This is a genomic window from Streptomyces sp. NPDC015144, assembly GCF_043079735.1.
Taxonomy (GTDB): Bacteria; Actinomycetota; Actinomycetes; order Streptomycetales; family Streptomycetaceae; genus Streptomyces.
This window is the reverse complement of the sequence record NZ_JBIBUU010000019.1, coordinates 110,623-155,199: the sequence shown is the minus strand read 5'-3', so window position 1 is coordinate 155,199 and position 44,577 is coordinate 110,623. Positions and strand designations below refer to the sequence as shown.

45 protein-coding genes (1 of these 45 only partly in view) are annotated in these 44,577 nt (G+C 71.9%); 22 read left to right on the top strand and 23 right to left on the bottom strand.

The features are described from left to right. The first annotated feature begins 116 nt into the window (after positions 1 to 116). The 8 genes from ACF08W_RS28010 (at position 117) to ACF08W_RS27975 (ending at position 6,918) form a co-directional block, all read left to right on the top strand. Entirely contained in the window at positions 117 to 761 is a 645-nt protein-coding gene (locus ACF08W_RS28010; RefSeq protein WP_352281221.1) for an HAD family hydrolase, read from the top strand. 42 nt (positions 762 to 803) lie between these two features. Further along, positions 804 to 2,006, top strand: coding sequence for an MFS transporter (locus ACF08W_RS28005; protein ID WP_392280912.1), 1,203 nt, complete (start codon positions 804 to 806; stop codon positions 2,004 to 2,006). Next, a complete protein-coding gene (locus ACF08W_RS28000; protein ID WP_352281224.1) occupies positions 1,975 to 3,147 on the top strand; it encodes an acetoin utilization protein AcuC in 1,173 nt (390 codons plus the stop codon). Before ACF08W_RS28005 ends, ACF08W_RS28000 begins: the two co-directional genes overlap by 32 nt. A gap of 145 nt (positions 3,148 to 3,292) precedes the next feature. Continuing rightward, complete coding sequence (locus ACF08W_RS27995; protein WP_392280911.1) at positions 3,293 to 4,108, top strand: phosphatase; 816 nt, start codon at positions 3,293 to 3,295, stop codon at positions 4,106 to 4,108. 128 nt (positions 4,109 to 4,236) lie between these two features. Then, positions 4,237 to 4,449 carry a helix-turn-helix domain-containing protein gene (locus ACF08W_RS27990; protein WP_158070919.1) on the top strand — a complete coding sequence of 71 codons (213 nt, stop codon included), beginning with the start codon at positions 4,237 to 4,239 and terminating at the stop codon, positions 4,447 to 4,449. Positions 4,450 to 4,559: 110 nt separating this feature from the next. Further along, the gene (locus tag ACF08W_RS27985) at positions 4,560 to 4,658 is read left to right on the top strand and encodes a 30S ribosomal protein bS22 (RefSeq protein ID WP_003948845.1); all 99 of its coding nucleotides are present in this window, start codon (positions 4,560 to 4,562) and stop codon (positions 4,656 to 4,658) included. Between the two features lie 115 nt (positions 4,659 to 4,773). Beyond that, the gene (locus ACF08W_RS27980; protein WP_392280910.1) at positions 4,774 to 5,868 is read left to right on the top strand and encodes an NAD-dependent epimerase/dehydratase family protein; all 1,095 of its coding nucleotides are present in this window, start codon (positions 4,774 to 4,776) and stop codon (positions 5,866 to 5,868) included. A gap of 15 nt (positions 5,869 to 5,883) precedes the next feature. Next, entirely contained in the window at positions 5,884 to 6,918 is a 1,035-nt protein-coding gene (locus ACF08W_RS27975) for a lysophospholipid acyltransferase family protein (protein ID WP_392280909.1), read from the top strand. An 82-nt stretch (positions 6,919 to 7,000) separates the two neighbouring features. Here the strand turns inward: ACF08W_RS27975 and ACF08W_RS27970 are convergent, their stop codons facing one another. From ACF08W_RS27970 to ACF08W_RS27960, 3 genes are all read right to left on the bottom strand, one after another. Then, positions 7,001 to 8,194, bottom strand: coding sequence for a DUF5667 domain-containing protein (locus ACF08W_RS27970; protein ID WP_392280908.1), 1,194 nt, complete (start codon positions 8,192 to 8,194; stop codon positions 7,001 to 7,003). 251 nt (positions 8,195 to 8,445) lie between these two features. Next, positions 8,446 to 9,222, bottom strand: a complete 777-nt coding sequence (locus ACF08W_RS27965) for an ECF subfamily RNA polymerase sigma factor, BldN family (protein ID WP_392280907.1) — start codon at positions 9,220 to 9,222, stop codon at positions 8,446 to 8,448. Between the two features lie 425 nt (positions 9,223 to 9,647). After that, positions 9,648 to 10,622, bottom strand: coding sequence for an HAD family hydrolase (locus tag ACF08W_RS27960; protein WP_392280906.1), 975 nt, complete (start codon positions 10,620 to 10,622; stop codon positions 9,648 to 9,650). Positions 10,623 to 10,767: 145 nt separating this feature from the next. Here ACF08W_RS27960 and ACF08W_RS27955 point away from each other — a divergent pair, with 145 nt between their 5' ends. From ACF08W_RS27955 to hemB, 6 genes are all read left to right on the top strand, one after another. Next, positions 10,768 to 11,043, top strand: a complete 276-nt coding sequence (locus ACF08W_RS27955; protein WP_352278473.1) for a glutaredoxin family protein — start codon at positions 10,768 to 10,770, stop codon at positions 11,041 to 11,043. 271 nt (positions 11,044 to 11,314) lie between these two features. After that, positions 11,315 to 12,082, top strand: a complete 768-nt coding sequence (locus ACF08W_RS27950; RefSeq protein ID WP_392280905.1) for a redox-sensing transcriptional repressor Rex — start codon at positions 11,315 to 11,317, stop codon at positions 12,080 to 12,082. Continuing rightward, positions 12,079 to 13,605, top strand: coding sequence for a glutamyl-tRNA reductase (locus ACF08W_RS27945; protein ID WP_392280904.1), 1,527 nt, complete (start codon positions 12,079 to 12,081; stop codon positions 13,603 to 13,605). The genes ACF08W_RS27950 and ACF08W_RS27945 overlap by 4 nt, the downstream gene beginning before the upstream one ends. Further along, complete coding sequence (hemC, locus tag ACF08W_RS27940) at positions 13,602 to 14,588, top strand: hydroxymethylbilane synthase (protein WP_352278476.1); 987 nt, start codon at positions 13,602 to 13,604, stop codon at positions 14,586 to 14,588. Before ACF08W_RS27945 ends, hemC begins: the two co-directional genes overlap by 4 nt. Then, on the top strand, positions 14,585 to 16,255 hold the full coding sequence (locus tag ACF08W_RS27935; RefSeq protein WP_352278478.1) for a bifunctional uroporphyrinogen-III C-methyltransferase/uroporphyrinogen-III synthase: 1,671 nt from the start codon (positions 14,585 to 14,587) through the stop codon (positions 16,253 to 16,255). The genes hemC and ACF08W_RS27935 overlap by 4 nt, the downstream gene beginning before the upstream one ends. Before the next feature lie 125 nt (positions 16,256 to 16,380). After that, a complete protein-coding gene (hemB, locus tag ACF08W_RS27930; RefSeq protein WP_352278480.1) occupies positions 16,381 to 17,379 on the top strand; it encodes a porphobilinogen synthase in 999 nt (332 codons plus the stop codon). Between the two features lie 126 nt (positions 17,380 to 17,505). Here the strand turns inward: hemB and ACF08W_RS27925 are convergent, their stop codons facing one another. Next, complete coding sequence (locus ACF08W_RS27925; RefSeq protein WP_392280918.1) at positions 17,506 to 18,249, bottom strand: helix-turn-helix domain-containing protein; 744 nt, start codon at positions 18,247 to 18,249, stop codon at positions 17,506 to 17,508. A gap of 248 nt (positions 18,250 to 18,497) precedes the next feature. On the opposite strand from ACF08W_RS27925, the gene ACF08W_RS27920 reads away from it, so the two are divergent. Beyond that, a complete protein-coding gene (locus tag ACF08W_RS27920; RefSeq protein ID WP_392280903.1) occupies positions 18,498 to 19,163 on the top strand; it encodes a DUF4097 family beta strand repeat-containing protein in 666 nt (221 codons plus the stop codon). An 81-nt stretch (positions 19,164 to 19,244) separates the two neighbouring features. Further along, positions 19,245 to 20,072: an alpha/beta fold hydrolase gene (locus tag ACF08W_RS27915; protein WP_392280902.1), complete on the top strand. Its 828-nt coding sequence runs from the start codon at positions 19,245 to 19,247 to the stop codon at positions 20,070 to 20,072. 60 nt (positions 20,073 to 20,132) lie between these two features. On the opposite strand, the gene ACF08W_RS27910 is transcribed toward ACF08W_RS27915, so the two are convergent. The 4 genes from ACF08W_RS27910 to ACF08W_RS27895 form a co-directional block, all read right to left on the bottom strand. Next, positions 20,133 to 20,564, bottom strand: a complete 432-nt coding sequence (locus ACF08W_RS27910) for a hypothetical protein (RefSeq protein ID WP_385214953.1) — start codon at positions 20,562 to 20,564, stop codon at positions 20,133 to 20,135. A gap of 52 nt (positions 20,565 to 20,616) precedes the next feature. Beyond that, the gene (locus ACF08W_RS27905; RefSeq protein WP_392280901.1) at positions 20,617 to 20,985 is read right to left on the bottom strand and encodes a hypothetical protein; all 369 of its coding nucleotides are present in this window, start codon (positions 20,983 to 20,985) and stop codon (positions 20,617 to 20,619) included. A 77-nt stretch (positions 20,986 to 21,062) separates the two neighbouring features. Beyond that, positions 21,063 to 21,854: a DUF4253 domain-containing protein gene (locus ACF08W_RS27900; protein WP_392280900.1), complete on the bottom strand. Its 792-nt coding sequence runs from the start codon at positions 21,852 to 21,854 to the stop codon at positions 21,063 to 21,065. 93 nt (positions 21,855 to 21,947) lie between these two features. After that, a complete protein-coding gene (locus ACF08W_RS27895; RefSeq protein WP_392280899.1) occupies positions 21,948 to 23,213 on the bottom strand; it encodes a choice-of-anchor A family protein in 1,266 nt (421 codons plus the stop codon). 177 nt (positions 23,214 to 23,390) lie between these two features. On the opposite strand from ACF08W_RS27895, the gene ACF08W_RS27890 reads away from it, so the two are divergent. Continuing rightward, entirely contained in the window at positions 23,391 to 24,008 is a 618-nt protein-coding gene (locus ACF08W_RS27890; protein WP_392280917.1) for a GNAT family N-acetyltransferase, read from the top strand. 84 nt (positions 24,009 to 24,092) lie between these two features. Here ACF08W_RS27890 and ACF08W_RS27885 read toward each other — a convergent pair whose 3' ends face one another. The 5 genes from ACF08W_RS27885 to ACF08W_RS27865 all read right to left on the bottom strand — a co-directional run bounded on the left by ACF08W_RS27885 (position 24,093) and on the right by ACF08W_RS27865 (position 27,628). Then, positions 24,093 to 24,767: a 1,4-alpha-glucan branching protein gene (locus ACF08W_RS27885; RefSeq protein WP_392280898.1), complete on the bottom strand. Its 675-nt coding sequence runs from the start codon at positions 24,765 to 24,767 to the stop codon at positions 24,093 to 24,095. Positions 24,768 to 24,796: 29 nt separating this feature from the next. Further along, a complete protein-coding gene (locus ACF08W_RS27880) occupies positions 24,797 to 25,111 on the bottom strand; it encodes a DUF397 domain-containing protein (RefSeq protein ID WP_392280897.1) in 315 nt (104 codons plus the stop codon). Continuing rightward, the gene (locus ACF08W_RS27875; protein WP_392280896.1) at positions 25,108 to 25,893 is read right to left on the bottom strand and encodes a Scr1 family TA system antitoxin-like transcriptional regulator; all 786 of its coding nucleotides are present in this window, start codon (positions 25,891 to 25,893) and stop codon (positions 25,108 to 25,110) included. Before ACF08W_RS27875 ends, ACF08W_RS27880 begins: the two co-directional genes overlap by 4 nt. Positions 25,894 to 26,012: 119 nt before the next feature. Next, entirely contained in the window at positions 26,013 to 26,813 is an 801-nt protein-coding gene (locus ACF08W_RS27870) for a HEAT repeat domain-containing protein (RefSeq protein WP_392280895.1), read from the bottom strand. A 77-nt stretch (positions 26,814 to 26,890) separates the two neighbouring features. After that, complete coding sequence (locus ACF08W_RS27865; RefSeq protein ID WP_352278504.1) at positions 26,891 to 27,628, bottom strand: DUF4232 domain-containing protein; 738 nt, start codon at positions 27,626 to 27,628, stop codon at positions 26,891 to 26,893. A gap of 314 nt (positions 27,629 to 27,942) precedes the next feature. On the opposite strand from ACF08W_RS27865, the gene ACF08W_RS27860 reads away from it, so the two are divergent. Beyond that, on the top strand, positions 27,943 to 29,331 hold the full coding sequence (locus tag ACF08W_RS27860; protein ID WP_392280894.1) for a helix-turn-helix domain-containing protein: 1,389 nt from the start codon (positions 27,943 to 27,945) through the stop codon (positions 29,329 to 29,331). 80 nt (positions 29,332 to 29,411) lie between these two features. Here the strand turns inward: ACF08W_RS27860 and argS are convergent, their stop codons facing one another. Further along, entirely contained in the window at positions 29,412 to 31,193 is a 1,782-nt protein-coding gene (gene argS, locus ACF08W_RS27855; protein WP_385215027.1) for an arginine--tRNA ligase, read from the bottom strand. Between the two features lie 134 nt (positions 31,194 to 31,327). Between argS and lysS the strand changes: the two genes are divergently transcribed. After that, entirely contained in the window at positions 31,328 to 33,103 is a 1,776-nt protein-coding gene (lysS, locus tag ACF08W_RS27850) for a lysine--tRNA ligase (protein ID WP_385214932.1), read from the top strand. A 106-nt stretch (positions 33,104 to 33,209) separates the two neighbouring features. On the opposite strand, the gene ACF08W_RS27845 is transcribed toward lysS, so the two are convergent. From ACF08W_RS27845 to ACF08W_RS27835, 3 genes are all read right to left on the bottom strand, one after another. After that, a complete protein-coding gene (locus ACF08W_RS27845) occupies positions 33,210 to 34,583 on the bottom strand; it encodes a DUF2637 domain-containing protein (protein ID WP_392280893.1) in 1,374 nt (457 codons plus the stop codon). A 161-nt stretch (positions 34,584 to 34,744) separates the two neighbouring features. Next, the gene (locus tag ACF08W_RS27840) at positions 34,745 to 35,650 is read right to left on the bottom strand and encodes a DUF3558 domain-containing protein (RefSeq protein ID WP_392280892.1); all 906 of its coding nucleotides are present in this window, start codon (positions 35,648 to 35,650) and stop codon (positions 34,745 to 34,747) included. A gap of 133 nt (positions 35,651 to 35,783) precedes the next feature. Beyond that, entirely contained in the window at positions 35,784 to 36,698 is a 915-nt protein-coding gene (locus ACF08W_RS27835) for a DUF3558 domain-containing protein (protein WP_392280891.1), read from the bottom strand. A gap of 170 nt (positions 36,699 to 36,868) precedes the next feature. On the opposite strand from ACF08W_RS27835, the gene ACF08W_RS27830 reads away from it, so the two are divergent. Beyond that, complete coding sequence (locus tag ACF08W_RS27830; RefSeq protein WP_385214921.1) at positions 36,869 to 38,062, top strand: RtcB family protein; 1,194 nt, start codon at positions 36,869 to 36,871, stop codon at positions 38,060 to 38,062. 205 nt (positions 38,063 to 38,267) lie between these two features. Here ACF08W_RS27830 and ACF08W_RS27825 read toward each other — a convergent pair whose 3' ends face one another. From ACF08W_RS27825 to ACF08W_RS27815, 3 genes are all read right to left on the bottom strand, one after another. Further along, complete coding sequence (locus tag ACF08W_RS27825) at positions 38,268 to 39,026, bottom strand: SDR family NAD(P)-dependent oxidoreductase (protein WP_385214917.1); 759 nt, start codon at positions 39,024 to 39,026, stop codon at positions 38,268 to 38,270. 86 nt (positions 39,027 to 39,112) lie between these two features. Further along, positions 39,113 to 39,448 carry a YnfA family protein gene (locus ACF08W_RS27820; protein WP_352278517.1) on the bottom strand — a complete coding sequence of 112 codons (336 nt, stop codon included), beginning with the start codon at positions 39,446 to 39,448 and terminating at the stop codon, positions 39,113 to 39,115. A gap of 210 nt (positions 39,449 to 39,658) precedes the next feature. Further along, on the bottom strand, positions 39,659 to 41,137 hold the full coding sequence (locus ACF08W_RS27815; protein WP_392280890.1) for an FAD-dependent monooxygenase: 1,479 nt from the start codon (positions 41,135 to 41,137) through the stop codon (positions 39,659 to 39,661). Positions 41,138 to 41,308: 171 nt separating this feature from the next. Here ACF08W_RS27815 and ACF08W_RS27810 point away from each other — a divergent pair, with 171 nt between their 5' ends. Next, entirely contained in the window at positions 41,309 to 41,881 is a 573-nt protein-coding gene (locus ACF08W_RS27810) for a TetR family transcriptional regulator (protein WP_352278521.1), read from the top strand. Positions 41,882 to 41,967: 86 nt separating this feature from the next. Continuing rightward, complete coding sequence (locus tag ACF08W_RS27805) at positions 41,968 to 42,480, top strand: MarR family winged helix-turn-helix transcriptional regulator (protein ID WP_392280889.1); 513 nt, start codon at positions 41,968 to 41,970, stop codon at positions 42,478 to 42,480. A gap of 88 nt (positions 42,481 to 42,568) precedes the next feature. Here ACF08W_RS27805 and ACF08W_RS27800 read toward each other — a convergent pair whose 3' ends face one another. From ACF08W_RS27800 to ACF08W_RS27790, 3 genes are all read right to left on the bottom strand, one after another. Then, entirely contained in the window at positions 42,569 to 43,309 is a 741-nt protein-coding gene (locus tag ACF08W_RS27800; protein WP_392280888.1) for a Mut7-C RNAse domain-containing protein, read from the bottom strand. A gap of 73 nt (positions 43,310 to 43,382) precedes the next feature. Next, entirely contained in the window at positions 43,383 to 44,237 is an 855-nt protein-coding gene (locus tag ACF08W_RS27795; RefSeq protein WP_385215024.1) for an SDR family oxidoreductase, read from the bottom strand. Between the two features lie 116 nt (positions 44,238 to 44,353). After that, positions 44,354 to 44,577, bottom strand: partial view of a DUF6597 domain-containing transcriptional factor gene (locus tag ACF08W_RS27790; protein WP_392280887.1) — the final stretch only. The gene runs 598 nt beyond the window's last position; 224 of the gene's 822 nt are visible here — the last part of the coding sequence; its start codon lies off the right edge, out of view; the stop codon is at positions 44,354 to 44,356.

Sequence of the window (44,577 nt, the reverse complement as noted above, 5' to 3'; positions counted from 1 at the left end):
CTGCAGGGGGGACCCTGTGGGAGAGTAGGACGCCGCCGAACTTCTTTTACGGGAAAGCCCCGTGTCCTTTGTGGACACGGGGCTTTTCTGCGTTTCCGAGCGTCTAGGCTCGATCCATGCGCTACGAACTGGTCATCTTCGACAACGACGGTGTGCTCGTGGACAGCGAGCCGATCTCCAACACCATCCTGGCCGAGTACCTGACGGAGCTCGGCCACCCCACGTCGTACCAGGAGTGCCTCCGGGACTACATGGGGGCCGCGATGCACCGGGTGCACGAGCTCGTCGAGGAACGGACCGGGGAGAAACTGCCCCCGGACTTCGACGCCGTGTTCCACGAGCGGCTCTTCGCCGCGTACGCGCAGGAGCTGGAACCCGTCGCAGGCGTCGAGGACGTACTGGGGAAGCTGGTCGCCGACGGCGTTCCCTACTGCGTCGCCTCCTCCGGGAGCCACGAGCGGATCCGGGCCGGACACCGCAGGACCGGGCTCGACCAGTGGTTCGAGGAAGAGTGGATCTTCAGCGTGGACGACGTCGAACGGGGAAAGCCGGCCCCCGACCTGTTCCTGCTGGCCGCCGAGCGGATGGGCGTCGCCCCCGAACGGTGCGTCGTCATCGAGGACAGCCCGCTCGGCGTGGAGGCGGCCAGGGCCGCGGGGATGGACGTCTACGGGTTCACATCGATGATGCCCGCGGACCGTCTCACCGGGGTGACCGGGTACATCTCCGACATGGGACAGCTCCGCGAATTGCTCGCGTGATCCATCTACCCACCGGTAGAAACTGGCCCTACGCTCGCGGCCATGACAAACGCTGGTTTGCGGCACGGCAGGGCCTCCCTCACGCTGAGTTTCTTCGTCCAGGGAGTCACCTTCGCTCTGCTGGTGACGCGGATTCCCGCCATTCAGGACCGGTACGGGATATCCGACGGGCTGCTGCCCGCGTTCCTGGCGGCGGTGCCCATCCTGGCCGGGGTGGGCAGCGTGGTGACCGAGAAGGTGGTCCTGCGGGTACGGCCCAGGATCGTGCTGCGCTGGGCGCAGCCCGTCGTGATGCTCGCGCTGCTCGGCGCCGGCGCCGGGAACGCGATGTGGGAGGCGGCGCTGGCACTCGGGCTGTTCGGGCTCGCCGTCGGGGCGCTCGACGCCTCCATGAACATGATGGGCGTCAGCCTCCAGCGGGCCTACGGGCGCTCCATCATGCTCGGCTTCCACGCCGCGTACAGCCTGGGCGGAATCGCCGGGGCGTCCATGGCGTGGGCCGGGGCGCACTGGGACCTCTCGCTGCTGGTCTCCTACCTCCCGGCGGTCGTCGTCCTGCTGCCCGCCGCGTTCGCCGGAAGCCGGTGGTACTCCGACGGCGCCTCCGCACAGGGCGGGGCGGAGGACCCGGGCAGGAATGCCGGGTCGGTCTCCTTCAAGCTGCTGATGCCGCTCTGCCTGGTGATGAGCTTCGCGTACATCGGCGACTCCACCGTCTCCAACTGGAGCGCGAAGTACCTCCAGGACGTCCTGGGGAGCTCGGAGCAGATGTCGACCCTGCCTTACAACGTCTACATGGTGACGACGCTGCTCGGACGGGCCGTCGGGGACCTCGGGGTGCGGCGGTTCGGAGCCGTGGCCGTGGTGCGGAGCGGCAGCGTGCTGGCGGCCGCCGGATTCGTGGTGGTGGCGACGGCCGGCGGGGCGTGGACCGGGATGCTCGGGTTCACCCTGCTCGGGCTCGGGCTCTGCGTGATCGTCCCGCAGACCTTCGCGGCCGGTGGGCGGCTGTTCCCGGGGGCGAGCGACACCGCGATCGCCCGGCTGAACGTCTTCAACTACGTGGGGTTCCTGGTGGGATCGCCGCTGGTCGGTGCGATCGGGGACGCCTGGAGCTACCGGGGCGCGATGCTCGTACCGATGGTGCTGGTGCTCGCGACGCTGGTGTACGCCAAGTCGTTCGGTGCGGAGCCCGCCCGATACGGTGGCGGGCATGAGCGGGCGCGCACAGCTGATGTGGGATGACGCGGTAACGGGATACGACTTCGGGGAGAGCCACCCGATGGACCCCGTCCGGCTGGCCCTGACCATGGGGCTGGTGCGGGCGTTCGGGCTCGACCGCGCGGTGGACGTGGTGGCGGGCAGGCCCGCCGGGGAGTCGACGCTGCGGCTGGTGCACCGCGAGGACTACGTGGCCGCGGTGCGGGCCGCCTCGGCCGATCCGAAACGGGCCGACCAGCGCTACGGGCTCGGGACGGTGGACGACCCGGCCTTCGCCGGGATGCACGAGGTCTCGACGCTGATCGCCGGCCAGTCGGTGGCGGCGGCCGAGGCCGTGTGGCGCGGGGACACCGCGCACGCGGTGAACTTCACGGGCGGGCTGCACCACGCCATGCCGGGCGGCGCGGCCGGATTCTGCATCTACAACGACCCCGCGCTGGCCATCGCCCGGATGCTGGAGCTGGGCGCCGAGCGGATCGCGTACGTCGATGTGGACGTCCACCACGGCGACGGGGTGCAGGCGGCGTTCTGGGAGGACCCGAGGGTCCTGACGATCTCGCTGCACGAGCACCCGAGGACGCTCTTCCCGCACACCGGCTGGCCCGAGGAGACCGGCTCCGGGGCCGGCGAGGGCGGCGCGGTGAACGTGGGGCTGCCGGCCGGGACCGGGGACGCGGGATGGCTGCGGGCCTTCCACGCGGTGGTGCCCGAGCTGTTGGCGGATTTCCGGCCACAGGTGCTGGTGACCCAGCACGGGGCCGACACGCATTTCGAGGACCCGCTCGCCCATCTCGCGGTCTCGCTGGACGCGCAGCGCGCGGTGATGGCGGCCTGCCACGACCTGGCCCACGCGCATGCGGAGGGCGGTCGGTGGGTGGCGCTCGGCGGGGGCGGTTACGCGGTGGTCGACGTGGTGCCCCGGTCCTGGACGCATCTGGTGGGCATCGCCGCGCACGCCCCGGTGGAGCCGGAGTCGATGATCCCGGAGTCGTGGCGGGCCGAGGTCTACGCCCGTACCCGGCAGTTGGGACCGGCCCGGATGACGGACGGGCGGACGCCGTCCTGGAAACCGTGGGAGGAGGGGTACGACCCGGCCGACCGGCTCGACCAGGCGGTACTGGCGGCGCGGCGGGCGGCGTTCCCCCTGCGGGGGCTGCTGACCTGACTCCCCGCCAGGAGCGCTGCGAGTCCTCCTCGCGTATGGCGGTGTGTGCGTGGGCTCGTGGGCGGTGGCGCGTATTGGTTGCGCCAACGGTGGGGAGTCCTCGGCTTCCGGCCCCCCGTCCGGGCGGGTGGGGGAGCATCGTGGGGTGTTGAGCACCGGAGCGCTGCGCGCGCATCTGCTGGCGGCCCGGCTGGCCGGGCCCGTGGCCACCTCGCGGGAGACGAGTCTGCGGAGTTATCGGCTCTTCGCGGCCGGGGATCCGCGGGTGACGCTCGGTCTGGTGCCCGGCGAGGGCTGGGCGGAGACCGATCTGCTGCGGCTGATGGCCGAGAAGTGCGGGGTCTCGGAGGATCCGGCCCATGTCGTGGGACCGGACGTGATCGATCCGGAGCGGACGCTGGCCGGGCTGGACGCCTTCGCGGACCGGCTGTCGTGTGCGGCGGAGCGGCGGGCGCCGGTGCTGTTCGGTACGGGCCATCCGCATCGGCTGCTCGGCTTCTACGTCGCGCTGGCAGACGCGATGTCGGCGGCGGGATGCCCCGTACTCACCCCGGCACAGGGGCGACGTATCGACATAACGACCCGGTTCGGCGTACGCACGTGCAGCCTCGACTACGTACGGGGAGTCGCGATGGTGCGTGAGCCCGGCGCGCGCGAGGGCGGCGGTGACACCGGCGCACACACCCATTCCCCGCTGCCGGTCCGGGTCGCCCTGGCGGCGGCCGCGGAGGAGCGGGGGTTGCTTCCGGAACTGGTCGTGGGGGACCACGGCTGGGTCTGCGGGGCAGGTCAGCTGGGCATCGAGGCGATCGGGCTGGCGGACACGGACGATCCCGCGCTGTTCGTCGGGGAGGCCGAGGGGCGGGTGTCGGTGGCCGTTCCGGTGGACGACGGGGTGGAGTCGGCCTTCTATCGACCGCTCACTCGATATGTACTCAATCGAGTGTTTCTGTCACGGTAGGCGGTCGATCGTCTCCCCTCTTCCCCACTCGCATCACCCGCCCCTAACCTGGGCAGTGAGCGCACAACGACGAAGAGTCACCGGAGGGGAAGCCGGTGAGCGTCTCGTGCGGAAGGTACAGGTGAGTCATGGCTGCTGACAGCGAGAGGCCTCTCAACGAGGTCAAGTTCCTGACTGTGGCGGAAGTCGCCTCGGTCATGAGAGTGTCGAAGATGACCGTGTACCGCTTGGTGCACAGCGGTCATCTGCCGGCGATCCGGGTGGGCAGGTCTTTCCGGGTACCGGAGCAAGCGGTTCACGAGTATCTCCGCGAGTCCTTCGTGGGGGTGGAGTCCGCCTGAGTTTCACCTCGGATTACGCCCCTCACGCGCTGGCGGGTAGGCTAGGCCGACGTAGGTCGTGTGGGCCCAGACGCCCCGCACCAGTGAAGAAGAAGTGAGCGAGGGTAGTCGTGGGCTCTGTTATCAAGAAGCGGCGTAAGCGGATGGCCAAGAAGAAGCACCGCAAGCTGCTCAAGCGCACGCGCGTTCAGCGTCGCAACAAGAAGTAGGCGAACGCGGTTCGTGTTTCCCGCAGCCCTTCCACCGGTCCGGTGGAAGGGCTGCGGTGCTTTTCACCGGCTACGGTGACGGCCAGGGGAAACCTTTCGACGGAAGGCGCTGATCTTGGGGAAGGTCGTGCTGGTCACGGGAGCGGCCCGGCAGCTGGGGGGCCGTTTCGTGCGGCGGGTCCAGCGGGAGCCGGGCGTGGACCGGGTGATCGCCGTCGACGCGGTCGTGCCGGGGCACGCGCTGGACGAGGCGGTGTTCGTCCGGGCGGACATCCGGCAGCCCGCCATCGCGCGGGTGCTCGCCGAGTACGCGGTGGACACGGTGGTGCATCTGGACGTCTCGGCCAAGGCGGTCGGCACGGGGGGCCGGACGTCGGTCAAGGAGACCAACGTCATCGGCACCATGCAGTTGCTCGGTGCCTGCCAGAAGTCGCCGACCGTGCGGCGGCTGGTGGTGAAGTCCAGTACGAACGTGTACGGCTCGGCGCCGCGCGATCCGGCGGTCTTCACGGAGACCACCCCGCCCAAGTCGCTCCCCAGCGGCGGCTTCGCCAAGGACGTGGTGGAGGTCGAGGGGTACGTGCGCGGGTTCGCGCGCCGGCGGCCGGACGTGGCCGTGTGCGTGCTCCGGTTCGCGAACATCCTGGGGCCCCGGGCCGATTCGCCGCTCGCGGACTATCTGTCGCTGCCGGTGCTGCCGACGGTGTTCGGGTACGACCCGAGGCTCCAGTTCGTGCACGAGGACGATGTCGTCGACGTCCTGGGTGTGGCGTCCGGGGAGCCGGGGCGCGGGACGCTGAACAGCGGCACGTTCAACATCGCCGGGGACGGGGTGCTGCTGCTCTCGCAGTGCGCGCGGCGGCTGGGGCGGCCGACGGCGCCGCTGCTGCTGCCCGCCGTCACCTGGGTCGGCCAGGCGCTGCGCAGGGTCGGGATGACGGATTTCTCGCCGGAGCAGATCCGGCTGCTCACCCACGGCCGGGTGGTCTCGACGGTCCAGATGCGCGAGACGCTGGGCTTCCACCCCCGGTTCAGTACGGCGGAGACGTTCGCGGAGTTCGTCCGCGGCCAGGGGCCGGGGCTGCTGCCGCCCGAGCTGGTGGGGGGCGCGGTCGACCGGCTGGCCGCGCTGCCGTTCGCGCGGGCGGGCGGCGATGTTTCGGGGATCATCGGGGCCGGCGGCACCGCGCCGTCCTCCGGCGGCAGGTAGAGGAGCGCACCGACGATGGCGGATGCCAAGGTCATTCCGTTCGACGACGACCGTTCGCGGGCGGGTGGCGCGGCGCGTCCGGCCCGGCGCCGGGCCCCGGGGGCCGGGCCGGGGCCCGCGGCGGGTACGGCGGCCGTGAGCGCCCTCCCGGGCCGACAGGGGGCCCCGGAGCCCCGGCGGGGGCGGCCGGAGCCGGAGGACGGGGAGCGCGGCGGCTGGGACCGGCGGATCGCCGGCGGGCTGGCGTTCCTGCGCCGCCGGGTCACCGGTGAGTACGACGTCGACGAGTTCGGGTACGACGAGGAGCTGACCGACCAGGTCCTGATGTCGATGCTCCGGCCGGTGTACGAGAAGTACTTCCGGGTCGAGGTGAAGGGCGTCGAGAACATCCCCGCGGAGGGCGGGGCGCTGATCGTGTCCAACCATTCGGGGACGTTGCCGCTGGACGGGCTGATGCTCCAGGTCGCGGTGCACGACAACCATCCGGCGGGGCGTCATCTGCGGCTGCTCGCCGCCGACCTGGTCTTCATGCTGCCGGTCGTCAACGAGCTGGCCCGCAAGGCCGGGCACACCCTGGCCTGCGCCGAGGACGCGGAGCGGCTGCTGCGGCGGGGTGAGTTGGTGGGGGTGATGCCGGAGGGGTTCAAGGGCATCGGGAAGCCGTTCGGGGAGCGGTACAAGCTCCAGCGGTTCGGGCGGGGCGGTTTCGTGTCCACGGCGCTGCGGGCCGGGGTGCCGATCGTGCCGTGCTCGATCGTGGGGGCGGAGGAGATCTACCCGATGGTCGGCAACGCGAAGACGCTGGCGCGGCTGCTGGGCTTCCCGTACTTCCCGATCACGCCGACGTTCCCCTGGCTGGGACCGCTCGGGGCGGTGCCGCTGCCGACGAAGTGGACGATCCAGTTCGGCGAGCCGATCTCCACGAGCGGCTATCCGGTGGAGGCGGCGGAGGATCCGATGCTGATGTTCAACCTGACGGATCAGGTGCGGGAGCAGATCCAGCACACGCTGTACCGGCTGCTGGTGCGGCGCAGGTCGGTGTTCTTCTGACGGATTCCGGGCTCTCCGGCAGGCGTACGTGGCCGGGGGCGGGCCCGAGTGGGCCCGCCCCCGACCACGTGGCCCGCGCGGGTCAGTCGCCCGCGTCCTGGCCGTGCAGGCCCAGGCCGGGGAGGAGGCCGGGAAGGATCGGGGGAAGGGTGATGTCCGGGGCGGGCGGGGCGCCCGGCCGGTCGTCGGCGGACGGGGTGGAGCCCGGGGACGGGTCGGAGCCGAGGAGCCCGCCGGTGGAGCCGCCGATCAGGCCGCCCTCGGCCGGGGAGCTGTCCGGCCCCGAGGGGCGGGGTGAGCTCTCGGCCTCGGAGTGGTCCCGGGAGGCTTCGGGGGAGGTGCGTGCCGAGGGGGTGGTGTGCGTGGGGCCGGTGCCCCGCTCCGCGGTGCCGGACCGCCGGGCGCCGTCGCTGTCCGGGGTGCGGGGGAAGAGCGACTGGAGCGGGCCGACCTCTTCGTCTATGGCGTCGAAGACCGAGCTGACCTGGTCGCCGACATCCGTGAGCTGCAGGGGCAGCCGGTCACGGAGGCTGCTCCAGGTCTCGCGGTGCGAGCGGGAGAAGGAGTCCAGCGTCTGGATGGGGCCGATGGCCCCGTTGCGCTGGTAGGCGGAGCGGAGGAGGCGGTGGCCCTCGCTGGCGTCGTGGCTCATGCCGTTGAGCGTGCGCCGGACCTCGCCGAGCTGTTCGTGGTCCAGGGCGCCGGAGCGGGCGCGCTCCAGGAGGCGGCGGGCTTCGCTGAGCCGGGTCGACGCCTGGTCGAGGTAGACCTCGCCGCGGTCGGTGTCGCCGCTGGCCATGCCCAGGTGGATGTCCTCCATGCCGCGTTTGAGCCCGTACAGCGAGTCACCCGGCAGGGCGTCGGAACTGGCAGCGGCCACGCCGCCGAAGGCTCCCGCCGCCACACCGACGGTGAGGCCGCCGGCCGCGAGACCCTTCGTCCACCGTGAACGCGGACGCAACTTCCGGAGCGGGGAGGCCCGGTGGGCCCCCTTGGCGCGCTGCTCGGGCACCGTAGGGCCCACGGACGCGCCGCCCTCGCTGAACATGGCCTCCATGGCGGCGACGAGCTGGGCTCGCTGCGCCACTTTGACCTCGGGGTCCAACTCCGGCCGCGGTACCTCACCGAGGCCGTTCGCCAGGGCCAACAGCGGTCCGTGGTCGGCCGGTCCGGCCGGGTCCTCGGGCTGTCCGGCCGCCGCACCGCGGAGCGACTGCTCCTCCAGGGCCTGGGCGAAGGCGTTCGCCCGCCGGTGTGCCGAAACGTTTGCGATCACTGGCGGCACCTCCTCTCAATCATGACGGTCGACTCCCCTGGGGGTACGGAGGGTTGCACACCTTGAGCGCTTTCACACGATTGAGTGAGTGTCGGCGGACATGGGGTGACTACAGGGGGCCTGCAACCGGCACAACGAGGGGCGCGGCACTTGGGTTACGCACTAAGGATGATCGGACCAGTCCGTGACATGGGCGTCGCGGAGCGTTGCTCCGCACGGGAGTTGGGGACGGGGCGGAGCGGGGCGAGGGGTCAGCGGGCGTCGTCGGGGAGGAGGCGGGCCAGGGTGCGGACGGCGCGGTACTGGAGGGTCTTGATCGCGCCTTCGTTCTTGCCCATGACCCGGGCGGTCTCGGCGACCGAGAGGCCCTGGAGGAAGCGGAGGGTGACGCACTCCTGCTGCTGGGGGTTGAGCCGCCGCACGGCCTGCAGCAGCGCGGCGTTGGAGAGGGATTCCAGGACGGAGTCCTCGGGGCTGCGCTCCACCTCGTTGGCGTCGAGCATCTCGCCGGTGGTCACCTCCAGCCGGAAGCGGCTGGACTTGAAGTGGTCGGCGACCAGGTTGCGGGCGATGGTGACGAGCCAGGCGCCGAAGTCGCGGCCCTGCCAGGTGAAGGTGGAGATGCGGCGCAGGGCGCGCAGGAAGGTCTCGCTGGTGAGGTCCTCCGCGGTCGCCTTGCCGCCCACGCGGTAGTAGATGTACCGGTAGACGGTGTCGCTGTACTGGTCGTAGAGGCGGCCGAAGGCGTCGGCCTCGCCGGCCTGGGCGCGCTCGACGAGTTCCATCATGCGGGCGCTGTCGCTGTCGGCGGTCGGCCGTCGGACGGTGGAGGTGGCGCCCGAGCCGCGGTTGCCGCGTCTTCCGACCGCCGCACTCCGTTCGGCCAGGGCATAGTAGGGGCCGACAGGTGCAGGGGCGGCGAATGCGGGTACGGCGTACGCGGTGGGGACGAAGCCGCGCAAGAGGTCGGTGACCGTTGCGCGCAGCGTAGCCAGGCCCGAGGCGTCAACCCCGACGTGTGGGTACACGGGACTCCCAGAGGCAGAGCTTCCATCACGTTCAGTGCGAAACCTTCACTCGTCGTAGTGAGTGGGGGGTTCCGGAATGCGTCTGAGGAGAATAACGCTTCGTACAGGCGGCACTACGCCCAGTTGCTCAAATCATCGATTACGTCGCTTCTGTGACGACTAGACGACCCATCGAGCAGCAGTTCGTGATCGCTTATTGATCGAATTACTTCGAGATCTGTCTGTCGGGGCGACGAGTTGTGCCCGTGCGAGGGCAGGTCGGCAGGTCGTGCGGGCCTGCGGGTGAGGAGTTCGACCGGTTGTGCGCCACTGGTCGGTCGTACGTCACCGATCGCTTGTGCGGGCGATCGGTTGTGCGAGGCGGCGCGGCCGCACCGGGCCGGGCGGAGGGGCGTACGGATGTACGGGGCGGCAGCGCCCGCGGGTCAGCGGCGGCGGCGGTGGAGGGCGACGGCGGCGGCGGTGCCGCCCGCGAGCGCGCCGACCCCGGCGGCGGCCGGGATGCCGACGCGGGCGGCCTTGCGGCCGGTGCGGTAGTCCCGCAGCCGCCATTCGCGGGCGCGGGCGTGCTTGCGGAGCTTGGCGTCGGGGTTGATCGCGTACGGGTGCCCGACCAGGGAGAGCATCGGGATGTCGTTGTGCGAGTCGCTGTACGCGGCGCAGCGGTCGAGGTCGAGGCCCTCGGCTGCGGCCAGGGCGCGGACCGCCTCGGCCTTCGCGGGGCCGTGCAGCGGTTCGCCGACCAGGCGGCCGGTGTAGACGCCGCCGACGGACTCGGCGACGGTGCCGAGCGCGCCGGTCAGGCCGAGCCGGCGGGCGATGATGGTGGCGGTCTCGACCGGGGCGGCGGTGACCAGCCAGACGCGCTGGCCCGCGTCGAGGTGGGCCTGGGCGAGGGCGCGGGTGCCGGGCCAGATGCGGTCGGCCATGTACTCGTCGTAGATCTCCTCGCCGATGGACATCAGCTCGGAGACCCGGTGGCCCTTGACGATGGACAGGGCGCTGTCGCGGGCGTCCTGCATGTGGCCGGGGTCCTCGACGCCGGCCAGCCGGAACCACGCCTGCTGCCAGGCGAACCGGACGAGTTCGCGGCGCTGGAAGAACTTCCGCTTGTACAGGCCGCGGCCGAAGTGGAAGAGGGCGGCGCCCTGCATGACGGTGTTGTCCAGGTCGAAGAAGGCGGCGGCCAGGTCGTCGCCGACGACGGGGAACGGGGCCTCCTCGGCCTCCGCCTGTTTCGCGGACTTCGAGGTCTCGGAGGTTTCCGGGGTCTCCGCGGCTTCCGTGAGGTCCTCGGTGAGGGAGGTCTTGCGCGCTGCCTCGGCTGCCGCCTCGCCGGCCAGCACACTCCGTGCTGTCGCGGGGCGCCTACGGGGGGTGAGCCATCCAAAAGCGGCCATGTGGTGAGCATAGCCAGTCGGCCGGGCCCTTCCCGAGCTGCCGGTATGCCATGGCGTGAACTCTTGACCGGAGGTTTGTCGAACGGGTGAAGCGGCCGCCGGGCCCGCGGGGGGAGCCGGTGCGGGCGCGGCGCAGAATGAGGGCATGAGCCCCTTGTTGCGACGTACGAAGAAGAAGCCCGAGGAGCGGGTGGTGACCCTGGTGGGGAAGCCCGGGTGCCATCTCTGCGACGACGCGAGGCAGGTGGTGCGGGAGGTGTGCGAGGAGACCGGGGCGTCCTGGGAGGAGAAGGACATCACCCTGGACGAGCGGCTGTACCGGGAGTACTGGGAGCAGATCCCGGTCGTGCTCGTCGACGGCGAGCAGCACACGTTCTGGCGGGTGGACGCGGCGCGGTTGCGCGGGGCGCTGCTTTCCTGAGCGAAGCCGGTTACCATCGTGGGCGTTTTGAGTGGTCTCGGGGGAGTGGTTGTGAGGAGTGTGTGCCGCTTTGCCCCCTTCGGGCCTGCAACGGGCTGATGCGGTCCTTGGTTCCGGGATCGCGCGACGAATGTGCGTGACCCCGGTCACTTTGACCGGACAAAACGGACACTATCTTTGTGCACGCGTTCACAAAGACATAGCCTGCATTCGACGGGGCGGTCATGGGAAATACGGCCGCCTGCAGCCCCGCTCATCCCGCAGGAGCACCGTGGCAACTGGCCGAAATCACCGACCGGCGACCCGTAGCCGAGGAATTCCCGAGGCCACCGTCGCCCGTCTTCCGCTGTATCTGCGCGCGTTGACCGCGCTCTCCGAGCGCTCGGTACCCACGGTCTCCTCCGAGGAACTCGCCGCGGCGGCCGGGGTCAATTCCGCGAAGCTGCGGAAGGACTTCAGCTACCTCGGTTCGTACGGGACGCGCGGTGTCGGGTACGACGTCGAGTATCTCGTGTACCAGATCTCCCGCGAACTTGGGCTCACCCAGGACTGGCCGGTCGTGATCGTCGGCATCGGCAACCTCGGCGCCGCGCTCGCCAACTACGGCGGTTTCGCCTCCCGTGGTTTCCGGGTCGCCGCGCTGATCGACGCCGATCCCGCGATGGCCGGGACGCCGGTCGCCGGTATCCCCGTGCAGCACGCCGACGACCTGGAGCGGATCGTCGGGGACAACGGTGTGTCGATCGGTGTCATCTCGACCCCGGCCGGGGCCGCGCAGCAGGTCTGCGACCGGCTCGTCGCCGCGGGCGTCACCTCCATCCTGAACTTCGCGCCGACCGTGCTCTCCGTGCCCGACGGTGTCGACGTCCGCAAGGTCGACCTCTCCATCGAGCTCCAGATCCTCGCCTTCCACGAGCAGCGCAAGGCCGTCGAGGACACCACCGGCGGCGCCGGGGACCCGGCCGCGCCCCCGGTGCGGGCCGCCGCCACCGACCGCAAGGGACCTGACGGGGACATGCCCGCCGTGATGCCGGCATGAGCCTTCTCGTCGTAGGACTGAGCCACCGCAGCGCTCCGGTGTCCGTGCTGGAGCGTGCCTCGCTGTCCGCCGATACCCGGGACAAGCTGCTCCAGGACACGCTGGCCGCCGAGCCCGCGGCCGAGGCCGCCGTCCTCGCCACCTGCAACCGCATCGAGCTCTACGCCGACGTGGACAAGTTCCACGCGGGCGTCGCCGAGCTGTCCACGCTCCTCGCCCGGCACAGCGGTGTCGGCCTGGACGAGCTGACCCCGTACCTCTACGTGCACTACGAGGACCGGGCCGTCCACCACCTCTTCTCGGTGGCGTGCGGGCTGGACTCGATGGTCGTCGGCGAGGGCCAGATCCTCGGCCAGATCAAGGACACGCTGGCGGTGGGGCAGGAGCTGCACACCGCGGGCCGGCTGCTGAACGACCTCTTCCAGCAGGCGCTGCGGGTCGGCAAGCGGGCGCACAGCGAGACCGGGATCGACCGGGCCGGGCAGTCGCTCGTCACCTTCGGGCTCGAACAGCTCGCCGCCGGCGGGGACGTCGCCGACTGGGCCGGGGGCAAGCGCGCCCTGGTGATCGGCGCGGGCTCGATGTCCTCGCTCGCCGCCGCCACCCTGGCCCGTACCGGGGTCGCCGAGATCGTCGTCGCCAACCGGACCCGGGCCCGCGCGGACCGGCTCGTCGAGATCCTGGCCCAGCCCGGGGGCACCGGAGTGGTCGCCCGGGCCGTGGAGATGGCCGATGTCTGCGACGAACTGACACGTGCCGACATCGTCGTCTCGTGCACCGGCGCAACCGGTCTCGTGCTGACCGCCGAGGCCGTCGCCGACGCGCTCGGCCTGGAGGCCGCGCCCGCCGTGGAGGCCGCCGACGCCGAGGTCCCCGCCGTGTCCGCCGTGTCCGTGGTGCCCGCACCCGCCGACGTCGACCGGCACGCCGCCTGGGTCGAGAACGCCGCGGGGAACGGTGCCGGAACGGTCCGCCAGGCCGTCCGCCGGGCCACCGTGCCCGCCCAGGGCGCCGGCCCCGTGCGCCTGGCGCTGCTGGACCTCGCCATGCCGCGCGACATCGACGGCGAGGCGGCCCGGCTCGACGGGGTGCGTCTCGTCGACATCGAGTCGCTGGCCGAGGCGTCCGCCGACGCCCCGATGGCCGCCGACGTGGACCAGGTGCGCACCATCGTCTCCGACGAGGTCGCCGCCTTCGGCGCCGCCCAGCGCGCCGCCCACATCACCCCGACCGTCGTCGCGCTGCGCACGATGGCCGCCGGAGTGGTCGCGGGCGAGATCGCGCGGCTCGACGGGCGCCTCCCCGACCTGGACGAGAAGCAGCGCGCGGAGATCACCCAGACCGTGCGCCGCGTCGTCGACAAGCTCCTGCACGCGCCCACCGTGCGGGTCAAGCAGCTCGCCAGCGAGCCCGGCGGCGCCGGGTACGCGGACGCGCTGAGAGAACTCTTCGACCTTGACCCGCAGACGGTCGCCGCCGTCTCCCGGGCAGACCTGAACGACCCGAATCGAGGGCGGTCATGACCGACAACTCATCCCTGGGCACGGCAGCCGACAAGCCGCTGAGGCTGGGTACCCGCCGCAGCCAGCTCGCCATGGCGCAGTCCGGCCATGTGGCGGAGGCGGTGCGCGAGGTGACCGGTCGGGCCGTCGAGCTCGTCGAGATCACCACGTACGGCGACATCTCGCGCGAGCACCTGGCGCAGATCGGCGGCACCGGTGTGTTCGTCGCCGCGCTGCGCGAGGCGCTGCTCCGCGGCGAGGTGGACTTCGCCGTCCACTCGCTGAAGGACCTGCCGACCGCCCAGCCCGAGGGCCTGCTGCTGGCCGCCGTGCCGGTGCGCGAGGACCCGCGCGACGTGCTGGTGGCGCGGGACGGGCTGACCTTCGGGGAGCTGCCGCCCGGCGCCCGCGTCGGCACCGGCTCGCCGCGCCGCATGGCGCAGCTCAACGCGTACGCCCGCAGCCACGGGCTCGACATCGAGACGGTGCCGATCCGGGGCAACGTCGATACGCGTATCGGACTCGTCCGGAGCGGTGAACTGGACGCGGTGGTACTCGCCGCGGCCGGACTCAGCCGCCTCGGCCGGAGCGGTGAGGTGACCGACTTCCTGTCGGTCGACACCGTTCTGCCCGCTCCCGGCCAGGGAGCACTGGCGATCGAGTGCGCTGCGAGCAGCGCCGACCTCGCCGCCGCGCTCGCCGAGCTCGACGACCCGTACACCCGGGCCGCCGTGACGGCGGAGCGTGCCCTGCTCGCCGCCCTGGAGGCCGGTTGCTCCGCACCTGTGGGTGCGCTGGCCGACCTCCTGGTCGACGGACAGGCTGTCAACGAACTGCGCCTGCGCGGAGTCGTCGGTTCCACCGACGGTTCCTCGCTGGTGCAGCTGTCCACCACCGGTCCCGTTCCCACGTCGCAGGACGACGCGGCGGCGCTCGGTCGCGAGCTCGCGGCCGAGATGCTTGCCAAGGGTGCGGCCGGTCTTATGGGGGAGCGAGCACTTTGAGCCCCACCGGCCCCGCCGCATCCGACTTTCCGGCCCTGTCCGCACAAGGGCACGTCACCTTCCTCGGCGCCGGTCCCGGCGATCCGGGACTGCTGACGCTGCGCGCCGTCGAGGCGCTCGCGAGCGCGGACGTCCTTGTCGCCGAGCCGGACGTTCTCGGCGTCGTTCGCTGCCATGCGCGGGCAGGCGTAAGCACGCCCGAGCTGACGGTTGTTGACGCGCAGTCAGCAGCCGCCGGCGTCCCCGTCCTGAGGGATGCGGTCAATCTTGTCATGGAGGCGGTGAAGGGCGGCAGGCGGGTCGTCCGTGCCGTTTCCGGCGACCCCGGGCTGGACGGGAGCGCGGGCTCCGAGATGCTCGCCTGCGCCGCCGCGGGCATCCCGTTCGAGGTGGTTCCGGGGGTGGCGAACGCGGTGGGCGTGCCGGCGTACGCCGGTGTGCCGCTCCGGGACGAGCAGGGCGCGGACGTCCGGTTCGTCGACGCCCGTACGGCGTCCGACCGGTGCTGGGCGGAGGTCGGGGCGAGCGATGCCACGGCCGTCGTGTCGACGACGCTCGACTCGGTGGCCGCGGCCGCCGGTGAGCTGGTCTCGGCGGGCCGCAAGCCCGACACCCCGCTGACCGTGACGGTCGCGGGGACGACGACCCGCCAGCGGACCTGGACGGCCACGCTGGGGACGATCGCGCAGGTGCTGAAGCAGGCGAAGGTGCTGCCGTCTCCGGAGGGCCACCGACCCGTCATAGCCGTGGTCGGTGAGCGCACCTCCGCCGCCCGTCGCGACCAGCTCTCGTGGTTCGAGTCCAAGCCGATGTTCGGCTGGAAGGTGCTGGTGCCGCGGACGAAGGAACAGGCGGCGTCGCTCTCCGACCAGCTCCGTTCGTACGGTGCCGTGCCGCACGAGGTCCCCACGATCGCCGTGGAGCCGCCCCGTACGCCCCAGCAGATGGAGCGCGCGGTCAAGGGTCTGGTGACCGGCCGCTACGAGTGGATCGCCTTCACCAGCGTCAACGCCGTGAAGGCCGTCCGGGAGAAGTTCGAGGAGTACGGGCTCGACGCCCGTGCCTTCGCCGGGATCAAGGTCGCGGCGGTGGGCGAGCAGACCGCCGCCGCGCTGGTCGACTTCGGCGTGAAGCCGGACCTGGTGCCGTCCGGTGAGCAGTCCGCCGCCGGTCTGCTGGAGGACTGGCCGCCCTACGACCCGGTCTTCGACCCGATCGACCGGGTGTTCCTGCCGCGCGCCGACATCGCGACGGAGACGCTGGTGGCCGGGCTGATCGAGCTGGGCTGGGAGGTCGACGACGTGACCGCGTACCGCACGGTCCGCGCCTCGCCGCCGCCGGCCGAGACCCGTGAGGCGATCAAGGGCGGTGGCTTCGACGCGGTGCTCTTCACCTCCTCGTCGACGGTGCGGAACCTGGTCGGGATCGCGGGCAAGCCGCACAACGTGACGGTGATCGCGTGTATCGGGCCGGCGACGGCGAAGACCGCGGAGGAGCACGGGCTGCGGGTCGACGTCCTGTCGCCGGAGCCCTCGGTGCACAAGCTGGCCGAGGCGCTGGCCGAGTTCGGCGCGCGGCGCCGGGAGGCCGCGAAGGAGGCCGGTGACCCGGTGACGCGGCCGAGCGAGCGGCGCCCGGGGGCGCGTCGCAGGCGCACGACGACCTGACGGGTCGCGATACGCGGTGGGGGAAGGCCCGGTTGCCTCGGCGACCGGGCCTCCGCCCTTTTCGCGCGGTTTTTCCGGCACGGGTGTCGGTAAACCGGTGATGTGTGCGGGTCTAGTCTCGAACCATGACGGTGTACGGAAACTTCCCTGGCTCCCGCCCCCGGCGGCTGCGGACGACCCCGGCGATGCGCCGGATGGTCGCCGAGACGCGGCTGGACGCGGCGGATCTGATCCTGCCCGCGTTCGTGCGCGAGGGCATCGACGCCCCGGTCGCGATCTCGACCATGCCCGGTGTGGTGCAGCACACCCTGGACACCCTGCGGAAGGCCGCGGTGGACGCGGTGTCGGCGGGGGTCTCCGGGATCATGCTGTTCGGGGTTCCGGCGGACGAGAAGAAGGACGGCCGGGGCACGGCGGGCACCGACCCGGACGGCATCCTCCAGGCGGGGCTGCGGGCGGTGCGCGAGGAGGTCGGTGACGACCTCGTCGTGATGTCGGACCTGTGCCTGGACGAGTACACCGACCACGGGCACTGCGGGGTGCTGACCGAGGACGGCCGGGTCGACAACGACGCGACGCTGGAGCGGTACGCGGAGATGGCCCAGGTCCAGGCCGACGCGGGCGCCCATGTGGTGGGGCCGAGCGGGATGATGGACGGCCAGGTCGGCGTCATCCGGGACGCGCTGGACCAGACGGGCCACGAGGACGTGTCGATCCTCGCGTACACCGTGAAGTACGCCTCGGCGTTCTACGGGCCGTTCCGCGAGGCGGTGGGCTCCTCGCTCAGGGGCGACCGCAGGACGTACCAGCAGGATCCGGCGAACGCCCGGGAGTCGATGCGGGAGCTGGCGCTGGACCTGGCGGAGGGCGCGGACATGGTCATGGTCAAGCCGGCCGGTCCGTACCTCGACATCCTGGCGAAGGTCGCCGACGCGGTGGACGTGCCGGTGGCCGCGTACCAGATCAGCGGTGAGTACGCGATGGTCGAGGCGGCCGCGGAGAAGGGCTGGATCGACCGGGACGCGGCGATCATGGAGAGCCTGACGGGGATCCGGCGCGCGGGCGCGCAGATGATCCTCACGTACTGGGCGACGGAGGTCGCGCAGCGGCTGGCCCGGGGCTGATCCGGAGCCGGTCCGGGAGTGGTGACGGCCGGGGGCCGTCGCGGTACGGGAGTGCCGCGGCGGCCCCCGTGCGCGTGTGGTCCCCGTGCGCGTGCGTGGGCCTTGGTTTGGTCCGGTCCGGGGGGGTCAGTCGGCCGGGTCCTGTCGGGCCGGGGGCGGTGCGGGGGCGGTGCGGAGGACCTCTCGGGCCTGTTCGGCGGCGCGGGTGATGCTCTCGCTGATGAAGTCGAGGAAGCGGGCGATGTTCTCCAGGCGGGCGGCGGCGGGGGTGTCGGCGCCGAGGACGGCGGCGCCCCGGCGCGCGGTCTCGACGAGCTGGTCGTTGGCGCGGGCGCTGGCGATCGTCGCCTGGTAGAAGAGGTCGTCGTCGACGACGTAGCGGTCGCGGCGGCGGTCGTCGCGTTCCCGCCGGACGAGGCTCTGGCCCTCCAGGAAGGCGATCGCCTTGGAGACGGAGGCGGGGCTGACCCGGAGGCGCTGGACCAGCTCGGAGGCGGTGAGGCTGCCCGAGTCGGTGGTGTACAGGCAGGTCAGGACGCGGGCCGCCATCCTGTTCAGGCCGGAGCCCATGAGGACGGTGGCGAACACCTCCTCGTAGGCGGCCACGGCTCCGGTGTCGCGGCCGTCCGGGTGGGGGGCGGACTCCGGCCCCCGGGCGGTGCCGGGCCTGCGTCGGTGGGCGCGGTGTTCGGTGGCGCGGTGGGCCAGGTCGGCGCGGTAGGCGGTGGGGCCGCCGTTGCGCATCACCTCGCGCGTGACCGTCGAGGTCGGGCGGCCGAGGCGACGGGCGATCTCGGCGTAGGGGAGGCTGTCGGCCAGTCCCAGCGCGATCTGCTGGCGTTCCTGCTGGGTGAGTCTGCCTCCCGGCATCGCGGTCTCCTCGGTGGTCTCGGTGGTCACGGGGCGGTCCCTCTCCTGACCGTCCGACCTTAGCGTTCACCTCCTTTCCATTGCAACGAGCCGGGTCGCCTCGTTGCGTTGTCGTTCAGGATCGTTGCAACAATTGAACCGCTCTGAGCTGCATAAATGCCGATCCATCGCAATGAAAGCGTTGTCGTGATCTGGAAAGCAACGTAGCGTTTCTGTTGTCGGAAACAAAACGAGCGCAGGAGAGCACCATGCAGAAGTTCGACACTCCCGCCCCGGTCTCCGCCGTCCTGGACATCCCCGCCGGGAGCGTCCGGTTCATCGCCGCAGACCGTGCCGACACCACCGTCGAGATCCGGCCCGCCGACGCCTCCAAGGGCCGCGACGCCAAGGCCGTCGAGCGGATCGCGGTCTCGTACGCCGACGGTGTCCTGCGGATCGCGGCCGACGCCCCCGGCGGTCGGCTCTCCGGGCCCTCGGGGGCCGTGGAGATCACCGTCCGGCTGCCCGCCGGCTCCCGCGTGGAGGGGCGGGCCGACAGCGCCGAGCCCCGGGGTGTCGGCCGTCTCGGCGACGTCGTCTTCGAGGGCGCGTACCGCCGGGTCAGGATCGACGAGGCCGCGAGCCTGCGCCTCACCGCGATCGACGGGGACGTCGAGGTCGGCCGGCTGGGCGGCCCCGCGGAGATCAGCACCGAGCGGGGCCGTATCGAGGTCGCCGAGGCCGTACGCGGCACGGTCGTACTCCGCACCCGGTCCGGTGACATCTCGGTCCGCGCCGCCGCGGGGGTCTCGGCCACCCTCGACGCCGGTACGGACCACGGCCGCGTCGACAACGCCCTGCGGAACGACGGCACCGCCGGACTCGACATCCGCGCCACCACCTCGCACGGCGACATCACCGCCCGCAGCCTCTGACCGACCAGCACCGACGACCGGACCCATGTGACCAGGGGGGAACCCATGAGGGAAGACGGCCCGCACACCAACCGCACGCCCATGAACAGCACACCCACGAACGGCGCGCCCGGCAACAGCGCACGGTGGACCGGCATGGTGCCGGTCGACGACACGGCCCTGGCCGTCACCGACACCGGCGGCCCCGGAACCCCCGTGATCTACCTCAACGGCCAGTTCGCCACCCAGGGCTACTGGCGCCGCGTCCTCGCCGAACTGGGAACCGAATGGCGCCACATCACCTACGACGAACGGGCGCGCGGCAGGAAGTCGAAGCGCTCGGCGGACTACTCCTTCGAGGCGGCCGTCCGGGACGTCGACGCCGTACTGGAGGCCCGGGGCGTGGACCGGGCGCTGGTGGTGGGCTGGTCCTACGGGGCGTTCGTCGGGGCGCACTGGGCGGCGCGCAATCCGGAGCGCGCGCTGGGCGCGGTCCTGGTCGACGGCGCGTTCCCGTACGACTGGCTCGACGAGGCGATGGAGCTGCGCATGCGGAAGATGTTCCGGCGGATGGGCTGGTTCCTGCCGCTGCTGCGCCCGACTGGCCTGGCCCCGCGCATGTCCGCCGAGCAGCAGGCCGAGAGCAACATCGAGCTGGGCCGGATCTCCCGTGCGAGCGAACTGGGCCCCGTGCTCGCCGGCATCACCGTTCCGGTGCGCTACGTGGTCGCCTCCGGCACGTCGCTCGGAAGCCGGGACGACGAGCAGGAGCGGATACGCACCAGTCTCGACGGGGTGACCGCCCGCAACCCGCGCATCCGGGTCGGCGCGAAGGTCCCCAGCAACCACGGCGCGATCCTCCGGAAGGACTTCCGGGCGATCGCCGGGTCCGTGCGCGAGATCGCCGCCCTGGACGGCGGGGGAAGCTGAACCGGCGACGGCGACGGCGACGGCGACGGCGACGGCGACAGCGACGATGACGGGGCCGGGCTACGCCGCGCCGTCCGGGCCCGCCTCGGCGAGGGCGCTGCGGGCGGCGGCGCGTACGAGGGGGTCGTCGCCCGCCTCCGCGGCGGCGGTCAGCGCCCGGCGGACCGCCGGGGCGTCGGCGTAGGGGCCGAGGGCCATGGCGGCGTACTGGCGGACCAGGTCCTCCTCCGGGTCGTCGAGCGCGGCGAGCAGGGCCCGGCCGGCTTCGCGGCGGACCTCGGGGTCGGCCGGGGGCCACAGGCGCAGCAGGGTGGCGGCCTCCGTGCGGGCGAGGTCGTACTCCTCGGGGTCGGCGACGACGCCGATCAGGAACGGTTCGGCGCCCGGGTCGCCGTCCAGCTCGGCGATGATCGCGCGTCTGCGGTCGTCGTCGGCGGGCAGGGCGCGGAACTCGGCCACGAGGGCGGCGAGTTCGCCGGGGGTCCGGGTCATGGTGCGCCTTTCGGTCAGGGTGTGGTGGATCGCGGTGACGGGTGGTGCCCGGTCAGGGCCAGTCGATCAAGGCCGTGAACACGACCCAGGCGACGAACACCGTGACGGGCGCGAGCACGGCGAGGACCGTCCCCGCCGCCGGTCTGCGGAAGGCGCCCACCCAGCTCGCCACCAGTAGGACACCGGCGAGCCCCAGCAGGACGCAGAGCGCCGTCCAGGCGGGCCCGAAGCTGGCGTCGAACCGGTGGGCGACCGTTTCCGTGCAGGAGTCGCAGGCCATGGGGGAGAGCCCGCCGTAGACCAGGACGAGCAGGCCGAGCGGGAGCGTCGCGAGCGTCGAGATCAGCGAGCCGATCCAGACGCGCGAGGGGCGGTCGGGTGCGGCGGCGCCGGCCATGGCTTCGGTCACGTCTTCGGTCATGTGTACGAGTCAACTCCGTGGCCCGGGGCGCCGCATGAGTGCGCGTACTCAGTCCGCCGGTGAGTCTGGCGGGTCGGTCAGTCCCACCAGAAGGACCAGATCTCCTGCCCGAGCACGGACTTCTCCGCGTAGGCGTCGAGGTCGTACGGCGGGTTCTGGTCGATGTTGTCGGGGCAGAAGGCGTAGTGCTCGGCGGCGACCGCCCGCGCCTCGGCGAGGGTGGTGGGCGGGCGGGAGACCGTGACGGTCAGGGTGTCGAAGCCGAGCACGACGACGCGGATGCCGTAGCGGTCCTCCCAGGAGCGGAGCACGGCGCTGATCCGGCCGGTGTCCTCCTCGTAGTTGAGCGGGCCGGACCAGCCGATGGCCGCCGGGATGTCCGCGCTGCGGCGGGCCGGGACGAGCGCGGCCCGCGATCCGGGGTACCAGCCGTCCGGGCCGACGCACTCCTCCGCGATGGCCGCCGCCAGGTCGTCGGGGGTGTCGAGCCCCTCGGCGGCCGGTACGGGGGCCAGGCCCGGCCAGTCGCCCTCGGCGGCGTCGATCTCCTCGGGGGCGTTGTCCTGCCAGTACCCGGCGAGGATCTCCTCCGCGTCGTGGTCGCCGGGGTAGGAGGTGTCCTCCGGCATCAGGTCCCACTCGGCGGGCCACTGGCCGCGCCGCCCGCCGTCGATCAGGACCGGGAGCAGTCCCACGGGCCGTCCGGCCGCCCGCAGTTCCCGCCAGTCGCCGTGGGCGGCGGGCTCGTCGGCGCACCAGAGCAGGGGCTCGTGCCAGGTGCCGTCGCAGGTGGTGTCGATCGTCGAGCCGGGCGGGAGCCGGAGCCCCGAATCGGCCGGGGACACCAGCGGGTTGGGAAGGTTCGCCATGGTGGTGAGCGTACGGGGCCCCACTGACAGCCGGCCGCCCGGAGCGGCGCGCCGGGGTCTCACCCCGGACGCCCCGCCCCGGACGGCCCGGGATCAGGCGCGCTTCGAACGGCGGCGGGCGGCGACGGTCAGGCCCGCACCTGCGGCGAGGACGACGACGGTGCCGATGACCAGCGGGATCGTGCCGCTGCTGCCGGTGGAGGCGAGGTCACCGTCCGCCTTGCCGCCCGGGGCGCTGTCCGAGGGGCCCGGGGTGCCCGGGACCGCGGGGCTGGACGTGCCCGGGGTCGGGGTGCCGCTCGCGGGCGGGGTGGCCGGGGCGGACGGCGTCGAGGTGGTGGGCGGGGTGGTGGAGGGGGTGGTGCTCGGGGTGGCGGGCGGCGGGGTCTCGCCGGTCTCCGGGAGGCAGCCGCTGAACGGGAAGTGGTGGGTCTCGGCGCCGCCGGTGCCGTGCAGCGAGGCGACCCAGACGGAGCCGTTGACCGGGGCGCCGCTGCCCAGCTCCAGGTGGGCGTTGGGGGCGAGGACGCTGCCCGGCCAGGCGGCGCCGCTGTGCTTGGTGACGGTGCGGGCGTCCGGGAAGTTCCACAGGAGGCGGGCGCGGACCTTGCCGCCGGAGGCGCTCTGGAGCTTGTCGTCGAGGACGAAGTCCTGGCCGCCGGAGAGGAAGAACCCGGTGGTGCCGGCCTGCGCCATGTCGTAGTCGCGGCCGCTGACGTTGACGACGCTGGTGGCGCCCGCCGGAACCTTCAGGAAGACCTCCTTGGCCTTCTCCAGCTGGGCGGTGGTCACCTTGAAGATGTTGCGGGAGGAGTTGGTGCCCTCCAGGGTGAGGCGGTTGCCGCTGGCCTCCACGCGGGTGCCGTCGGTGGCGGCCTCGGAGCCCAGCGCGGTGGAGTAGGCGCGGAGCTTGCCGAACTCGGCGTCGAAGTCGATGAGTCCGGCGTTCTTGCTGACGCTGCCCGCGTGCATTTCGAGGGCGCGGTCGCGGATGTCGCCGCCGACGACGGCGTTGCCCTTCATCACGGCGGTGACGGAGTTGCCGTTGAGCAGGTCGCCCCGGACGACCAGCGATGCGCGGCCCGGCAGGGCGTCGACCTCGGCGGCGGAGAGCTCGTTGGCGACGCTGAAGCCGCCCCGGAAGTCGGCGTTGCCGCCCACGGCCACCGCGCCCTCGGCGTCGGGGGTGTGGACGTCGTCGCCGAGGACGAACTCGCCGTACTTCCCGGCGACGGAGAAGGCGTCGTTGGTGCACGAGGCCGAATCGGCCGGGGCGGCCTGGACGGCCGGGGCGACCGTCAGACCGAGGACAAGGGCTCCGCCGAGCGTGGCGGCTGCGGCGGCTGCGGATATGCGCATGGGGGTTCGTTCTCCCGCGAAGGTGGTCGTATGGCCATCTGTGACGACTTTGGCCATGCTTTTCATACCTCGAAAGATTGGTCAAGACCAATGCGGGTAACGGTACGGATCAGCGGGGCCGAGGACGAACTCGCCGAGCGGCGGGGGGAGGTGATCCTGTCGCGGGCGGCGTGCAGAATGCCCCGTATGCCGATACAGAACGATGTGCGACCGGCCGTGGCCGAGGACGCCGAGCGGATCGCCGCCACTCTGACGCGTGCCTTCGACGACGACCCGATGATGACCTGGTTCTTCCCCGACGAGCGGTCCCGGGCGGCGGGCCTGGCCCGGTACTTCACCACGATCTTCACCCGGCAGTACGGCCCGTACGGGATGTGTGAGCGCACCGACGACGCGGCGGCGTTCTGGGTGCCACCGGAGGCGCAGGACAAGGTCGTTCCGGACGCGACGACGCTGGGCGAGCTGGCCGATGTCCTCGGCGACCGGGCCGAACTGTTCCGCGAGGCCGTTGCCCTGGCGGCCGAACACGGGCCGAAGGAACCGCACTGGTACCTGGCGGTGGTCGGCGCCGATCCGGCGGCCCGGGGGAAGGGGCACGGCGCGGCCCTGCTGCGGTCCGGGCTGGAGCGGGCGGACGCGGCGGGCCTGCCCGTCTACCTGGAGTCGTCCAAGGAGGCCAACGTCCCCTTCTACGAGCACTTCGGCTTCACCGTGCTCGCGGAGGCCGGGCTTCCGCACGGCGGCCCGCCGGTCTGGGCGATGCGCCGGGCGCCCCGCCCCGCGACCGCCGTCTGACACGGCGTACGGGACGGGACGCCACGGACCGGGCCCGGCCGACCGGGCCCGGGTTCGGGTTCGGCCGGTCGGAACCGGCGTCGGTTACGGCTGTGCGTGGGCGGTGACGAAGACGGCGCGCGCCGGGGTGCCGTCCGGTCGGAGCGCGTCGGCGGTGATCTCGCCGAGCGCCTCCGTGTCGCTCTCCTCGCCGGGGCCGAGCACACGCTGGACGCGCAGGATCAGCGGACCGCCGCCGGAGGCGGTGGTGAGGGTGATGTCCGTGCCGTGCGGGGCGTCGGTGACGGACGTGACGGAGGTGACGGTGGGCCCGGCCGCGTCGCGCTGTCCGGTGAACCGGGCGGTGACGGACGGGTCGGGGGTGTCGCTGACGCGCTGCATCTGCGGTTCGGCCTCGCCGAGCAGGAGCGCGTACAACTGGGCTGCCACAACCGGGTCGTGCGCCCCGTCGTAGACCCAGCGGTCGCCGAGGACACCGTGCTCGGTGGTGCCGATGAGGGCGTGATCGGCGCCGGGAAGCGGTGCGCCCCGGTAGGTCAGCGGCACGTGGTACGAGACCGGCTCGGGCCCCGAGGTGTCGGTGACCACCATGAACTCGATCCCCACCTCGCCCGCCGGGTCGTCGAGCCGGAATCCGCCGGTCCTGTCCAGCTCGGGCCGCTGTCCCTCGGCACCGGCGTACCAGGGCTGCGCGGGCAGCCAGGGGGTGAGGAGTTCGAGCTTGGTGGGCTTCAGGGTGGTGCGGTGGATCACTGACATCGTGGCGCCGTCTCTCCCTCGGGGTGGTCTCAGCCAGTGTGCCGCTCGGCGGCGGCGTATCCGGCGAAGGACGTCCAGGCGGTGGGGCCGACGGTGAAGGTGGGGCCGTCGGGGTTCTTGGAGTCGCGGATGTGGACGGCGGCGGTGCACGCGGCGACCTCGACGCAGGCTTCGAGCTGATCGCCGCTGTGGCTCGACTTCTGCCAGTGATAGCCGACCTCGACGCAGGCGCCACCCTCGTCGCTGCTGTAGCTCGACTTCCGCCATTCGTAGGCGACTTCGAGGCACGCACCGCCCTCGCTGCCGCTGTAGCTGGACTTGAACCACTCAAGTGCGGTGCTCATTGCTCTCCCAGCAAGCGTTTCAACAGGCGCCTGGTGTCTTCGGGGGTGAGCGCCTGGGTTCGCAGCATCGCATATTTCTGGGAGAGGATGCTGATCTCGTCGGGGTCGGAGACCAGCAGGCTGCCGCGTTGTGTTTCGGAGTAGGCGAGGCGTTGGAAGTCCGGTGTCTCCAGCAGAATGAAGGGGCCTGCGAGGCCTGCGTGAGTGCGGTGACTCAAGGGCAGGACCTGGAGACATACACCGGGGAGATCGGCGCACTCCAGCAGGTGCCGCAGTTGTTCCGCATGCGCCTCGTCGTCGGTGAGTTGGAGGCTCAGGACCGGCTCCCAGACGACGAAACTAAGGGTTGGCGGCGACGGCCGATGCAGGATCTCCTGGCGTTTGAGCCGGGTCTCCGTTTGGAACGCCACCTCGGCCTCGCTGAAGGTTGGAATCCGGTTACGGAAGAGCGTCTCCGCGTAGCGCGGCGTCTGGAGGAGCCCCGGCATGACCTGGTTGTCGTACCAGGACAGGGTCAGCGCATCCAGCTCCAGTTCCAGGTACTCGTCCGCCCACTGCGGAATGAGGTCGATCTCCGGCAGCTCCTCGATGGCCACCGCCAACGCACCGCCCGTCCCCAGCACTTCGTCGACCTTGACGGCCAGCGAACGCAACAGGACGCGCCGCCCCTGCTCGATGGAGGAGATCGTCTCCGGATGGTGGCCGGTCATCTCGGCCAACTGGACCTGCGTGACGTCGATCCGGTCGCGGTAGAAGGCCATCAGCCGTCCCACCATCTTCATGGCCGACGCGTTCTTGCGCTTCCGCTTACTGGGGTGCATACCGAGCGAACTTCCACCCGCGCGCCCGCGTCACGCGCGCACGACCCGTACAAAAAATCTGTACGGGTCCGGGCGCAGGCTCAGGAGCGCTCGGACAGGTTCCAGGCGGCGGCCTCCCGGACCGACTCGTCCCGGTCCCCGGCGAGGCGTTGGAGCAGGTCGGCGGTGCCGGGGGTGGTCCATCTCGCGACGGCCCAGACGAGGGCCCGGCGCACCTCCCGGTCCGGGTGGTCCGCGAGGTGGGCCAGTCGGTCGACCGGGCCGCGCCGCCGCAGCCCGAACCAGTCGAGGGTCCGGGTGAGCTGTTCCGGGTCGCCCGGGGTGCCCGCCGCGGCGATCTGCCGGAGGAGGACCGGGGCGGCGGGCGGCGGGCCGTCCAGGGGGTGCGGGCGGCGCTCCCGCAGGCGCCGCGACCCGTACTCGCCCCGTACCCGGCAACCGGCGCAGGTGCAGGGGGTCGTGCCGTGCGCGTCCGGGAAGTACCGCCAGCCGGTGACCTGGCGGACCGGGCGGACGCTGTGCACCTCGCCCTTGGCGGCCGACCGGGGGACGAACACCTCCCAGCCGCGCGGATCGTCCAGCGCGCCGATCCGGCGTACCGCCTCGGCGGCCGTGACGTGCCTGGGCTCCTGGTGGTAGCGGCCCACCGTCACCGGCTCGTCGTCCGGGAGCCGCAGATGCACGGCGACCAGCCCCCTCGGCCCACTGCGCCGCGACAGCTCGCGCAACCACTGGTGCGTGAGGGTGTACGAGGGGAGTACGGGAAAGCAGTAGAGGCCCCGCGACCGGTCCGCGTCGCGTCCGTGGCTGACGGCCCTCACCCCGGAGCGGCGGATGCGCGCCGCGTTCGCGGAGGCTGTCAGGTGCACGAACATCGCCATGCGGCCGATGTTAGCTCCCGTGTTCGACGGGTGCGGGGCCTTTGCTGCGTTGCCGTTTCCCCTGCTTCTCCGGCGGGTCAGAAGGTGAGGGCGTCCGCCATGTCGGCCTGCCAGTAGGTGACGAAGCCGTTGTCGGCCCAGGTGGTGCCCGCGGGGAGGGTCAGCTCGGCGGGGGAGCCGACGGAGCCCTGGTTGGCCCGGCCCGTGAAGTACACCGAGAGGTGGTTGGACTTGTGCTGCTCCTGGCCGTCGGGCTCCCCGGCCAGACCGATGGCGGCGTACCCGGACTGGCCCGGCGCGAGGGTCACCACGGCCTGCGGCTTGCTGCTCTCCAGCACCGGGAACGCCGACTGGGCGTTGTCGAAGCGGAGGCCCGGCGCGTAGTACGCGAAGCAGGGCGCGGTGCCGGTGTTGGTGGCGGTGAGCAGCAGGTGGTTGATGGGCCGGCTCACCTGGGTGACGGTGACCTTGGTGTTGGCGCCGGTGCAGGTGACGGGGGACTTGCTGGTGGAGCCTCCGCCGTTGCCGCCGCCCTTGGAGGAGGCGTTCCCGGCCGACGAGTTGGAGGTGCCGTTGGAGTTGCCCTCGGAGCTTCCCTTGGCGGCGCCCTCGGAGCTTCCTTCGGAGGCGCCCTTGGCGCCCTCGGTGTCCTGGTCGGTCTTCGGGGCACCGGTGTTGCTCTCGGACGCGGCCGGGGCGGACTCGCCCGCCTTCTTGCCGTTGTCCGTGACGTCGTCCGCGTTGCAGGCGGTGAGCGAGAGGGCGGCCAGGAGGGCGGTCGCGGCGAGGGTGGTGGTGCGGAGGTGCTTGCGCATGGTGGTGGTACTCCCCGTGTGTACAGGTGCGGTTTCTGGGTCAGTTGTGGCAGATCAGGACCATGACGATCGCGGTGGACACGATCACCACGCCGATGGCCACGGCATCGACGATCTCGATGCGGAAGTTCATTCGCACTGCGTCGTCCCTGGTGGTCGCTGCGGTGTGTCATCAGGTTGCGGGGCGGCGGATTCCGGCCGCAACGCCGAACGGGCCATTGGGGATGCTGGAACGGCTGCGCGTACTGTGACCTGGGCAGATTCCACGTCCCTGGAACGGCGTTCCGGGACGGACCAGGAGGGGGAACGCCGAGGTGGCGACGCCGGAAGCCGGGGAATTCGCGGCTCTGCTGAAGGAACTGAAGGATCGTTCGGGGCGCAGCTACGGGGTTCTCGCCGGAAGACTGCACGTCTCCACGTCGACCCTGCACAGGTACTGCAACGGGGACGCGGTGCCGAACGAGTACGCGCCGGTGGAGCGGCTGGGGCGGTTGTGCGGGGCGAGCCCCGAGGAGCTGGTGGAACTGCACCGGCGGTGGATCGTGGCGGACGCGGCGCGTCGGCGCCCGGCCGCGGCGGGCGAACCCGCACCCGCGCCCGCGCCTGTGCCCGTGCCCGTTTCCGTGCCGGAGCCGGAGCCGGAGTCGGAGTCGGCCCCCGAGCCGGAGCCCGAGGCCAAGGCTGCACCCGTCCCCGTATCCGCATCCGATGACGCGCACGCGCCCGAGGACGTGACCGGGGGCCCGGCGCCCGTCCGGCCGCGCAGGGTGTTCCCGGCCTCCCGGCGGACCCGGGTGCTGCTCGCCGCCGCCGCTGTCGTCGCGCTGACCGTGCCCACGTCGATCGTGGTGAGCAGGCTGACCGCCGACCGCTCCGACGAGTGGAGCAACGCCCCTGCCGTGGCGGCCAAGGACGGGGACGAGCCCGAGGAGACCACCGCGGGCACCACCGCCTCGCCGGACCGGGCGAAGAAGTCCGCGAGCTCCTCCCCGTCCGGCTCGGCCGACGCCTCGTCACCGGCGCCGGGCGGTTCCGCGAGCGCGACGGCCGGACGTGGCGGGTCCAAGCCGGCGGTCGTTGGGACCCCGCTGAGCGCCACGATCAGCTCGTACAACTGGGAGGAGCCCTGCGGCCAGTACTACGTCCTCGACCAGAAACCGGAGGATGTGCCTCCGCCGCCCGCGCCGCAGAGCACCCGGGGCTGGGCGAGGGCGCTGGGCGGGGTGGGCGGCGGCAGCATGCAGCTCGAAGTCACCGTGCAGGGGAAGTCGGAACAGGCCGTCGTGATCAAGCGCATCCATGTGCGGACGGTCTCCCGGAAGGCGCCGCTGCCCTGGTCCGCGTACTCGATGGGGGAGGGCTGCGGAAGCGGCATCACCCCGCAGTCCTTCGACGTCGACCTCGACGACAACCTGCCGGTGCTGCGGCCGGTCGCCGGGGAGAAGGAGGGCGAGCGGGTGCCGCCGAAGAACTTCCCGTTCCGGGTGTCCTCCACCGATGTGGAGGTCTTCGACCTCAAGGTCCACGTCGAGGGCCACGACGTCGGCTGGTTCCTGGAGCTGGAGTGGAGCAGCGGCGGCCGCACGGGGCTGCTCCGCATCGACGACGCCGGCAAGCCGTTCCGGACCAGCAGCATCCAGGCCCGGCCGACGTACATGTACCGGTACGACACGGCCCAGTGGGTGACCAAGGAGAAGGAGTAGGACCTTAGGACCGGGGTCCTTCCCTGGTCACGGCCACCGGGCCGGGACGTACGCGGGTGTGCCGGGTGCGGCGGGTGCGATCAGAGGCGCTCGGGCGTCCGGATGCCGAGCAGCTCCATGCCCTGGTGGAGGGTGCGGGCGGTGAGGTCCGAGAGGAAGAGGCGGTTCTCGGCGACATCGCCGGGGACCTCGGCCTTCAGGACCGGGCACTGGTCGTAGAACGTCGTGAACAGCGAGGAGAGCTGGTACAGGTACGAGGCCAGCTTGTGCGGCTCGTACGCGGCGGCGACCTCGGTCACGACCTCGGCGAACTGGTCCAGGTGCAGGGCCAGGGCGCGCTCGGCCGGGGCCAGCTCCAGCTCCGGGTGGGGCCGGGAGGCCAGCTCGCCCGCCTTGCGCTTGATCGAGCGGGACCGGGCGTGCGCGTACTGGATGTACACGCTGGTGTCGCCGGTGAGCGAGACCATCTGGTCCAGGTCGAACTTGTAGTCGCGGGCGGCGGACGTCGACAGGTCCGCGTACTTGACCGCGCCGATGCCGACCTGGGTGGCGCGCTCGGTGATCTCGTCCTCGGTGAGGTCCTTGGCCTTCTCGCGGACGACGGTGGAGGCGCGGTCGATCGCCTCGTCCAGCAGGTCCGCCAGCCGGACCGTCTCGCCCTCACGGGTCTTGAACGGCTTGCCGTCCTTGCCGAGCACGGTGCCGAAGGCGAGGTGCACGGCCTTGACGTCGTCGTTCAGCCAGCCGGCCCGGCGGGCGGTCTCGAAGACCATCTTGAAGTGCAGGGCCTGCCGGGCGTCGACCACGTACAGCAGGGTGGACGCCTTGAGGTGCTGGACCCGGTCGCGGATCGCGGAGAGGTCGGTGGCCGCGTAGCCGAAGCCGCCGTTGGACTTCTGCACGATCAGCGGCACCGGCTCGCCGTCCGTGCCCTTCACGTCGTCGAAGAAGACGCAGAGCGCGCCCTCGGAGCGGACGGCGACCCCCGACTCCTCCAGCAGGCGGGCGGTCTCCTCCAGCATGTCGTTGTAGCCGGACTCGCCGACGATGTCGGGGTCGCTGATCTCCATGTCGAGCTTGTGGAAGACCGAGTAGAAGTAGATCTTCGACTCGTCGACGAACCGCTGCCACATGGCGAGGGTCTCGGCGTCGCCCGCCTGGAGCGCGACGACGCGGTCCCGGGAGCGGGCCTTGAACTCCTCGTCGGAGTCGAAGAGCGCCCGGGACGCCTTGTAGAGCCGGTTCAGCGAGGACATGGCGGCCTCGCCGTCCTCCGTGCCGTCGGTGGTCCGGTGGGACAGCTCGTCGGGGTGCTCGACCAGGTACTGGATGAGCATGCCGAACTGGGTGCCCCAGTCGCCGATGTGGTGCCTGCGGACCACGGACTCGCCGCTGAACTCCAGGATCCGGGCCATCGCGTCGCCGATCACGGCGGACCGGAGGTGGCCGACGTGCATCTCCTTGGCCACGTTGGGCTGGGCGTAGTCGATGACGGTGGTGCCGGCGGCGGCGTTGTACGGCACGCCGAGCCGGTCCGTGTCGTCGGCGGCGCGCGCGGCGAGGGTCTCGACGATCGCCCGGTCGCTGAGCGTGATGTTCAGGAAGCCGGGGCCGGAGACCTCGATCTCCTTGATCAGGCCGCCGTCCGGGCCGGACGGGAGCTCGGCCGTGACCTTGGAGGCCAGCTCGCGGGGGTTGCCCTTGAGCTTCTTGGCGAGGGCCAGGATGCCGTTGGCCTGGAAGTCGGCCCGGTCGCTTCGTCGCAGCAGCGGGTCCGCGGTGCCGGCATCCGGCAGGGCTGCCGTCAGGGCGTCCGCCAGCTGCTGCTGGAGCGAGGAAGCGAGGGAATTGACCGAGGCCATGAGCTGGCTGCCGTTTCCGTAGGAGTACAAGGGATCACAACCAGTATTCCACGGGTGGTAAAGCCGTTTTCGCGCTCCCGGGGGGACCTGGGAGAATGGGCGCAGCCCCTACCAGCGCTACCAGAGAGAAGGACGTGCAGACCGTGGCTCAGAGTCAGAGCAGCACCGAGGCCGACTGGGTCTCCCGCTTCGCGGACGAGGTCATCGCCGAATCGGAGCGTCGTGCGCCTGGCAAACCGGTCGTCGTCGCGTCCGGCCTCTCCCCGTCGGGCCCGATCCACCTGGGCAACCTCCGCGAGGTCATGACCCCGCACCTGGTCGCCGACGAGATCCGCCGCCGCGGGTACACGGTCCGCCACCTGATCTCCTGGGACGACTACGACCGCTACCGCAAGGTGCCGAACGGCGTCCCCGGGGTCGACGAGACCTGGGCCGAGCACATCGGCAAGCCGCTGACCTCGGTGCCCGCCCCCGCCGGGTCCGCGTACCCGAACTGGGCGGAGCACTTCAAGGCCGCGATGACGGCCTCGCTGGACGAGCTGGGCGTCGAGTACGACGGCATCAGCCAGACGGAGCAGTACACGGCCGGTGCCTACCGCGAGCAGATCCTGCACGCGATGAAGCACCGCGCCGACATCGACGCCGTCCTCGACCGGTACCGGACGAAGAAGGACCCGGCCGAGGCCGGTGCCAAGGGCGCCAAGGGCGGCAAGAAGCCGCAGCAGCAGAAGAAGGTCGACGAGGCCGAGCTGGAGGCCGAGGCCGGTTCCGGCGCGGCGAGCGAGGACGACGGCAGCGGCGGCTCGGCCGGCTACTTCCCGTACAAGCCGTACTGCGGCAACTGCGAGAAGGACCTCACCACCGTCACGTCGTACGACGACGACAGCACCGAGCTGAACTACACCTGCACGGCCTGCGGCTTCGCCGAGACGGTCCGGCTGAGCGAGTTCAACCGGGGCAAGCTGGTCTGGAAGGTCGACTGGCCGATGCGCTGGGCCTACGAGGGCGTGATCTTCGAGCCGAGCGGCGTGGACCACTCCTCGCCGGGCTCGTCGTTCGTCGTCGGCGGCCAGATCGTCCGCGAGATCTTCGACGGGGTGCAGCCCATCGGCCCGATGTACGCCTTCGTCGGCATCTCCGGCATGGCGAAGATGTCCTCCAGCAAGGGCGGCGTGCCGACCCCGGCCGACGCGCTGAAGATCATGGAGGCGCCGCTGCTGCGCTGGCTGTACGCGCGCCGTCGGCCCAACCAGTCCTTCAAGATCGCCTTCGACCAGGAGATCCAGCGGCTCTACGACGAGTGGGACTCGCTGACCCGCAAGGTCGCCGACGGCTCGGTGCTGCCGGCCGACGCCGCCGCCTACGCGCGCGCCATCGGCACGGCCGCCGGTGAGCTGCCGAGCACGCCGCGCCCGCTGCCGTACCGCACGCTCGCCTCGGTCGTGGACATCACGGGCGGGCACGACGAGCAGACGCTGCGCATCCTGAGCGAGCTGGACCCGGAGAACCCGCTGACCTCGCTCGACGAGGCCCGGCCCCGGCTGGACCGCGCGGAGAACTGGATCACCACCCAGGTCCCGGCCGACGCCCGCACGATCGTGCGCGCGGAGCCGGACAAGGAGCTGCTCGGCTCCCTGGACGAGCAGGGCCGCGAGTCGCTGCGGCTGCTGCTGGAGGGGCTGGACACGCACTGGTCGCTGGACGGGCTGACCACGCTCGTCTACGGCGTGCCGAAGGTGCTGGAGGGCCTGGAGCCGGACGCCAAGCCGACGCCGGAGCTGAAGGTCGCGCAGCGGGCGTTCTTCGCCCTGCTGTACCGGCTGCTGGTGAGCCGGGAGACCGGGCCGCGGCTGCCCACGCTGCTGCTGGCGGTCGGCGCGGACCGGGTGCGCACGCTGCTGGGCGCGTGACGGAGGGCCCGTCAGGGCTGTTGACGGAGAGCAGTTGACGGAGGGCCGTCGTCCGGGAGTTCCGGGCGGCGGCCCTCCGTCGTCGTACGGTCCGGCACATCGCGGTCTACGCGATGTGGTCCTCCATCAGCTCGTTGTTGAAACGGGCGGAGAACCGGTCCATGTACTGGTTGAGCTTGCGGGACTGGAGGCGCAGCCCGTACGTGGCCTCGACGTTCGCGGCGAAGGCGCCGGGGGTGGGCATGCCCTCGCCGGCGATCGAGTACCGGAACACCTCGTACAGCTCCTCGTCCGAGGGGGTCGCCGTCGGGGTGCCCTCGCCCAGCGGCCGGGTGCCGCCCGCGCCGTTCGGCACCTGGACGTGCGGCTCGGGTTCCAGGGGCGGCTGCTGTTCCTGGGGCTGCTGTGCCGGGGGCTGCTCCTGGACCGGTTCCGGCGCGGGCTCGGGCTCGGCGGCGCGGGGGTGCGGGATCTGCGGTGCCTGGGGCGGTTGGGACTGCTGCGAGGCGGGGTCGTAGTTCGGGTCGTACCCGCCCTGGTACGGCGTGTTCCGGGGCGCGGAGAACCACTGGCTCTGCCCCTCCTGGGCGGGCGGTACCGGTACCGGCGCCTGCGTCTGTACCGGCGCCTGGGCGGCGGCAACCGGTACGGGTTCCTGCGCGGCCACGGCCGGTACGGGTTCCTGCGCGGCCACGGCCGGTGCGGGCGCCACCGCCTGGACGGGCTTGGCCTCCAGTTCCAGCCCCAGCTGCGGCCCCAGCTCCGGCGCGATGGTCATGGGCTGCGGGGGCAGCAGCTGCGGCTCGACACCGGCGGCGGCCAGACCCGCCGCGGCGGTCTCGGCCAGCGGCACCCCGTACTTCGCCAGGCGCAGGGGCATCAGGGACTCGACGGGTGCCCTGCGGCGCCAGTTGCGGCCGAAGCGGGCCTGGAGGCGGGCCTGGTAGACGAGCCGGTCCTGTTCGAGCTTGATGACCTGCTCGTAACTGCGGAGCTCCCAGAGCTTCATCCGCCGCCAGAGCCGGAAGGTCGGTACGGGGGAGAGCAGCCAGCGGGTGAGGCGGACGCCCTCCATGTGCTTGTCGGCGGTGATGTCGGCGATCCGGCCCACCGCGTGGCGGGCGGCCTCGACGGAGACGACGAAGAGCACCGGGATGACGGCGTGCATGCCGACGCCGAGCGGGTCGGGCCAGGCGGCGGCGCCGTTGAAGGCGATCGTCGCGGCGGTCAGCATCCAGGCGGTCTGGCGCAGCAGCGGGAACGGGATGCGCAGCCAGGTCAGCAGCAGGTCGAGGGCGAGCAGGACGCAGATGCCCGCGTCGATGCCGATCGGGAAGACCAGGGAGAAGTCGCCGAAACCTTTCTTCTCGGCGAGCTCGCGCACCGCCGCGTACGATCCCGCGAACCCGATCGCGGCGATCAGCACCGCACCGGCGACCACGAGACCGATGAGTATGCGGTGGGTGCGTGTCAGCTGCATCGCGGCCACCCGCGTTCCCCTCTCCTGACGCCCGATCCGGCGTCCTGCTGCGACTTCCGGCGGGCACAGCCTGGCACATGGGGGTGGGGCGCGTTGCGCGGGGAGGGGCGAAGCCCGGTACTCGCGGGGAGCACCGGGCTTCGTCGTACGGGCGATATCGCCTAGTTGGTCGTCTTCTCCAGCGAGGCGCCGCTGCCGGACTTCTTGGTGTCGTCCGACTTGGCCGTGTCCTTGTCCTTGGCCGTGTCCTTGTCCGTGGACTTGTCCGCGTCCTTGGACTTGTCGCCGCTCTTGTCGTCGGCCTTCTCGCTCGGCTTGTCCGTGCCCGTGCCCGCGTCCGTACCGGCGGCGATGGCGGCCACCGCGTCCTTGGCGGCCCGCTCGGCGCCCTTGGCGATGTCGTCGGCGGCGGGGGTCTTCGCGCCCGCGTACCCGGCACCGTTGTAGGTGAGGGTGATGACGACGTTGCCGGTCCGGGCCACGACCGTCGCGTACTTGAAGTCTTCCTTCGTCTTGGTGAGGTCGTAGGTGACCAGGGTCGCCTGTTCACCGATGCCGCTGACGGACTTCTCGGCGACCTTCTTGGCGCCCTCGGCCGTCTTCGTCTTGGTGACCTGCTTGGTGAAGTCCTGCTGGGCGCGGTCGGCGCCGCTGCCGAGGGCCTGGTCGGAGTCGAAGCGGGTGAGGCCGATGTCGAGCCAGCGGTACTGGGAGCCCTTCACCCCGTTGTCGTCCAGGCCGTTCCAGGAGCAGCCGGCGCGGGACGAGGTGTCGCTGGAGGTGGCGGCGGTGCCGTTCTTGCTCTTCGCCGAGGGGACCAGCGACGTGATCGTCTTCTTGGTGACCGTCTTGCACGGGTTGGGCAGCGAGGCGAACTTGGCGGGTTCGACGGTCGGCTCCGTCTTCTCGCTCCCGCCCGGCGACGCGGAAGCGGACGAACCCGCCCCCTCCTTGCCCTTGTCCTTGTCCTTGTCGCCGGAGTCCGACGAGCAGCCGGCGACGACGAGCATCACCGGAACGGCGGCGCAGGCGAGTATGCGGGCGAGTCGCGGAGCTGAACGGTGCATGGTTCCTTCACTGGGATGACGCGGGTGCGGGCGGTCCGGAGGGCCACGGTACGACGGACCGGGGCCGGGCGGAGTCCGGACCGGAGGTCCCGGCGGCCCGGACCGGCGGATGCCGGGGGCGCCGGGGGCGGGGTCATTCGCTGAACTTCTCGACCAGGTTCCGGGCCAGTGCCTGGGCCTTCTCCTGCAGTTCCGCGCTGTCGGGGACGACGGTGGAGACGGTCGGCTGCTCGGTGTACTCGATCGTCACGACGACGTTCGATGTGCGAAATACCACGCTCACGGTGCGGTGCTGGGCGGCGGAGCCGGAGTGGGTGAGCCGGTCGTTCAGGAACGCGCTGTCGCCGAGGCCGTCGAGGAGCCGGGGACGGAGGTCCGTGTCGGTTCCGTCCGCGTCGGTCCCGTCGGTGTCGGCCCCGTCCGTGGCGGTGGAGTCCGGGTCGGCGCTCGCGGTCGCGGAGGTGGCCAGGGCGTGCGAGGAGGGGCCCGAGCCGGTGTCGGAGTCCTCGGCGTCGGAGCCCTTGGAGCCGCCGCCTTTGGAGCCCGGCTTGTCCGTGTTCTTCGTGCCGTCGCCCGTGCCGTCGCCCTCCGCGCTGTCGGGGCTCGCGGAGGAGGAGGCGGGGGAGAGTCCCGCCGCGGTCTCCTTCTTCGTGTACACCTCCAGGGCGCGGTCGTCGTCGCTCACCGCGGGGTCGTAGGACACGACCCGCTCGAAGTCGATCTTCAGCGTGTGCGCCGCGGTGGAGGTGTCCGACTTCCAGCTGCAGCCGACCCGGCGTTCGGTGTTGTAGGTGACGGCGGCGGTGCCCGCGTACACCTTCTTCTGCTGGTCCTCGGGGAGGTCGGCGGTGCCCGGGAGGAGGTCCTTCAGCGCGGACACCGTGACGGAGCCGCATGCCTCGGGGAGAGTGCGGTACTTGCCGGGGGCCGCGGCGGCGACGGTGGTCTCGCCGGACTTGCCGTCGGCCGCGGAACCATCGGCTCCGGAGTCGGCGCTGCAGCCGACGACGAGCGCTGCCAGCAGCGCGGTGCCGGTCGCGTAGGCCATTCGTCGCACGGTCCTGGGCTCCCTTCGTGCGAAAAACGGTTGCCGCCCGATGGCGGCCGATGGAGACAATGTGTATCGCACGCGCCGCCGTGGATGCCGGTTGGCCGACTCATTTGCCGACCTTGGCACCGGTTTTGCGCTATCAGACTTTTCGGGGGAATCGAGGGACTATGTCGTATGTGGAGATGGAGGGGGCCCAGGTCCCCATCCGTATGTGGGCGGACCCGGCCTCGGTCGAGGACGCGGCGATGCGACAGCTGCGCAATGTGGCGACGCTGCCGTGGATCAAGGGCCTCGCCGTCATGCCGGACGTGCACTTCGGCAAGGGGGCGACGGTCGGTTCGGTGATCGCGATGCACGGCGCGGTCTGCCCGGCGGCGGTCGGGGTGGACATCGGCTGCGGGATGTCGGCGGTGAAGACCTCGCTGACCGCCAACGACCTGCCGGGCGACCTGTCCCGGCTGCGGTCGCAGATCGAGCAGGCGATCCCGGTGGGCCGCGGCATGCACGACGACGCCGTGGACCCCGACCGGCTGTACGGCTTCCGGGCGCCCGGCTGGGACGACTTCTGGACACGGTTCGACGGGGTCGCTGAAGCGGTCCGGTTCCGTCAGGAACGTGCCACGAAGCAGATGGGAACGCTCGGCTCGGGCAACCACTTCATCGAGTTCTGCCTCGACGAGTCGGGCTCGGTCTGGCTGATGCTGCACTCCGGATCGCGGAACATCGGCAAGGAACTGGCCGACTTCCACATCGGGGAGGCGCAGAGGCTGCCGCACAACCAGGATCTGATCGACCGCGACCTCGCCGTCTTCATCGCGGACACCCCGCAGATGGCGGCGTACCGGAACGATCTGTTCTGGGCGCAGGAGTACGCGAAGCACAACCGGGCGATCATGATGGCGCTCTTCCAGAACGTGGTCCGCAAGGAGTTCAGGAAGGCGAAGGTCACCTTCGAGCCGGTCATCTCCTGCCACCACAACTACGTGTCGGAGGAGCGGTACGACGGCATGGACCTGCTGGTCACGCGGAAGGGCGCGATCCGCGCCGGTTCCGGGGACTTCGGGATCATCCCGGGCTCGATGGGCACCGGCTCGTACATCGTGAAGGGGCTCGGGAACGAGAAGTCGTTCAACTCGGCCTCGCACGGCGCCGGGCGCCGGATGAGCCGGAACGCGGCGAAGCGGCGTTTCTCGACGAAGGACCTGGAGGACCAGACGCGGGGCGTGGAGTGCCGCAAGGACTCCGGTGTCGTGGACGAGATCCCGGCGGCGTACAAGCCGATCGAGCAGGTCATCGAGCAGCAGCGGGACCTGGTGGAGGTCGTCGCCAAGCTCAAGCAGATCGTGTGCGTGAAGGGCTGAGGCCGAGGCAGAGCGTCCCCGGTGGACCTCTTGGACCTCTCTTGCCTCCTTCGCGCACGGCTGGACGGAAGGGCCCTGGACCACGGGTGGTGTGTCCGGGGCCCTTCCCGCTGCCCGTTTCCGTCCGTTCTGCCCGTTCCCGTTCCCGCTTGCTTGGCCGTTTCCGGTCGCCTGCCCGTCGAAGGTGTGTCCGGCGGGCAGGTGATCAGGCGGTGCGGTGGACCTTGGAGTTGGAAGCCTGGGCCCGGGGGCGGACCACCAGGAGGTCGATGTTCACGTGGCTGGGCCGGGTGACCGCCCAGGTGATGGTGTCGGCCACGTCGTCGGCGGTGAGCGGGGCGTCGACGCCCGCGTACACCTTGGCGGCCTTCTCGGTGTCGCCGCGGAAGCGGGTGGTGGCGAACTCCTCGGTCCTGACCATGCCGGGGGCGACCTCGATGACGCGGACCGGGGTGCCGACGATCTCCAGGCGGAGCGTCTCGGCCAGGACGTGCTCCCCGTGCTTGGCGGCCACGTACCCGCCGCCGCCCTCGTACGTGCCGAGGCCCGCGGTGGACGAGAGGATCACGACCGTGCCGTCCCCGCTCGCGGTGAGGGCGGGCAGCAGGGCCTGGGTGACGTTGAGCGTGCCGATGACGTTGGTCTCGTACATCTGACGCCAGTCGGCGGGGTCGCCGGTGGCGACCGGGTCGGCCCCGAGCGCGCCGCCCGCGTTGTTGACGAGCACGGCGAGCGAACGGAACGCCGTCGCGAACTCGTCGACCGCGGCGCGGTCCGTCACATCCAGCGGGTAGGCCGTCGCCTGGTGCCCCGCTTCGTTGATCTCGGCGGCGAGCGCCTCGATGCGGTCCTTGCGGCGCGCGGTCAGCACGACGCGGTAACCGGCCGCGGCCAGCTGCCGGGCGGTCGCGGCGCCGATGCCGCTGCTCGCTCCGGTGACGACGGCGATCGGGGTGGCGGCCATGACGGGACTCCTCGGGCAGCTGGTCGGTACGGGCCCAGGATAGGCAGGCGAGGGTACGCGCCACCCCGGGGCGTGCCCCGGCCCGTTCAGTGGTCGCGCGGGGCGTACATGATCACGGCCATTCCGGCCAGGCAGACCAGCGCGCCGATCACGTCCCACCGGTCGGGGCGGTAGCCGTCGGCGACCATGCCCCAGGCGATCGATCCGGCCACGAACACACCGCCGTAGGCGGCCAGGATGCGGCCGAAATCACCGTCCGGCTGGAGCGTGGCGACGAAGCCGTACGCGCCCAGCGCCAGCACGCCCGCCCCGATCCAGATCCATCCCCGGTGCTCACGCACGCCCTGCCAGACCAGCCAGGCGCCCCCGATCTCGAAGAGCGCGGCGACGACGAAGAGGGCGACGGATCGGGTCACGGTCATGGGGCCAGCGTTTCACGGCCCCGGCGCGGCCCCGCCCGCAAGGCCCTGGCTCGGACCTCTGCTCCGGCGCGGGCCCCGGCTCCCGGCGCGGCCCTGCTCGCGCGGGCCCCGGTTCCTGGCGCGGACGTGCCCGGAACGGCCCGGCACGGACCCGCGCCCACGCTCCGGCCCTCCGGCGCGGATCCGCCCGGCCCCGTCCCCGGCGCGGGCTCATCGGGCGACCGCGGCCCGGAGCGCCGCCGGGTCGGGGCGGTCGCTCGCCCACGCGATGTAGCCGTCGGGGCGGACGAGCAGGGCGGTGGTGCGCCCGTCGCGCCAATGGGCGCGCACCAGGGGGACCGGCGACCCGGCCAGGGTGTCCGTACCGGCGGGGGCGACCAGGACGAAGGAGCCCTCGCGCAGCAGCTCGTACAGGCGGCCCTCCCGCAGCCCCAAATCCGGGGCGCGCTTCCCGGTGAGGGGGTGCGCTCCGAGCGGGGCCCGGTAGGAGATCGCGATGCCCGAGACCATCCCTATGGTCCTGTCGGCGGCGGGCCGGCACCGGGACAGCGTCTTCGCGGCGACGTTCCTGACCGAGCGCTGGAGCGGGCTGCGGGCCATGGCGAGCCGGACGAGCGCGCCGCTGGAGCGGAGCACGGCCGTGCCGACCGGGTGCCGTTCGGCGTGGTAGCTGTCGAGGAGGGCCTCCGGGGCGGTGGTGTGGCCCTGGAGCACGGCGGCGAGCTTCCAGGAGAGGTTGGCCGCGTCCTGGAGGCCGGTGTTCATGCCCTGGCCGCCCGCGGGGGAGTGAACATGCGCGGCGTCCCCGGCGAGGAAGACCCGGCCGGTCCGGTACGACGGCACCTGCCGCTCGTCGCTGTGGAAGCGGGAGACCCAGCGGGCGTCGTGCATGCCGTAGTCGGTGCCGACGGCGGCGCGCGTGATCGCGCGCACCTCTTCGAGATCGATCGGCTCGCCGTCGGCCGCCTGATGGGTGCGGCTCCACGCCATCACGCGGTACCAGCCGTCGCCGAAGGGGGCGAAGAAGGCGAAGGCGTCCCCCTCGCCGTAGACCGCGAGGAGGTTGGGCGGCTCGCCCGTGAGCCGGACGTCGGCGAGCGCCATCGACCGGATCACGGACTTCCCCGGGAAGGGAAGCCCGAGCTCCCGGCGCACCGCGCTGCGCATCCCGTCCGCACCGACGAGATAGCGGGCCGTGAGGGACGAACGGGCGCCGTCCGCCCCGCGCAGCTCGGCCGTGACGGACTCCCCGGCGGGGTCCTGCCGGAGGCCGGTCAGCTCCTCCCCGTAGCGGAAGTCGACACCGGCCTCGCGGGCCCGGCGCTCCAGCACCCGCTCCACCTCGTACTGCGGCGTGATCAGGATGTAGGGGAAGCGGGTGCGCAGCCGCCCGAGGTCGAGCGAGAGCGCGCCGAAGAAGTCCAGTGAGGCGCGCGTGGTGCCCGTGGCGAGCAGTTCGTCGGCCAGGCCCCGGCCGTCGAGCAGTTCGAGCGTGCGGGCGTGCACCCCGAAGGCGCGGGTCAGGTTGCTCGTCCGGCGCGGGCGGCGCTCCACGAGCGTGACGGAGACGCCCCGGGCGGCGAGATCCCCCGCGAGCAGCAGGCCGGTGGGGCCCGCGCCCACGACGATGGTGCCGGTGGTCTCGGGGGTGGGTGCTGCTGCGGGTGCGGTGCTCGGGGTGGTGGTCATGACTGCCTCCTGGGCCCGTACGGCGGCATCGGCCTCCGGCGCCGGGCGCCGAGGTGGGACGCCGACCGACCGGGAACCGCGTGCCAACAAACGTTGGTCAACACCTGTTGGCATCAACGGTAGAACCGCGGCCTCTGGCATGTCAACGCTTGTTGGCCTACATTTGTTGGCATGACAGAACCCGCCACCGCGCTCCGGCGCTCGGACGCCACCAAGGCCGCGATCCTGCGGGCCGCGAGAGAGCGGTTCGCCGCCGACGGGTACGAGCGCGCCACCATCCGGGCCATCGCCAGGGACGCGAGCATCGACCCGTCGATGGTCATGCGCTACTTCGGCAACAAGGAGGCGCTGTTCGTCGCCGCCTCCGCGATCGAGTTGCGGCTGCCCCCGCTCGGATCACTGCCGGCCAAGCACGTCGGCGCCGTCCTCGTCGGCCATTTCCTGGACCGCTGGGAGGGCGACGAGGTGCTCACGGCCATGCTCCGCGTCGGGGTGACCAACGAGGCGGGCGCGGAGCGGGTGAGACAGATCTTCACCGAACAGATCGGTACGGTCACGGCCGGGGTCTGCCCCGTCCCGGCCGAGGCGGAGGGCCGTGCCGCGCTCGTCGCCTCGCAGATACTGGGGATGGCGCTCACGCGGTACGTGCTGCGCATCGCCCCCGCCGTCGAGATGTCGCGCGAGGAGGTGATCGCCTGGCTCGCGCCCACCGTCCAGCGCTACCTCACCGCCGAATCGCCGTGACGGAACGCGGGCAGGGCGGCGCGGGAGCGGGGAAGGGCGCGCGGAGGGACGCCGGACGGGGTCCGTCCGCTTCGTACACTCTCCGCATGCCGCAGAAGTCCCGGCCCGGTCGCAGTGCGCTGATGGCCGAGCTGACCGTCGAGTCGCGCCGCTACATGGCCGCGTACGCGCTCTTCAACCAGGCCGTCGCCGACCATTTGCGGCTCCATCCGACCGACCTCCAGTGCCTCAACCTGCTCGGCCTGGAAGCGGCGCCGGTCACCACCGGCCGGATCGCGGAGCTGACCGGTCTGACCACGGGCTCGGCGACCCGGCTGGTCGACCGCCTGGAGCGCGGCGGGTACGTCACGCGCGCGCGGGACACCGTCGACCGCCGACGGGTGCTCGTCACGCCCGTGCCGGAGCGGATGGCGGAGGTCGGCGCGGTGTGGCGGCGGCTGAACGGCGCGTGGGCGGCCATGTTCGACGCGTACGACGACGACGAACTGGCGCTCCTCATCACGCACATGCGGCGCACGGTCGAGCTGAGCGCCGACCAAGCCGAGGCCCTGCGCGCGGACGACGGCGCGCGGGACGCCACAACGGCCCACCGCCCCTGAAGCCCGGCTCCGAAGCGGCGCCCCTGAAGCTCAGCCCCTGAAGCCCGGCTCCGAAGACCTTCAGCCTCTGAACGCCAGTCCATGAAGCTCAGCTCTGGAGCCGCCCGGGGCCGAACTCGGCCATCGCCTCCGTGACGATCGCCTCCAGGCGGGAGTGGTGGGCGCCCCGCCAGTAAACCCGTTCGCACTCGGTGCACTGCGCGAAGACGTCGTACGAGCTTCGCGTGCCGTGCTCCAGCCGGCCGCTGACCGAGTCCTTGTCGGCGGTCTTCAGCGGGCCGTTGCAGGCGGTGCACCTGGTCCACGGGGCGAGGTGCGGCGCGAACCGGCCGAGCACGTCGCGGAGTTGGTCGTCAGGCCGGTCGCTGTACACGTACGCCCCGGCCCAGATCTCCCGTCGGTGCAGCAGTCCGCGGTCCCGGGAGAGCAGGACGCGCCGTTCCCGCGCGGAGCGGGCGGCCAGCGCCGGATCGCCGATGTCCTCGCTCTCGTACGCCGCGTCGACGCCCAGCAGCCGCAGCCGCCGGGCCAGCGTGCCGAGATGGACGTCGAGCAGGAACCGCAGCGGGGCGCCCGGGACCCGCTGGGGGCGCTCGACGGCCCGGACCTCGACCGTCTCGCCCGCCGCCGGGATGTGCGAGACGGGCGTGGGCCGGCCGTCGACCAGGATCTGCCCGGCCTCGGTGAGCGGGATGCCGAGCGATTCCACGACATGGCCGAGCGTGGAGGCGCCGTCGGTCGTCACGGCCGTGCGCCCGAGGCGGCGTTCGTGCGCGACGAACAGCCGCAGTTCAGGAGCTACTTCGAGGTGGATCTCGGGTCCGTTCACCAGGTCAGGATGTCATCGGCGGGTCCGGGGCGGCCAACGGATTCGCCCCGGCGGACCGGGGGCGTGGGGGAGCTCAGGGGCGGAAGGCGGCGGCGTGCTTCGCGGCCCAGGCGGCGAAGGTGCGGGCGGGATGCCCGGTCAGCCTCTCGACCCCGTCGGTCACCGCGGCCGGGACGCCGTCCGAGGCGGCCGCGTACGCGAGCAGCGCATCGGCGAACGGCGCGGGCAGATGGGCCGACAGGGCCTTCTTCCAGTCCCCCGGGGACACGGTGTTGACCGTGACGGGCCGCCCGGCCGCCGCCGCCACCAGGCCGACCTGCTCGGCGGCGGTGAGCGATGCGGGGCCGGTCAGGTGGTACGCGCCGCCCCGCAGCCGGGCGTCGGTGAGGACGGCGAGGGCGGCCTCGGCGATGTCCTCGCTGTCGATGGGGCTGCTGTGGCTGTTGGGGTACGGGAGGTCGACGGAGCCGTGGGCCCGTACCGACTCCGCCCACTGGTACGCGTTGCTGGCGAAGGCGTCGGGGCGGAGCAGGGTCGCGGTGATCGGCGAGGCGAGCAGCGCCTGCTCCACGGCGTGGTGGGAGGCGGCGATCGGGTTCCCCTCCGGGTCCGGGGCGAGGACGGAGCCGGAGGAGAGCAGCACGATGTGGCCGACCCCGGCGGCCCGTGCCGCGTCGAGGAAGGCGTCGATCCCGGCCGGCTCGGCGTACAGGAACACGGAGTCGACCCCGTCGAGAGCGGCCTCGAAGGTGGCCGGATCGGAGAGGTCGCAGGTGACGACCGGGACGCCTTCGGGCAGCGCGGCGGCCGTGGCCGTGAGCCCCTCGGGGGTGCGGGAGGCCGCGCGGACGGTGTGGCCGTCGCGGAGCAGCAGCGGGACGAGCGCGGAGCCGACACGGCCGCGGCATCCGGTGACCAGGGTGTGCATGGGGAACTCCTTCGACGGTGTGCGCATTTCGAGGGTGCGCACATATCTTCTTCGCTAAATAATCTGCGTGACGCAGATGAATGTTCCGCAGGGGGTACGGGGCCGTCAACCCGGTTTCAGGAGGGGCGCGGGGCGAAGGCGGTCGGCGGCGCGCCGACGGTGGAGGTGAAGTCCCTGATCAGGTGGGCCTGGTCGCTGTAGCCGAGCTCGGCGGCGAGCGCCGCCCAGTCCACCTGCCGGTCCGTCGTGGCCCGCTCCAGCGCTTCGTGGATGCGGTAGCGGAGGATCACCCACTTGGGGCCGACGCCCACGTACGTGGCGAAGAGCCGCTGGAGCGAGC

Bases quoted from the DNA above. Each gene is read 5' to 3' on its own strand.
- ACF08W_RS27925 (WP_392280918.1), bottom strand. From the start codon at position 18,249: ATGCCGGGAGGCAGACTCACCCAGCAGGAACGCCAGCAGATCGCGCTG.
- ACF08W_RS28000 (WP_352281224.1), top strand. From the start codon at position 1,975: ATGAGCGGGCGCGCACAGCTGATGTGGGATGACGCGGTAACGGGATAC.
- ACF08W_RS27805 (WP_392280889.1), top strand. From the start codon at position 41,968: ATGCCGCAGAAGTCCCGGCCCGGTCGCAGTGCGCTGATGGCCGAGCTG.
- ACF08W_RS28010 (WP_352281221.1), top strand. From the start codon at position 117: ATGCGCTACGAACTGGTCATCTTCGACAACGACGGTGTGCTCGTGGAC.
- ACF08W_RS27810 (WP_352278521.1), top strand. From the start codon at position 41,309: ATGACAGAACCCGCCACCGCGCTCCGGCGCTCGGACGCCACCAAGGCC.
- ACF08W_RS27825 (WP_385214917.1), bottom strand. From the start codon at position 39,026: ATGGCCGCCACCCCGATCGCCGTCGTCACCGGAGCGAGCAGCGGCATC.
- ACF08W_RS27845 (WP_392280893.1), bottom strand. From the start codon at position 34,583: ATGCAGCTGACACGCACCCACCGCATACTCATCGGTCTCGTGGTCGCC.
- ACF08W_RS27945 (WP_392280904.1), top strand. From the start codon at position 12,079: ATGAGCCTTCTCGTCGTAGGACTGAGCCACCGCAGCGCTCCGGTGTCC.
- hemC (WP_352278476.1), top strand. From the start codon at position 13,602: ATGACCGACAACTCATCCCTGGGCACGGCAGCCGACAAGCCGCTGAGG.
- ACF08W_RS27915 (WP_392280902.1), top strand. From the start codon at position 19,245: ATGAACAGCACACCCACGAACGGCGCGCCCGGCAACAGCGCACGGTGG.
- ACF08W_RS27875 (WP_392280896.1), bottom strand. From the start codon at position 25,893: ATGAAGATGGTGGGACGGCTGATGGCCTTCTACCGCGACCGGATCGAC.
- ACF08W_RS27815 (WP_392280890.1), bottom strand. From the start codon at position 41,137: ATGACCACCACCCCGAGCACCGCACCCGCAGCAGCACCCACCCCCGAG.
- ACF08W_RS27895 (WP_392280899.1), bottom strand. From the start codon at position 23,213: ATGCGCATATCCGCAGCCGCCGCAGCCGCCACGCTCGGCGGAGCCCTT.
- ACF08W_RS27890 (WP_392280917.1), top strand. From the start codon at position 23,391: ATGCCCCGTATGCCGATACAGAACGATGTGCGACCGGCCGTGGCCGAG.
- ACF08W_RS27960 (WP_392280906.1), bottom strand. From the start codon at position 10,622: ATGGCCGCTTTTGGATGGCTCACCCCCCGTAGGCGCCCCGCGACAGCA.
- ACF08W_RS27830 (WP_385214921.1), top strand. From the start codon at position 36,869: ATGTCGTATGTGGAGATGGAGGGGGCCCAGGTCCCCATCCGTATGTGG.
- hemB (WP_352278480.1), top strand. From the start codon at position 16,381: ATGACGGTGTACGGAAACTTCCCTGGCTCCCGCCCCCGGCGGCTGCGG.
- ACF08W_RS27900 (WP_392280900.1), bottom strand. From the start codon at position 21,854: ATGGCGAACCTTCCCAACCCGCTGGTGTCCCCGGCCGATTCGGGGCTC.
- ACF08W_RS27975 (WP_392280909.1), top strand. From the start codon at position 5,884: ATGGCGGATGCCAAGGTCATTCCGTTCGACGACGACCGTTCGCGGGCG.
- ACF08W_RS27905 (WP_392280901.1), bottom strand. From the start codon at position 20,985: ATGACCGAAGACGTGACCGAAGCCATGGCCGGCGCCGCCGCACCCGAC.
- ACF08W_RS28005 (WP_392280912.1), top strand. From the start codon at position 804: ATGACAAACGCTGGTTTGCGGCACGGCAGGGCCTCCCTCACGCTGAGT.
- ACF08W_RS27870 (WP_392280895.1), bottom strand. From the start codon at position 26,813: ATGGCGATGTTCGTGCACCTGACAGCCTCCGCGAACGCGGCGCGCATC.
- ACF08W_RS27910 (WP_385214953.1), bottom strand. From the start codon at position 20,564: ATGACCCGGACCCCCGGCGAACTCGCCGCCCTCGTGGCCGAGTTCCGC.
- ACF08W_RS27880 (WP_392280897.1), bottom strand. From the start codon at position 25,111: ATGAGCACCGCACTTGAGTGGTTCAAGTCCAGCTACAGCGGCAGCGAG.
- ACF08W_RS27820 (WP_352278517.1), bottom strand. From the start codon at position 39,448: ATGACCGTGACCCGATCCGTCGCCCTCTTCGTCGTCGCCGCGCTCTTC.
- ACF08W_RS27795 (WP_385215024.1), bottom strand. From the start codon at position 44,237: ATGCACACCCTGGTCACCGGATGCCGCGGCCGTGTCGGCTCCGCGCTC.
- ACF08W_RS27885 (WP_392280898.1), bottom strand. From the start codon at position 24,767: ATGTCAGTGATCCACCGCACCACCCTGAAGCCCACCAAGCTCGAACTC.
- ACF08W_RS27955 (WP_352278473.1), top strand. From the start codon at position 10,768: ATGAGCCCCTTGTTGCGACGTACGAAGAAGAAGCCCGAGGAGCGGGTG.
- ACF08W_RS27840 (WP_392280892.1), bottom strand. From the start codon at position 35,650: ATGCACCGTTCAGCTCCGCGACTCGCCCGCATACTCGCCTGCGCCGCC.
- ACF08W_RS27835 (WP_392280891.1), bottom strand. From the start codon at position 36,698: ATGGCCTACGCGACCGGCACCGCGCTGCTGGCAGCGCTCGTCGTCGGC.
- argS (WP_385215027.1), bottom strand. From the start codon at position 31,193: ATGGCCTCGGTCAATTCCCTCGCTTCCTCGCTCCAGCAGCAGCTGGCG.
- ACF08W_RS27920 (WP_392280903.1), top strand. From the start codon at position 18,498: ATGCAGAAGTTCGACACTCCCGCCCCGGTCTCCGCCGTCCTGGACATC.
- ACF08W_RS27865 (WP_352278504.1), bottom strand. From the start codon at position 27,628: ATGCGCAAGCACCTCCGCACCACCACCCTCGCCGCGACCGCCCTCCTG.
- ACF08W_RS27990 (WP_158070919.1), top strand. From the start codon at position 4,237: ATGGCTGCTGACAGCGAGAGGCCTCTCAACGAGGTCAAGTTCCTGACT.